Consider the following 57,350-nt stretch of genomic DNA (forward strand, 5'->3'; position numbering starts at 1 on the left):
GGCTCTGCTGGCTTGGCCGGCGGTGGTGGAGGGGCGGGGGGGTCGACTACAACCTCCGGCTTGGGCTTCACGGGCGGCGCTGGTGGGGTGGTCAGGACGACGCTCGGTGTTCCCCGCGGTGGAAGTGCTGCAAGCCGCGTGAACGTAGCATCCGAGACGCCGTTGAGGGACAGGGTGAAGAAGAGATAGCCGAGAGCGAACACCAGCGCCACCAGAGACAGCAGCGTCCAGAGTGCCGCCGAGGTCCTCAGTGGCTCATGGCGTGCCGATACACCCCGCCAATGCGGTGAAAGCTCGCGTTCGAAGATGCCGTACTGGCCAATGAGTGTTTTGTAGAGGCCATCTCGAATACGCCCGAGTTCGAGGCCGCCTCTCGGCGATACGCGCATGCGTCCCTCAAAGGCAAGCGATAGCGACAGATAGATGAGAAGAAGGATGTCCTTTGCCGATCCAGGTGACTGGTGGAAATGGTCGAGCAGGTCGAAGACCCGCTCACCACCGGTCACATCCATGTGGAAGGTGGAGACCAGACCAGACCGGGCCCATCCGGCAGATACGCCCCATGGCTTGCTTAAGACGACGTCGTCGAGGGTTGCACAGACAATGTAATGCGCGGCCCGCGCGCGCTCCGGACTGATGCGGGCCGCGGTGAGATCGCGCTCGTAGCGGTTGACGGCCTCGAAGGCGACCCGCCGCAGATCGTCGATATCGGGCTGCACATTGCTCTGTCGGATTTCATGGGACAGGTTCAGCAAGGGTCCTGCGGCGCGCACGAGCGCAGGGACCTCGTCACCGCCGAGCGTAAACGCCTGGACAAGCTTTTCGGCCGACCAGCCACCATTGGCGCGTGCCCCGAGACGGCCAGACGGCTGGGCAGCATTTGGAGCGAGGACATCGTCGAGCAGGTCCGTCATTCGACTTGCAGCCGCCCGCTTGGCTTGCGCGCTGTCAGTCAGCTCCACGACCGTCGGTAGGGTTTGCCAGGAGGTGGGGTCTTTGCTCATGCTCTCAAGGCCCACAATTCCAGTTCGAGTTCATGGAAGTCGCCCGATACATGCAAGGCGATCGCGCTGGATGTATCGAGCTGCTTCCAGAGCGGGTTTTGCGTATCCAGTTCGAAGTAGATCGTGCCGGATCGATAGGGGAGCTGCCGCGGCAGGATCGGCAGCGGACGGACCGGAATGCCGGGCAGCGCGACATTGACGAGTTCTGCGATACGCTCGACCGGGCCCACCTTGATCTGCGCCGGCAGTTTGCGACGAATTTCTTCTGCCGGCATGTCGGCCCGCACGGCCAGCACGAAGCCGGCATCGCGCAAAAGGCTGCGATCGTGGATCGTACCGACCCGGACACCATGGCGCCGCTCGGCGAGTTCGATCGGAACGGCCGACTGCTCAAGCACGACCGAGAGCGAACTGCGCAGATCTTCGAAGACTGCGGCAAAGGTCGACTTCAGATCCTCATGTCGATAGGGCGGGAACTGGCTGGCGCGCTTGTTTTCGGTGGTGAAGGTCGCCAATTCTCCGGCAAGCTGAATGCAGGTCTCGTAGAAGGTGATCGGGTGGATCCGCGTGGCGTTGGCGGCCAGGTGCTGCAGCAGCGGATCGGCCCGATTGAGGATCTGCAGCAGGAAGTAATCGCCAACTTCGGCAGTTCCCCGGATCGTCGGGTCGCCGATCCGGGCTGCGATCGCTTCGGCTCGATGGCGGACGATGCCGAGCAATTCTCCGGCCAGTTCGTTCAGCCTCACTTCGGCTGCGACATTGAGAACCGGTGCAAGGTAGTCTGCGTCGAGCAGGACGGCGCGGTCCGAGCGCACCTCGATCACGCGTGCGACGCCGATCAGGTCGTAGCCGGCCAATTCGTCACCCGTCTTCCTGAACCGCAACGCCAGCCGTCCGACTTCGATCTGCGCCATGAAGTCTGTTTCGACATTCGCGTCCGGGGCCTCATAGACCGAAGCGACATGTCTGACTTGGTTCAACCCGTTGGACCCGTTCACGCTGGTATCGGCGCGTCCCGGCTGTCGGGTGGGAAGCGCCAGATAGATCATCGCGTTCTTGGTGTTTTCATCGAGTTCCAGTGGTGGCGGCAGGTCGGTATCCAAGGGAGCGTCGAACGGCGTGCCGTCAGGCAAGATGCCCCGCACCGACACCAGGGCGAACTTGCCAATTGCAAGCGCGCTTCGATCGATTGCGACTTCTGCCAGGCCCCAGGGATAGGGCGAGAGCGGGCCCGTCGAACTGCGTACGAGCCGTTCCGTCCAGCGGTCCGACTGCTGAAAGTGCTGGACGCGAAGGAACATTCCTTCGCTCCATGCTACGCGATTTTCATTCCTCATTCCGGATTCTTCCTTCTTCGCGGCGCTTCGTCGTCCGGGACGCGTCTGCTCGCCCTTTTTGTTCGTGGCCTGCACACAGTATGTCTGCAACGGTGCGGCTGCCGCCGTTTGCATCGAACTGGGCACGATAGGCGCGCCAGTAGCGCAGCTCTTGCAGAGGTCCGAGCGAGAACCCGGCCCTGGCGTCGACTCGGGCCTCGATCATGCGGGGATCGAATGTCTGTGCCGCTTCGGAAAACAGCCGCTCCAGCGACAAGCGCAGCTTTCCATGCCCTTGCACGAGGTTTGCCAGGCGTTGTTCGATTTCGGTCACCCCACCATGGTGCAGGGTGTCGAAGACTTCGCCTTCGGGATCTTCGGGCGAGACGATGGCAAGAGCGGCCAGCAACTCCCGTTCGAGCCGGCTGACGAGTGGCATGAGAGAGGAGACCGGCTCGACAGCAACCGATTGCAGAGCGAGATCGGGCGCTTCAATGGCCAGGGTCCCCAACATGCCGGACGCCTCTGGTTCCTTCGGTCGTCCGACCGGTGCGACCAGGATGGAAACATGCGTCGCGGAGGCGTGTTCGAGTGTATCGCTGAAATCGGATGCCGGTTCGGCATCCCAATCATCAGGCAGGATCTTGCCGAAGTTGCCTGGGTCGGGTGGGCCCGACCAGCCGATCTCGACATGGCGTGACGACGACATGCCGCCGGGTTTGGGATTGCGGGCAAAGGGGCCGTCTGGCAATTCCGCTGTCTCGGCGGCACCGATGATCCCGCCGGCGATCTGACCGCCGGGTGCAATGTCGGACAGGATGGCGGAGATCGTCATCGGTTCGTCAACCGCCGTGAAGTCATGGGTTGGATCGGAGGTCACCATGCTGGGTTGGCCGCGAATGGTGACCTCCAACTCGATGCCGGCAATGGCAATACGGCTGCCGTCGCTCAACGGGACGGCCGCGCCGTCCTGGATCAGCTGGCCGTCGACCCATGTTCCGTTCGAACTTCTGTCGATCAACTGGTACATGTCCCCCTGGCGCTCGATCAGGCAATGAAGTTTCGAAGCCGACCGCAGGCCCTCCGGCAGGTTCCAGTCACAGTCCGCGGCACGGCCGAGCGAGCGCCGGCCACGCTCCAGAACCATCTTGCGCGGAAGCTGGCCGGTCGGATCGCTGACAGGCGTGAGTTCAAGACGCATGTCGGCTCTCCTCGCTTGCCTTTTCGATCGTGCGCGCGGCGACGACGGCATCTCCGCTGTCCGCGATCGCAGGGGCGCTGCGGGCCCAGCTGTTCCAGCCGAGTTGTGGAGCCATGCCCACGGGTCCAAGCGTCGAATAGGGAATGTCGTCCTTCTGCAGAACGATCTGGACGTCGAAATCCAGTGTCGGCCCAACATAGAGACGTGTCAGCGCCACCACTTCGCGGATAAAGCGTCCCCTCGGACTAAAGCGCTGGTAGTCGGCATATCCCAGAGGCCCGATGACGATACGAAACGAGCCGCCGAGATCTCGAACGGCATTGCCGGCGGTCGTGTTGATCCCAAGGCGTGCACCGCTCGCCGACCCGAGCCTGGTCTGTTCCTGAAGAGGAATGCTAAGCCAGCGGGGTCGAAACTGTTCGATCCGCACAGGCAGACCCGTCAGATCCGCAAGCATCGAGCGCAAGCCGGTCGCGTGGCGCGTTCGATCCGCGAAATAGCCAGAGAAGCGAACCACGAGTTCCTGCTCTATCCCGGCCTTGCGGACGAGATCACGCGTGCCAAGTCCCGACAGCGCCAGGAGCGCCTTCACAAAGCCGCCCTGCTCGTGATTGCCCTTCCAGCGCAGGCGACGCGCGAGCCGATACTTGTCGCTGGCGTCGGCGAAGAGTTCGGCCAGCCGACCGTTGAACAGGTCGAAAAAAGCGGAAAGTGCACGCGACCGGTTCCGCTCTTCGCGCAGCACAAGCTCATTATAGCTGTGGGGCAGCGAACCGAGGGGCCCGGTGAGACTGGCGAACAGGGCGCGGATCCGCTGCCGGGGGCTCTTCCGCTCATAGGAGTATACGGCAAGCGGCATCGGGGCGACCCCTGGCGGTGACCCGACGTCGAGCTCGCCGAATGCGGCCGACTGTGCCACCCGCAACGCCGTCACGGGCTCGAAGCGCCCGGGCTGTTGCTCCAGCAGGTCTGCCAGGCCGTCTTCTGCTTTGCCGATGCCTATGTCCATCGCCGCAACCCCGTCAAATCAAGGGACGTTCGGCTGCGCGTGCGGGAAAGCGCGCGACCGGCTCGCTGGCGCCGCGCATGCACACGGTCAACCGGGTGAAGCTGTTGAGTGAAGTGTAAAGTCCGAAGAATCGATCGAGCAAGGATCCGAACAGATGCGCCGTCGCATGGTCGATCCTGGCCGGGTCGAAGGTGATCGTCACGTCGGTTCCCGGCACCATTCCGCCATGCGGCATGCGTGCGAGCGACTGCACTGTTTGCACAGAACTGATGGCTTCGACCAGCTGGCGCGTTTCCGGAGCGTCTCGAAACGCGTAAAGCGACAATATGTCCTTGAGCGCCCCGCCATTGCCGTCGCCAATCGATAGGTGGTTGAGCACCAGATGAGAGACCAGGCGCCAGGCACGACCTTCGCGTTCGTTCAAGCGAACCACGGGTGTCGGTGGCGTTAAGACATTGATCGTGGCAACCGCCTCGTGACCGGATGCAAGCTGCAGACGGGGATGACCTCCGCCGAACGGGAGTTGCTCCGGCAGATCGCGATTGAGGCAGAGCGCATCGATACTCGCCACGGAATCGAGCGGTGTGGCGTGACGCTTGCTGGTATCCACGAAAGCGATGTCGGTATCACTCGTCCTGTCATCTTCGTCGAACCGCCGATAGGTCTGGTAGAACGTCGAGGCCGTATCGGTCCGCTGCGATCGTCCGAAGAAGGGCTGACAGTTCTGGCGTCGCCCTGCGGAGTCGGTCAGAACAACGCGTTCGAGGCTGTGGATCTCGCGCGTCTTTTGCCGCCTTGCATCGGCAATCAACCGATATTCCGTGCGTGTTCCGTCGATCAATAGTGGTTCGCATGCCTGACGAAAAAGATTGACGGCGGGGCTCGCATGCAGCGCAAGATCCCGCAGGCTTACAGATCGCTCGAGCTTGGCGTCCCCTTGGTTCAGGTAGATGAAGATTTCGAGCTGCTCGCCCTGCCACGCTTCCAGCCCGTCGATTTCGAAGAACAGGAATTTCTGCGGCAGCGCAAAAAATTCCGTCAGCAGCCGATATCCTTCGAAGCTTGGCGCCGGATAGGGCAGCATGGCCTCCTCTTGGGAAAAACCGACAGACTTGAGACTGGATGCCGGAAGGAAGATGGGCGCGCGATCGTCAGCATGGCGCGCCAGTGCGATGCCCGCGACATGATTGACAAGGAGTTCATGCGTTGCGACGGCGTGCTGCCAGGCGGATACCACGCCGATGCGCAGATGCGTGAGGCCGATCGCGGAGACCGGCATACGTTCGTCGCAGGTCCTGACAGAGAGGCGAAGGCAGGCCGCGACGCCGGGGAACGGGGCTTGTGGCGCCTCGACCGGCTGTCCTGTCAGTTTAGCCGCAACGAGTTGGATCGGGGCGATGCGAACATCCTGGGTGGTGCGGAAGCGGCAGCTCTCACCGCCGATCGCCTCGGCCACCAACTCGCTGTGCCGCGGGATCGTCTGCTGGCCGGCGAGAGTTCGGTCAGGCTCGAATTGCACGATCGTCATCGATGGGATCGGTGCCAGATAATGTGGATAAAGCGTCTCCAGCATGCTGTCGGTCAGTTCCGGAAACTCGTCGTCCAGCTTCTGGCGAATGCGGGCGGCAGAATAGGCGAAGCTCTGGATCAGTCGCTCCACATGAGGGTCGTCCGCGACATCGCCGGATATGCGCAGCCGTCCTGCGATTTTGGGAAAGGCCCGCGCGAAGCGTCCCGCACGCTGACGCAGCGCTGCAAGTTCCTCGTTGTATCGGCCGAGAAATCCGTCAGCCATTGCTGTCACCCTGCGAAAGCGTCGACACGCCTTCGACCCGGAAGCGCTGTGTTGCCGGATCGATGGTGGACTCGAAACTGATCGGAGGCATTCCTTCGTGCAGTCGGAACGTCGCCTCGATGCGCAGGCGCAGGGCCCGTTCGGTGATGGCGCGGCTCTTGAGAATGGTGACCTGTACATTATCGAGCCGGGTCTCGAAGCGCGCTATGCGGCGTTCAATCCCACGCGCGAGGGAGAGTTTCGCCTCGTCGGAAATTAGGTTGGCCGAAACGGCCCCGTCGACGCCGAATGCAAGCAGCGAATCCTGCAATTCAGTATGCTGGCCGGGTGGGGTGCGAATGGGACGGCGGGTGTTGAGCAAGGCTTCGAGATCGCGCCGGATGGCTTCGCGCATCTGGCGGATCTGTTCAACGAAGCTGATCGGCGGATCGGCTGGACTGTAGGGTGCGTCGTCCAGCAGTCGATCGAGGATCGAGCGTGAAACTTCCCGTTCCCGGGGCCGGTAGATGTCGAGCGGATCAGCCATCTACGGCCTCCGCGATGGTCATCATGGTCAGCGCGCCGAGTTCATGCAAAGGTAGGACCGCTTCGCCACCGAGGAAGCATCGTTGTCCGGACCCGATGATCAACCCGGTCGACGTGTCCAGCCACTCGGTGGTATGGCCCAGCAATCCGGCGGCGTCTTCTTTGCCAGTTCCATGATAGATAGCCGGCAGCAGGACCGGCGCCGTCGCGCCGTCTGTCAAGGTGAGCTGCGCTGGTCGATAGGCGAGGTCCCGCGGACGCCGAAGGGGTTCGAGTTCGAGGCTGTGGACCCGGGAGAGATCGACCCAGAGATAGGAGCCGCCGCTCATGATCACCTCAAGGGCATGCGGAATTCGGTCGTCGAGATCGCGAAAATCTTCGATCATTACGCCGTCGATCAGAACCTTGCGTTCGCCGCGCGCGTCTTCGAGGACGGCGAGGGCGGCCTCCGTCGCGTTGCGGTCTTTTGCGCGATGGGCGACGCCGAGCCGCAGCGCGATGGTATCAAGTTCGGTCGGACCGCCCGGAAACTGCGGCAGTGCACCCGCTTCGAACCACGCGTCGCGCGCCGCCATGCCACGCAGGTGGTGCCGCAACATGGCAAGGCCCATAGTCTGGGACGGATCAAGTCTAGCAACGACACCGCATTGGTTGTCCGCTCGCTCATAGTCTCCGCCAACAATCAACAGGTCGATATAGACATGACGCGCCTCGCGGTCGGCGGGCACGGCCTTGAGCTTGGCCTTGCAGGCTTCCAGTGCCGCCGAAAGATCGTTCTCGCGAAGAAGGACATCGATCTCGTTGGAAAAGCTCATGCGGAAATCCTTTCCCGTCCGGCATAGCCTGTCGCAGGGCCGGCGGTGTCTTTCGCCATTTCGGCGATGAGGTGGAAACTGGTCGAGATGTCGTCGAGCTGAAAGTGCGGCTGCAGGCGAACCGTGCAGCTGAAAGATCCGGGTTTGCCAGGTATCTCCGAAACAGTGATGCCCGCCGAACGCAGCGGATAGCGGATGCGCAGCAGCAGGTCGGCATCGTCATTGCCGAGGGTGTAACCGCTCAGCCATTCATCGAGCCGGCGTTCCAGCGACCGGGCGTCGGAAATCTGGCCGACCTCGTCGCGCATGATGGTCTTGAGGAAGTGGCTGAAGCGCGATGCGCACAACACGTATTGGAGCATTGCGGCGAGCCGAGCGTTCATAAACGCCTGTTCGGTGGCGTAACGTGCCGGGGCATGCAGTGACGGGTTGCTGTTGAAGATCGCATTGGCCGTCAGGTAGGTCGTTCCGATCGCGATGACGCCGAATTCGCTCAGTTGCTGTTGCTGCGTGCTCGAAAGCCGGAATTCGACAGGCGGTTGGTCAGACAGTCCATTCGTTTCAATGCCGAGCTCCAGCGGCGCAAGCTGCTGTTGGGACAGCAGTCCACCGTCCACCCCGTCTTGGGTGACACCTCTGATGTCAGCGAACCAGCCGCTTTCGATAAAGTTTCGGATGACGATGGTCCCGAAGGCGAAGGCGCCATTGCCCCATACGAGGGTGCTGCCATCGGCGGCGACCGTCTCGGTGAACGGGAAGAGGTCGTCTCTTTTCCGCGAAAACGGTGCCCATGGTCCTCGCATGAGAATGCGTGGCGCCACCAGACCCAAAAACCGAGCGTCCTCGGCCGAACGCAGGCTGTTCCATCTGAGGCGACGTGGATCGGTCGCCAGGAAGGACAGATCCTGCACCCGGTCGAGTTCAGACAAGCTTTCCAGGCCGATCGCCTGCGGCGTGGCTCCTGCAACGAAAGGGCAGAAGGCAGCCGCAGCCACCATCCCGATCTGGCCCAGCGTTCCAACGGCATCGCCTCCGGCAGGCTCCGTCGGCGAAAGGTGGTAGTCACCGATCAGGAGCCCGAACGGCTCGCCACCCGGCATGCCGAACTCGCGATTGTAGACCAGCTCGAACAAGTGGCTCTGATCGAAGTCGGCCGCTCGCTCGATCGAGCGCGACAATTCCGACCACGAGATGGATAGGATCTTGACCTTCACGTCTACGCCCTGCTGGGCTTGGCGCACCAGCATGGCAAGACCACGCCAGCGCGCTTCCATCTCCATGAAATCGGGATGATGCAAAATCGCATTGACCTGACTGTTGAGACGCACGTCGATCAGATGGATCAGTTGATCGATCCGCCGTCGCACATCCAAACACGTATCAAGCATGGTTCGGTGCCTCGCGCTGAAGGGAGGCACGGGCAGTGGTTCTGCCCGCGCCTGATTGCATCAGTTCTTGCTCGGAATACGGGCGACCATGCGCAGGGATGTGGTCAATTCCTCCATCTGCAGCCAGGGGCGCATCCATGCCACGGCGTTGTAGGCACCCGGGCGTCCCGGTATCTCCTGCACGGTCACTTTCGCATCCCGCAACGGGTACTTTGCTCGGGATTCCTCACCGGCGTCATCGTTCGCGTTGACATAGTTGGAGATCCAGCGATTGAGCCAGACCTCGCAGTCCTCGGCTTCCATGAAGGAGCCGATCTTGTCGCGGCCCATCACCTTCAGATAGTGGGCGAAGCGCGAAGTCGCCATGATATAGGGGAGGCGGGCGGAGACAGCCGCATTGGCAGTCGCCTCCGGTCGATCGTAGAGCTTCGCCTTGTGGGTCGTTTGCGCACCGAAAAACACCGCATAGTCGGTGTTCTTGTAGTGGCAGAGCGGCAGGAAGCCGAGTTTTCCGAGTTCGGCATCGCGCCTGTCGGTGATGCCGACTTCGGTCGGGCATTTCAGGTCCAGATCGCCATCGTCGCTCGAGAAGACGTGCATCGGCAATCCCTCGACCTTGCCGCCGTTTTCAGCGCCGCGGATCGCGGTACACCAGCCGCTTTTCGCAAAAGCCTCGGTCAGGCGCGTGCCCATGACATAGGATGCGTTCATCCAGCAATAGGAGGAATGCGGCAGCTCGCCGGTTTTCGAGCCGCCGGTTTCGTCATAGTTGAAGTCGTCGATCGGCATGGTCTTCGGCCCGTAGGGCATGCGTGCCAGAACACGCGGAAGCGCCAAGGTGACGAAGCGCGAATCGTCGCTTTCCCTGAAGCTCCGCCACTTGGCATATTCGACGGTCTCGAATATCTTCTCAAGATCGCGCGGTTTCGCGAGTTCGGTGAAGTCCTCGAAGCCAAACATTTCGGGGCTGGCCGCAGCAATGAACGGCGCAAAGGACGCTGCGGCAATCATCGACACGCCCTGCAGGAGCTGCACATCGTCGAACGAATTGCCGAACTGGTAGTCGCCTATCAAGGCGCCCATCGGTTCGCCGCCTGGGGTGCCGAACTCGTCTTCGTAGATCGACTTGAACAGGCGCGACTGGTCGAATTCCACAGCCTTTGCCAGATCCTTGGCGATCTCCCTCTTGCTCGCATTGAGCACCCGGATCTTCAGGTTGACGCTTGTCTCGCTGTTCTTGACGAGATACTGCAGCCCGCGCCAGGTTCCTTCCAGCTTCACGAAGTCGGGCGCCTGCATGATGGCCGCAAGCTGTGTCGAGATCGCCTTGTCGATTTCGGCGATCGCGTTGTTCAAGGTGATGGTGAGGTTGCGGTCATAGGAGACCGTGCCCTTCATCGCTTGGTCGGTCAGCGTCCGCAGCAGGCTCTGGGCCCGATCCGGTTCCGTCTGGCGCGTGGCGGCCACGACCTTGGCGAGGAGGTTTTCCCCTTCAGCCGAGATCGATTGTGCCTTGCCCTGCACTTGCGTTTCAGCACTCATGTCTTAGTCCTTCCGGGTGGGAGCGTTGTCGCGCCGGCGCGATGCTCCGAGTGATCAACATGCGGTCGTGATGCCTCGATCGCGACCGCCGAGGGGCTCATTTGCCGTTCGGGTTCTTTTCATCGAGCTGTGCCATCAGAGCCGTCAGCTCGCCCTTGTTCTGCAGGATGTCCTCGAGCAGTCGCTCCAGATCCTCCGAGCGGTCAGCCTTGCTCATCAGGTCACGCAACTCGTTTCTCGCATCCAGAAGCGCTTTCAGGGCAGGTACCTGCCGGACTACCGAGCCTGGTTCGAAGTCTTCCATGCGCTCGAATTTCAGCGATACCTGCATTTGGCTGCCGTCGTTCTGCAGCGTATTGTCAACGGCGATTTGCAGTCCCGGCGTCATGCGCTGCATCACATCGTCGAAATTGTCCCTGTCGATCTGAACGAATTTCCGTTCGCCGAAGGGCTTGAGCGGCTGGGTCGGATTGCCTGAGAAATCTCCCAGCACGCCGACAACGAAAGGCAGTTCCTTGACGACCATCGCGCCTTCGGTTTCCACCTCGTACTTGATGTGAACGCGGGGCTTGCGGACCCGCTCCAGCTTTTCGTGAACACTCGCCATGTTTCTCTCCTTCCTGCCTCACGGCAGATCCGTTTCAATTCGATCAGTCGCAGTCCAGGCGAACCGTCGCTCTGGAATTGGTCTCGTCACATGCTATCGGGCATCTGCCGGATGCCGGCGGCGCTCATGACGGCCTGACGCTGGTTTGCGTCCGGCATCAGCTCTGCCAGCAATTGGGAAAAATCCATCCGGCCCCGACGCACCAGCGTCTCGATCGACATCGAGAGCGGCGAGTGCGGCTCGGTCTTGCGGAAATAGCGCGCCACCAGGAGGAGGACCTCGAACGCTTCCTCTCTCGATCCTATGCGGTCGAAGGATTGTCGCGTAGCGGAGGCGGTGGGCTGCTGCTCGTCTCTGCTTGCTGCCGCAGGATCCAGCACGGTCACGCCGATTGCCGGGGCGTCTGTCTGGTCATCGACCCGCCCGAGAAATTTGACCGCTGCCGCGGCCTCAAGCAGCGCATTGCGCGTGTTCGAACTCGGCGGCGCCTGGCTGCCGCACCGCTCGGTCAGGATCTCGTTAATCCGGTCGAACAGGGCAATGCAGGCCTTGATCGTGTTGAAATGACCCGTCATGGCGACGGCCCCCACGTCCTGCGCCGCCTGCTGCAACGTTTCACGAGCGCGATCTTCGCCCGGTCGTTGGGCAACCTGAAAGTCCCAGAGAGAGTTTTGACCGAATTTGGCATTCGGGGTCAGGGGTGCAAGCCTGATCGCCTGAATCAACGTTCCCTCGCTGCCGATACCGTTCAATCCGGCGAACGGTGCAAACCGCTCTTCCGGATCGTCATTGCCGATCGAATGGAGACCGTCGAAATGCTGTTCCAGAAGCGACGCTGTCACGTCATAGATGTTGCGAAGACCCGAGAAGCCCTCAAGCCTGAGTTGCGCCTCCATCAGCCATGCCAACACCTCAATGTCTTTACTATGGGAGCCCAGAAGCTGCAACCCAAGATTGTTAACATCCCCCCAAATTGGAGAGATCCCGACGCTCTGCCCTGGCTCGACATTGCGCTCCGCTGCGCGGGCCATATTTCGGGAGTCCTTAATTCTCAAATATAAATCACGAGAATTAGTATTTCGCCGAATATCTTGACCGCATGGCGCGTCATCTAAGATTGGTTTGGACAGTGATTCGAATTTCATTCAGAATTACTCTCCGTAAAATTCAGATATTACAAATAGCCGATAAGTTCGGCAGGGAAACACCGGCGAAAAACGCCCGTAAGATCGCGACAAAATTGTGGCAAGGTCGGAGAATCTTAAAAAAACTATTTTTGTGATGTAGCGCACTAGACAGGTCGCGAAGGGCGCCATAGCTCTTCAAAGACAACCTGTGCGTGGGCGTACTTGAAACCCAGGATGACATTTGACCGATGCCGCAGATTGATATTGACCGATTGGTCCAAAAATTGACGCCATCTCTGCGTGTCGCTCTTGAGACAGGAGCGTCTCTGGCTGTCCGCTTTTGTCATCCGGCTGTCGAGATCCCGCACTGGCTACGTGCATTGCTCGATGATAGCGCTTTCGCGGATCTGATCGGGCGTCTGGGGCTAGAGCCTCAAGTGCTGCGGCTTGAGCTCGACTATGCCCTCTCCGATATCGCGCGCCATGATGGGGTATCCCTTGTTCTGTCCGAGCAATTGCTGACGCTCAGTCGCGAGGCCTGGTTGGCAGCGTCGCTGCATGCCGGGCGTACAACTGTTTTGCCATCCGATCTGTTGATCGCCTTGCTAGATGATTCAGCACTACGCTTCGTCGTGCGCGGGGCTGTTCCGTCTCTGTTGCGTCTTGATCGTGCAGCGCTGGATGCTCAGCGCGCCGCAGAAGGTGAAACGGGTCGGCTCGACGAGGTTGGTCCCGACCCCGTCTCGCATCGGCAGCCGGTGGCAGACAACGAATTTTTGCGTCTCTACACGCGTGACCTGACCGAAGATGCGCGAACCGGTCGGCTTGATCCGGTGATCGGACGCCAGCGGGAATTGCGGCAGGTGGTCGATATCTTGATGCGTCGCCGGCAAAACAATCCGATCCTCGTGGGCGAACCTGGCGTGGGTAAAACGGCGATTGCCGAGGCTTTGGCGCTGGGGATCGCATGCGGTGATGTTCCCGAACGTCTTCGAGCCGTTCGCCTCCTGTTGCTCGATCTGACACTTCTCCAGGCTGGCGCAGGCGTAAAGGGCGAATTCGAGCGGCGTCTGCATGGTGTGGTCGATGCGGCGAAACATTCGCCCGATCCCGTCATTCTGTTCATCGATGAAGCCCATGGTCTGATCGGCGCCGGAGGCCAGCCCGGTCAAGGCGATGCGGCAAACATCCTAAAGCCGGCCCTCGCGCGTGGCGAGGTGCGAACCATAGCCGCCACGACCTGGAGCGAATACAAACGTTTCATCGAGAAGGACGCCGCATTGACGCGGCGCTTCCAGATCGTCCAGGTATTGGAGCCGGATGAAGCCACAGCCATCCGCATGCTGCGAGGCGTTGCAGACAGTCTGAAGCGGCACCATGGGGTTCGCATCAGGGACGAGGCGATCCGGGCGTCCGTGGAACTTTCGGCGCGCTACCTGCCGGCGCGGCAGTTGCCGGACAAGGCCATCAGCCTACTGGACACGGCTGCCGCATCGGTGGCTTTGGCGCGCCAGACCCGACCCGAGCGCCTATCCGACCTCAAGCATGAACTCTCGCTCCTGGAGCGCGAAAGGAACTGGCTGTCAGGCGAGCCGGAAACAGGCCAGCGATCGGAACGTCTTGCGGCGACCGCAGTCGAGGTCGAGGACATCCTGCGCGAAATTGAACTCCTCGAAGCCAAGCACGATGTCGAGCTGCGGCTCGTGCAGGAGGCCGATCGGCTGGAACAGCTGTGTTCCGCCGATGGGACACTCATACCGATCCCAAGCGCTACGGCGGACAGTGCCGAAAACATCGCCGTCTTTCCGCCGTCGGCGAGAGCCGATCGTCCACAAGATGCACTTGTCCTTGCAGAGCGCAATCTTGCCGAAGCTGCAGGTGAAGAGGCTCTGGTGCCCAGGGTCGTCAACCGTGACGTGATTGCATCGGTCCTGTCCCGCTGGACCGGCATTCCGGTTGGCAAACTGCTTTCCGATCAGGTCGAAGCGGTGCGCACACTGGAAACGAGACTGAACGCACGCGTCCTTGGGCAGGATGCTGCCTTGAACCGCATCGCGTCTACGCTTCGCACAGCACGGGCCGGACTTTCGGATCCCACCCGACCGACGGCGGTGTTCCTGCTGGTCGGCATGTCGGGCACCGGCAAGACCGAGACCGCGCTGTCCGTCGCGGATCTTCTTTACGGCGGAAGTCAGCACCTGACGACCATCAACATGTCCGAATTCAAGGAAGAGCACAAAGTCTCGACCCTGCTCGGTTCGCCGCCAGGTTATGTCGGATATGGTGAGGGCGGTATTCTGACCGAAGCCGTCAGGCGGCGCCCGTTCGGAGTGCTGCTGCTCGATGAAATCGATAAGGCGCATCCCGGCGTTCAGGACATCTTCTACCAGATGTTCGACAAGGGTTCCTTGCGGGACAGCGAGGGCCGTGATGTCGATTTTCGCAACACCACGATCTTCATGACGGCCAATACGGGCTCGGAATTGCTGGCCTCGCTGGCTGTCGATCCCGAGACCATGCCGGAAGGCGAAGCTTTGGAAGCCCTGCTGATTCCGGAATTGCAGCAGCGGTTCAAGCCGGCCTTCCTTGGCCGAACGACCATATTGCCTTTCATGCCGCTCACGGCCGCGTCACTTTCTGGCATCATCGATATCCAGTTGCGGCGTATCGCCGATCGGGTGAAGGCGACCTATGGCGCCCGCATCGTGCTGACGGAGCAGGCGCGCGGCAGTCTCGTCTCTCGCGCCCGGACCAGCGAACTCGGCGCGCGCGCCATCGAGCTGATGATCATGCGCGACCTGATGCCGGTGCTTTCGACCTTCCTTCTCGACACGCTGACACGCGGTGTCCGCGTCGAGGAGATCACGATTCGACACGATGGCCATCGCTTCACAATCGAGGCGCACGAAATCGACGTCGATGGGAAATCTGGTGCTGCGGTCGCTCCGGCGGCTGATGCTCCGGATGCAGAAGCCCCGAAGCCCCGAGGGGCGAGGGGAGGGGCACGGCGGAAGAACAACGTGCCGTAGACCGACCTATTCATTCTTACAGGAGATCAGACGCATGCCGATTTATTTGCAGATCGATGGTATTCAAGGTGATGCAACCCATGAGCAGCACCGCAAGTGGATGGATATCGAAGCCATTCATTGGAATGTTTCGCGCAACATGAACACCTCCGCGGGTTCGGCTGCGAACCGTGAAGCCTCCGAGCCCACCGTCTCGGAAGTCATCCTCACCAAAGTGTCGGACAGCTCCTCGACCAAGCTGTTCCAGGAGGCCTGCTCGGGTCGCACGGGCAAGCGCGCCGTCATCCACATGGTGACCACCGGCAATCCAGGTGACACCTATATCGAATACTCGCTCACCAATACGCTGATCGCGAGCTATTCGATCGATTCCAACGGGGATCGCCCGGTCGAAACGGTGAAGCTGAACTTCACCAAGATGGAAGTGAAGTACACCCCATTCGACGAAAACCAGTCGCCGCAGTCGCCGATGATCGCCTCCTACGATCTGGCCACCACCAAGGCCGCCTGATCGTCCAAAGATTGGTTTGCGACCCGGGCCGCTGCGCCCGGGCCGCAAGTCCAGAAACTGCGAAAAGCGTTCACTACGTCATTGTCTGGAGGGATATATGGTGGCCTTGGCGTCTCCGCGCGTCGGAGAGATCGAACCCCAGGATGGTCTCAGGATCGCGCTATCGGCCGTTCAGCTTGCAGCGGTTCTGGAGCAGGTGACGGTTGAGCCCCAGGGAACCGTCGGAAATCGCGTCATTGGTGGGCTTCGGCTGTTGGGATGTGGCGCCGAACTCGTCAGTGCAGGCGCGTTGTTGGCGGCGCCAGAGCCAACCATGCTGACAAAGGCGGGTGGCATAGCGCTCGGTGCTCACGGCATCGACCAGTGCGTGACCGGAGCACGCCAGGTCTGGTCCGGACGCGATGTAAAGGCCTTGTCGGAAAAGGGCGTGGAATCGCTGGCGCGCGGTCTTGGTGCAAGCCCGCAGACGGCAGAAAACGTTTCGCTTGCCGTCCAGATCCTGGTTCCGCTTGCGGGTTCGGCAATGGCCGGCGCGGTGCGCGTCGGGGCCGTCCGCGCGGGGCGGATTTCGCTGATGCGCCAGGAAGCGCAAGTTGGGACTTCCATCGGCGGCCACACGATCGCGCGGCATGTCGGCTGGACGGATGCGCAACTGACGCAGCGGATGAGCCAGATGGCAGGCCGGGGGCGTGCACCCAAGTCGATCTCGACCTATGCCGATCTGGCCACAGCCGAGCGGGCGATCACGCGGGCCTTGCAGAGCAATCGGGCGCGGATCTTTGCCTGGTCGCGTAATGCCGGCAAAGGCGATGTGCTGAGACTCGAACTCGATCTTGGCCGCGAAGTCGGACGAGGCATCTTGAAGTCCACGCAACGCATTCAGCCAATGACCCGTATCGAGGTGCGGCTGATGCGAGAATTCCACGCGGGTCGCCCATATTTCGTGCTGACCTCCTTTCCCATTCCGTGATGCAGGAGCGCAGAAGCGATGAACGCTGATCCGGCTTATCCTGCTCTAGCCACATTGATGGCTTGCTGCTTCCATCAGGACATGGATCTCGAGGCCGAGACCGTTCCCGAGGCGGTAGCCTTGTATGTGCGTGGCCTGTCTCGGGCCGACGGAAATGCATTGCGGGCAGATATCACCGGATTTCTGCAAACCCACGCCGCCGATCTGGACGAGATCTTCCTCCAGACCTTCGGAGACGACCTCGATCCCCGCGAAGTCGATTTCGGGATCCAGGACTTCTTGCGCATGATCGCAAGCCTGATCGACGATCCCGCCGCTTTTCGAGACTTTCTTGAGGAGGATCTGCAGGCAGAATTTCCTCACCTGCGTCGCCTTGCGCGTGCCTGCACGGATCTACCGCTCGTCAGTGCGGAGGCGCGCCGACTGGGCGTGCAGGGGGCAGACGACCTGCCGCATGCAATGGCGCTCCATCTCACCGCGCTCTCCCCGGCCCAAAGCCAGGCGCTCATGGCTGAAATGCGGGGTTTCCAATCTCTCTACGGCCATCGCGCAACCTCAGTTTTCGCCAAAAGGTGGCTGGATCTTAAGGCCACCCCGATCGGCACATTCGAAGAATTCAAGCGTGCCGTCGAGGCAATCGCAGCCGATACCGCAGGCGTCGGAGGCTTCGATGCGGCATGAGAAAGAGGCGTATATCCCATGAATAAGAGCGTTGGGCGACCGGATTTGAATAGGCCGAGCCATATGTCGAAGATCGCCTCGCTGCCGGGCGAAGAGCGCGTGGTGACCGAGGCGGGGATCGCCCGACCAAGGCATATCCGGCGCCCCGTCTCGCGCTGCATGGCGGCGCTGCCGCTGCTGGCGATCGTCACCCCGGCAATTGCTCAGCAGGCCGATGTCTGGCGGATGAACGGCGTCCAGTTGCTTGCGGCGCTGAAGGGCGAGGCCGCTCCCGAGATCGCCGATGTCGAACTGCGCCGCCAGGTGTCCTTCGAGCGCGGCGCGGCCTATGTCGCCGGTGTCGCCGATGCGACCGACGGCAAGCTCTGGTGCATGGAGGGGGGCATCCTCATTCATGAACTGACCGATCGCGTCTTCACCGAGCTGCAAACGTTGAGCCCCGAGGCCCTCGCGCAAAATGCCGCGATCCCCGTGGCTGCAGCCCTGAGCAAATCCTTTCCCTGCAAAGATCAATGATCCGGAGCCGAGATGATTACCGTTTCCTTCGATACTCTGCTGTCCAACTATTCGAGCAGCGCGTCCCACAGGGCCAATTACGTCAGCCAGCCGGATCTGTTCCAGGAGATCGGCTGGGAATCGCTGGCGCGGAATCCGCTCTATGCCAATACCTGCGCGCTGAGGGTCAGCCTGGCGCTGGTGAAATCCGGTGTGAGGATCGCGCCGAAGTCGCACAACATCCTGAAGGGGCCGCACAGCGGCAAGGGCGTCGAGGTGTCGATGCGCAAGCTCGCGGATCTTCTCGCGCGACCCGGTTATCTGGGCTCGTATGAGACCTTCACCCCGCAGACGGCGCAGACCGGCATCGGTGCCCGCAAGGGGGTCGTCGCGTTCCATGGTGTCCCGGGTTATCCGGGCGGCGGGCACATCGATCTCGTGACCGGGGCCGCCGATGCCGCGCAATGTGCGTCGGCCTGCTACTACCAGTCCCGCGCGATCTGGTTCTGGCCGCTCGTATCAGGCCGTCTGTCGTAACCCACCGAGGTGCCCCCATGAACGAGCAATCCTCCGCCGCCGATTTCATCCAGGCCAGCCGTGTGCTGAAGATCGCCTCGCCCCTGGGCGAGGACCAGTTGCTGCCGGAGCGCGTGGTGGTCGAGGAGGGGGTCAACCGGCTCTTCGAGATCCGACTGTCGGCGCGGTCGAAAAAGCCGCAGGTGAAACCGGAGGATCTGATCGGGCGCCTCGTCGACGTGTCGCTGGAGATTTCCCAGGGCGATGGCGAGGCGGGCTCGGCAGTGCGCCGGCCGTTCAACGGCCTGGTGACGGCGTTGAACGAGGGGCCGCCGATCACGCGTGGGCTTCGCGCCTATGCCATGGTGCTGCGGCCGCAGATGTGGCTGTTGTCGCGCCGGTCCGATTGCCGCATCTGGATGGACAAGACGGCACTCGACGTGCTGGACACGCTGTTTTCCGAGCACGGCATTCCGGCCGCCGACACGTCGGGCGTGATCACCCCGCCGCCATCGCAGCATTACAGCGTGCAGTGGAACGAGACGGATCTCGCCTATCTGACCCGGCGTCTGGAGGAGGACGGTCTCTTCTACTGGTTCTCCCACGAGGACGGCCGCCACACGCTGCATGTGGGTGATACTGCGTCCGCCTGGCTCGATCCCTCGCCGTCGGCGCAAGGCGAAGGCCGGGTGCGGCTGGCGCAGGGCTCGTCGGATCGCAACCATATCACCGAGTGGCAGCGCCACTTCGCCTATGTGCCGGGCAAACGCACCGGCGGCGACTGGAACTTTGAGACGCCCTCCATGGTGCCGCGCGCCGAGACGCCCTCGCTCATCCAGATGCCGGATGCGATCAAGCGCGAGCTCTATGAGTATCCCGCCCGCATTTCCACGGTTGCCGAGGCGGAGCGGGCCGAGAAGCTCAGGGTGCAGGCGACGGAGGCCGATCATGACCGTGTGCATGGCGGCTCGACCTCGCGCATTCTGGAAGCCGGCCGGCGCTTTACCCCTTACGAGGTGGCCCATCCGGATCATGTTTATGAAGAACACGTGATCATCGCCATCCGCCATCAGGTGGTCGACCGGTCCTATGAGACCTCGACCGATCTGCCGGAATACGAGAACACGTTCGAGGCCCTGCCGGCGCGGGTGCCGCTCACCCCGCATCGGGAGACGAAGCGGCCGAAGATCGAGGGCACGCAGGTGGCGATCGTCGCCGGACCCTCCGGCGAGGAGATCCACCCGGACCAATATGGCCGGATCAAGCTGTGGTTCCCCTGGGACCGGAAGGCCAAGAAGGACGGGACGGATACTTGCTGGGTTCGCGTGGCGCAAAGCTGGGGCGGCGGCACCTGGGGCAGCCAAATCATCCCGCGCATCGGCATGGAGGTGATGGTCGCCTATGTCGACGGCGATCCCGACCGGCCGCTGGTCGTCGGCGTGGTGCCGAACCCGGCCAATGCCGTGCCGTATGAGCTGCCGGCGAATAAGACGCGCATGGTGCTGCGCTCCAACACCCATAAGGGTCAGGGCTTCAACGAGATCTCGTTCGAGGACGAGGCGGGCCGGGAGAACCAGTTCTTCCATGCCCAGAAGGACCAGACGACACGGGTGCTCAACGACCGCACCAAGCGCATCGACCGGCACGAGGTGGCCTCGGTCGGCGGCAACCGGGCCGTCGAAGTGGCGGGCAACCAGAAGCATGAGATCGGCGGCTCGGTGAACACGGTGGTCGGCGGAACGGGACCGATGGCGATGCTGGCCATGGCCGGCGTTCAGGCGCTGTCAGGCCAGACAGCGGGGCTCCTCTCCCAAGCCGCTCAGATTGCCGGCGGCGGCGGCCCCGGTATCGCCGCCTTCGCCACCACGCTCGCATCGTCCGCACTCGGCTTCCTGGGTTCCGGCGGCATGGCCGCACGCGAGGGCGTCGTCTCGGGCCCAAGCCCGAGGGCGGATGCCGGCACGGCGCTGGCCGGATCGGGAACAGGCGTCGGCGAGGATGCCGGTGGGTTGTTTCCGCTCCCCGGCATCATGAACACGATCGTCGGTGCGTTTCAGTCAACGTCAGTGGGTGTTGCGAAGGCCGAGCAAATCGGCGTCAGCAAGGTGACCAATATCGGGCAGACCGAAGTTCGCCAGGTTGGCAAGCAGCAGAACCTGACAATCGGCAATGAGCAATATGTCGAGATCGGAACAGGCCAGTACACCCGCGTCGGTGAGAAGATCACCGTCAATGTCGGTAAACTCTACAATCTTGTCTCTGAGGACAAGTACCACGGCGAGGCGAAAGTCTGGGAGATTTTCGCAGATGACGAAATCAGGCTTTCTACCCCGGGAGGTTACATCTCCCTGACGAAAACGGGCATCAAGCTGTTTGCACTGAAGATCGATATCGAGGGCAACCAGATTAACTTCAAGAAAGGTGGGCCGGGTGACAGTGGCTCCTGCTTGAAGTCGATGTCACGTAATTCCACGCCATTTGTGAGGATTTGATTATGACCGATACACCCGTAATCGATCTGCCAAATCCGAACGAAACCGCCGAACTCACGAGACAGGCCACAGAGGCGATGACGGGACCGGTCTCGGTTGTTCTGGATGGGGGCGCATTCGATGACCTTCCACGGCTGCTTCATGAAGAGGGCATAAGCGCGCGTTCCTTGTTCCTTGAAGGTGCATCTGCCGATTTTCGTTTGGCAGGACCATGGTTGGTTGATCTCGCGGCTGTTCCAGTGCGCTCTTACATCGGCTGGCTCGATTCAAAACATGCGTGCGCTGTCTATTGGTCTTGTCCGGCTGGAGATGACAGACTCTATCGCCATCTGCGCACCCTCAATGAGGTTATGATCCCGCTGGAGCAAGCTGGTGCCGATCCGCAAAGCACAAGTTCGCAACAGTATGAACGTGTGTTGTTCCGTCACTGGGATCCTAATGTCCTCGGCGCTCTACTCCCAATTTTGACACGCTCGCAGCTTGCTCGATTCCTTGGTCCAGCAGATTGCGCCGTAATGAACGCACCGGATTATGGTGGGGTAAAAAGAGTGAAAGCGCCAGCAGACCTGCCTGTTGCTCCTCCCGGCCCCTTGCGCATTGAACAGGATCAGATGGAAAAGCTGAAAGCAGCGATGCTTCACTCTTCTCGTCTGAGAATAGCTCGGTTTTTGAAAGCAAATCCACCACCGCATTTTACCGGCTTGAACGACGACTTCTTCTGGGGTGCTACGCTCGCAAGCGAAGTGTCGGCTGATGACCTCGGCATAAAAAGCGAGCGTGGACGAGCCCGTTGGGCATCTGTGATGGTGCTGTCGGATGGCAAAGCAGCAGAGCTACCCGAAGTCAGGAGCTTCATTCAACAGGAAAACACTACGCCAGACAATCAAGTAAAGACGCTCATCGGTCATACTGCCGATGCGATGCGATCTGGGGCCATAAAAGGTTTCGATCTATGAGCGCTGTCGCGGGAACTGTGGGGCAGGTTGGAGGGCAAGTAGCGGGCGGAGCTCTAGGCGGCGTAATAGGCGGCGTTTTTGGCGGGCCTGTGGGTGCATGGATAGGTCGCGCGGTAGGGTCAAGGGTTGGCGGTTACGCGGGGCGTGCGGCTGCAGAAGCGTTAGCCAGTTACTTGGAGGATGCGAACGAGAATGTTGAATCTAAAACCAAACCAATAGCCGATACAGATGATTGCGCCACCGGAAACTGTAAGCCAAAAGATCCGTGCGAGCATCTGAGGCGAGGTCAGGGTTCCGGAAAGTATAGAGGTGGCGCCCATAAAGAGATGGCGAAGCCGCGGGGGGATAAGTTGGACTCACACCACATGCCAGCAAAAGATTCCTTTCCCAAATCCGACTTTAATGATCTCCCCGCAATACAAATGGAGGAACTTGATCACAGGAAAACCATGAGCAATGGCAACAAAGGCGCAGATGGAGCTAGATGGCGCGCGAAACAGGGCGAGCTGATCAGAGATGGAAAATACAAAGAAGCTTTGCAAATGGACATCGACGACGCCCGCCGGATTGCAAAAGAGGCCGGAGACCCAACCAGATACGACGAGGCTATAAAAGAGGCTGAAGAGTATGCTGCATGCCGCGAGAAGCATGGCTTGAACAAACCCAAGGAGGTCGATACGCCTGTAGACGTAACTGTACCCGATCCAGTTTCGCCAGGGTCGGGCAGAACTAGTCCTTCTGACCCTCCAGTATCGTAAGGAAGTGATATGACGCTAGAAATATATCCCGCTCAGGGTCTCGGAAATTTGAAGTTCGGAATGACTATCAGTGAATCACGGACTATCCTCGGTCAGGAATTAGATCGCTCTGTCCGCGATGACGTAACCGAGCTTTACTTTGAAAATTACTTAAACCTAGCGTTTCGCAACGACGTTTTGTATCGAATTGGGGCGACGCGTTATTCTTTAGGCATTACATACAAGGATACCGATGTTTTCGCAGCCGAACCCTTGTCAGTTTTAAAAGCAATGGAGGCTGAAGCTGGTGAAGCGTTCGAGATGTACGGCTTTATCGTTTTTCTCAAACTGGGCCTTTCGCTGACCGGTTTCCATGACGATGACCAAGAAAACAAAGCAATGACGATATCCGTGCTTGAAGAATGGCAATCGCTACGAGACGAATTAACCCCTATCAGCTTTTTGAGCTGAAGCTGGTTCGATATATTTTTCAATCAGAGGAATAAGCTATGGCTGCCATGCCTGTTACGCTCAAGGGCCATATGCATGTTTGCCCAATGGTCGATCCTGGCCCAAAGCCGCATATCGGCGGCCCGGTCTTATCAACGCAGCAGAACTTCGTCACCGTCGACGGTGTGCCCATCGCCATCGTTGGAGATAGCCTGCTGTGCACGGGAGTTCCAACAACGTCGGATAAAATCACGAGTGGGTCATCAGTCGCCAGCATTCAGGGCAAAAAGATCGCCCGGTTGGGCGATGCCTGTGCACATGGCGGAAGGCTGGTCCAAGGCGTTCCGTGGATCACGTTCGAGTGAGGGCAGGGACGGGCCACAAGGCCGTCGCTGGTGAAGATGCCGGATGCGATCAGCCGCGAGCTCTACGAATATCCCGCCCGCATTTCCTCAGTCGCCGAGGCGGAGCGGGCCGAGAAGCTCAGGGTGCAGGCGACGGAGGCCGATCATGACCGTGTGCATGGCGGCTCGACCTCGCGCATTCTGGAAGCCGGCCGGCGCTTTACCCCGTACGAGGTCGCCCATCCGGATCATGTTTATGAAGAACACGTGATCATCGCCATCCGCCATCAGGTGGTGGACCGGTCCTACGAGACCTCGACCGATCTGCCGGAATACGAGAACAGCTTCGAGGCCCTGCCGGCGCGCGTGCCGCTCACCCCGCATCGCGAGACGAAGCGGCCGAAGATCGAGGGCACGCAGGTGGCGATCGTTGCCGGCCCCACGGGCGAGGAGATCCATCCGGATCAATATGGCCGCATCAAGCTGTGGTTTCCCTGGGACCGAAAGGCCAAGAAGGACGGCACGGACACCTGCTGGGTTCGCGTGGCGCAAAGCTGGGGCGGCGGCACCTGGGGCAGCCAAATCATCCCGCGCATCGGCATGGAGGTGATGGTCGCCTATGTCGACGGCGACCCCGACCGGCCGCTGGTCGTCGGTGTGGTGCCGAACCCGGCCAATGCCGTGCCGTATGAGCTGCCGGCGAATAAGACCAAGAGCGTGTTCAGGACGAATACGCACAAAGGCCAGGGCTTCAATGAGCTGACATTTGAGGACGAGAAAGGACGTGAAGAAGTTTTTCTTCATGCCCAAAAAGATTTCACAGCCAAAGTCGAAAATCATTCTACTGAGCGTGTGGATGCGAACAAAATTACATCGATAGGCGGAATGTCTCTCGTCGAGGTTGAAAGATCGAGTACCCAAAATATCGCGCAGAATCTATCTTTAAATATAGGTTCAGGGATGATGGGCAATATAATTAGCGGTAATGCAAGGCATGATGTATTTGGGATGAGGCCTGCTGCTTATTTCATAGATGCACTTCCCACTGAAAAACTTGGTCATGGAAATTTCACGCTGAATGCAGCTAACTCAATTACAATTAGTGCGTCATAAATATACAGTGTATATGTCGGAGGTGTATATTTATCTACCGTTGGCGCTAATTATACAAGCAATGTTGCGGGTAGTTTGTACGTATCGGCTGGAATTGACTCCAAGTGGCCTGCCCCCATTGGGTGATCCGGGTTTAATGTTAGTGCATGCTTGGTCTGGCCGCCACTGCTGGCGTTGAAGCAGGTCCGTTCTGGCGCGGCCACACGGTGGCTTCAGGTGCGGGTGGCTTGTAGTTCAGTGACGAGTGCGGACGAACGGTGTTGTAGTGCCTCCGCCAACCCTCGATAATGATCTTCGCCTCCTTGAGCGTGTAGAAGATTTCTCCGTTGAGCAGCTCATCCCTGAGCTTGGAATTGAAGCTCTCGCAATAGCCGTTTTCCCACGGGCTGCCCGGCATGATGTAGGCCGTCTTGGCACCGACCAGCGTAATCCACTCCCTCAAAGCCTTGGCGATGAACTCAGGGCCGTTATCGGAACGAATATGCGCAGGAATGCCGCGTAGGATGAAGAGATCGGAGAGCACATCGATCACGTCGACAGCCTTCAGCCTTCTCTCGACCCTGATGGCGATGCATTCTCGCGTGAACTCGTCGATCACGTTTAGCATGCGGATTTTCTTTCCACTGTGGGTCCGGTCCTCGACAAAATCGTAGGACCAGACATGGTTGGGGTATTCCGGTCGAAGCCGGATACACGAGCTGTCGTTTAGCCAGAGCCGCCCGCGCTTGGGTTGCTTGGATGGAACCTTCAGCCCCTCACGCCGCCATATCCGCTCGACCCGCTTGACGTTCACGATCCAACCCGCCTGGTGCAGCATCGCGGTGATGCGGCGATAGCCATAGCGGCCATATTGGAGGGCGAGCGCCGTGATGTCGGCAGTCAATGCCGCTTCGTCATCAGGGCTCTTTGCGATCTTGCGCTGTGTGGAACGATGTTGGCCGAGAACCCGGCATGCCCGTCGTTCGGACACGCCCAGTTCTGCAGTGACATGGTCCACACAGGCGCGGCGGCGGGCGGGGCTTAGAAGTTTCCCCTGGCGGCCTCCGCAAGGATCATCTTGTCCAAGGTCAGATCAGAAACTGCCCGGCGGAGGCGAGCGTTCTCGGTCTCCAATTCCTTCAGACGCTTCACCTGATCGCTCTTCAGGCCACCGTATTCTGCCCGCCAGCGGTAATATGTAACTTCCGTCACGCCTATCGACCGGATCGCCTCCGCCATCGATTTGCCCTGCGCATTCAGCACGTCAACCTGACGAAGCTTTGTGACGATCTCTTCCGCCTTGTGTCTTTTCACTGCCATTTCAATGTCCTTCTTCGGCTCATAAGCCATACTTCAAAAAGGACCACTTTTCAGGGGGCAGACCAATGCGGGAAGTCCAGCATTTGCCGTCCTGGATGGAGCGAAGTTCTCCGACCTCCCGAACGCCTTGCTGAGAAGCCGCCTTGTAAACCGACCGCTGTATGCGGATCGCGGCGGGCAGATTAGAGACTTTGACCTCACGTCACCCCAAATGATCTATCTTGACAGATCGAGGGATGATGTGACGGAAAATGACGATGGTCCCGCCAAACAGCGCATCTTGGGTGCGGTATCAGAACTGATGGAGGATTGCTCTGCTGGCGTGTTCTGGTCCTGCAGTAGAGGTGGCGATGCGCTGTTTCGCCATCTAAGGAAGATTAATCGCGTACGCGTGGAAGCTGGCCATCTTCCGGCGGCTCAGGAAAATCGTGTTGATTCAAGTCAGGATGATTTACTCCTTTTTCGCCATGCCGATGCGAACGTTATGGCTCAAATACTTCCAGTGTTACCGGAGCGGGAACTGGAACTTTTGATGGGGCCCGCCGAAGAAATTAATTTCGTTCCCGATATCGTTTGGTCAATTGGACAAACGCCCCACTTCACGTTGACTAACCCTCAGCGTAGTCCCCCTGGTGTGGGCGGGCTGAGGTTCACCGACGCAACAATGCACGCCATCGAAACGCGGCGTTCAGTCGGCGTAGTTCGACATTTGATCGTGGCCTGTTCCGACCATCTCGAGAAATATGGACAGGATTACAAAGACCTGGTCATTGCCGCTTATCACCGCGGCGTGAATTACAGTCTCGAAACACTTGAGGACCTCGAGACTTTTGTACGCACCGAGTGTGAGTACGGACCGCAGTTCGAACAACGTCCTGGTCACGAGGAGGCCGAGTATATGCTCGCCCATTCCAGCAAGTCGCCTACAGAACGTGTGTACTATGCCAGACGCGCCTGTACCGACGCTGCGTTGCAGACGGATATGGATAGATCAAATTTTGCCCGAAGGTAAAGGACAAGGAGACACATTGTGACCGAGATATGGACCGTCACCCCTCACAAAGGTCTTGGACCACTGGAATTCGGAATGACGCAGGCTCAGGTTGCGGAGTTTGAGAACGTAATGGGCCCGATCGATGAAACCACAGAAGAAACATTACCCGGCGGCAGTCTGGCGATTAATGAATTTCGTGATCGCGACGCCCCTCTGTGCTCATTCCAAGAAGGAGTTCTAACATTTTTGTCTATTGGGCAGTCCGACACAATTGATGTCAGGTTTCAGGACGTTTCGATATTTCGAGACGATCCAAAACGCGTCTATTCGGCGCTAGGAAGAGCGGCAGGCTCAGTTTTCTGGAACCACAACAGCGTCATTATGCCCTCGCTCGGATTGGAACTGGCAGGGTTCGTGATCGAGTACAGTCCAAAAGGGAAACCTCCCATTTTCGTGGGCAAAAGCACTGGATTCACTTGGCCTCAATTGGTGCTGTTCAAACCGGGACACGAGACTTTTCGGAAAGAGAATCTGATCGAGATATCGAATGAAGCGGATTAATGCCGTGACTGAGATTAAAGTCATTTCTCTGAAATTGAGTTGAACTGGAGGCGAATGAGAGCCCATGGTGCGCGCTGTAGGGTAATCCTCCCCGTTTTAACGGGGTTCAGCGGTAGAATTCACGCAGCCATTTTCATTTTCTGAGCGGGTGTGATGCCGCCAATGCCCATGTTGGGCCGTTCGTGGTTATATGTCCAAAGCCATTCCGTGGCGATCTCTTGCACCTCCGTTATGCTGTCAAAAATATACAGATCGAGCCATTCATGCCGAACAGTTCGGTTGTAGCGCTCGACATAGGCGTTCTGCTGAGGCTTGCCGGGCTGGATGTAGTTCAATGCGATCCCTTGCTTCTCTGCCCACTCGACCAGCTTCGAACTGACGTATTCGGGGCCGTTATCGACCCTGATCGCCAGCGGCTTGCCCCGCCATTCGATGATCTGGTTGAGGCTGCGCACGACCCGTTCGGCAGGCAGTGAGAAGTCAACCTCGATCCCCAGTCCCTCTCGGTTGAAGTCGTCCAAAACGTTCAGAAGCCTGAACTGGCGACCGTCCGCCAGGCGATCCGCCATGAAGTCCATCGACCAGACCACGTTCGGCGCATCGGGCACCGCCAGTTCCTCGGGCTTCTCGCGCTTCAGCCGCCGCCGAGGCTTGATCCTCAGGTTCAGCTCAAGCTCCCGGTAGATACGGTAGACTCGTTTGTGGTTCCAGCGATAGCCTTGGACGTTGCGCATATGCAGGAAGCATAGACCGAAGCCCCAGGTCTTCTTCATCTTCACGAGCCCAAGCAGCAGATCGGCGATCTCATCGTTATCGGCATTGCGCTTTGGGCTATACCGAAAACAGGTCTCACTGACGCCAAATGTTCTGCATGCCAGCGCGATGCTCACACCGTGTTGCGCCACTGCTTTCTCGGCCAGCTCTCGGCGCTGAGATGGCCGCCTCATTTTTTTCCGAGAGTGTTGATTTCCACTGAGAGCTGACCCGGCTCAGCCAGATATTTCCATTGAGAATTGACCCATGTTTCAACCGTCCCTCGCATGTTTTCAGCGGGGGCTCTGGAGTGATCGACATGGCGTTACTGAGCGTGATCCGGCGCTGGCATTTTCGAGAGCATCTATCGATCCGGGAGATTTGCCGCAGGACCGGCTTGTCCCGGAATACCATCCGCAAATATCTGCGCGCCGACGGCGTGGAGCCAAAGTTCAACGTGCCGGAGAGGCCGAGCAAGCTTGATCCGTTTGCAGATCGGTTATCGGCCTGGCTGAAGACGGAGTCGAAGAAAGGCCGCAAGCAGAAGCGGACGATGAAGCAGCTACACGTTGATCTTGTCAGCCTCGGCTACAAGGGGTCCTACAATCGTGTGGCGGCATTTGCGCGGGAATGGCGCAATGATCGTCAGAGGGAATTGCAAACGACGGGCCGCGGGACATTTGTGCCCCTGACGTTCGAACCAGGCGAGGCCTTCCAGTTCGACTGGTCAGAAGATTGGGCGATCATCGGCAATGAGCGCACCAAGCTGCAGATCGCCCACACGAAGCTGAGCTACTCCAGGGCCTTCATCATCCGGGCATACCTCCTGCAGACGCATGAGATGCTGTTCGATGCCCATAACCATGCCTTCCGTGTCTTCGGTGGCATTCCTGGTCGCGGCATCTACGACAACATGCGCACGGCGATCGACAAGGTCGGTCGTGGCAAGGAGCGCGACGTCAACGTCCGCTTCATGGCGATGGCCAGCCATTATGTGTTCGAGCCCGAGTTCTGCAATCCGGCTTCCGGCTGGGAGAAGGGACAGGTCGAGAAGAACGTGCAGGATGCGCGTCATCGCTTCTTTCAACCGATCCCGCGCTTTCCATCACTGGAGGCCCTGAACGATTGGCTCGAGGAGCGTTGCAAGGAGTTCTGGGCCAAGACACCCCACGGTCAGTTGCGTGGCACTATTGCCGACATCTGGGCCGAGGAAGTCCCAGCTCTCATGACGCTCTCCAGGCCGTTCGACGGGTTCGTCGAATATACGAAGCGGGTCACGCCAACCTGCCTCGTGCATCTGGAGCGCAATCGCTACAGCGTTCCGTCATCCTTCGCCAATCGACCGGTGAGCCTCCGGGTCTATCCGGATCGTGTCGTGGTCGCCGCAGAAGGCCAGATCGTCTGCGAGCACCGCCGCGTCATAGATCGGTCCCATGATCGGCCGGGTCAGACCATCTACGACTGGCGTCACTATCTGGCGGTGGTGCAGCGTAAGCCTGGTGCTCTTCGTAACGGCGCACCGTTCATTGAGCTTCCCGATGCATTCCGGACCTTGCAGCAATACCTGCTCAAGAAGCCGGGGGGCGATCGGGAGATGGTCGATATCCTGGCGCTGGTCCTTCAGCACGACGAGCAGGCAGTCCTGTCTGCCGTCGACATGGCGCTGAAGTCTGGCGTTCCGACCAAGACGCATGTGCTGAACCTGCTGCATCGGCTCGTTGACGGCAAATCCTTCACGCCGCCAACCCTCGATACCCCTCAGGCACTGACGCTCACCAATGAACCCAAGGCTAATGTTGAACGATACGACACCTTGAGAAAGACGGAGGCTCGCCATGCGTCATAATCCAGCAAGCGGCGCGATCGTCATCATGCTGCGGCAGTTGAAGATGCATGGCATGGCCCAGGCCGTCGGGGAACTTACTGAGCAGGGATCGCCCGCGTTCGAGGCTGCCCTTCCGATCCTGTCGCAGCTTCTCAAGGCAGAGATGGCGGAGCGCGAGGTTCGATCAACGGCCTATCAGCTCAAGACAGCACGCTTTCCAGCCTACCGTGACCTGAATGGCTTCGACTTTACCAGCAGCGAGATTAACGAGGCGCTCGTGCAACAGCTTCATCGCTGTGACTTCCTCGATGACGCCAACAATATCGTTCTGGTCGGCGGACCTGGCACGGGAAAGACGCACATTGCCACCGCGCTCGGCGTTCAGGCAATTGAACACCACCACAAGCGGGTAAGGTTCTTCTCGACGGTCGAACTGGTCAACGCGCTCGAGCAAGAGAAGGCACAAGGCAAGTCAGGACAGATCGCCAATCGGCTCGTCCACTCTGATCTCGTCATTCTCGACGAGCTGGGATACCTGCCATTCAGTACTTCAGGCGGGGCGCTGCTCTTCCATCTGCTCAGCAGACTTTATGAGCGCACCAGCGTCATCATCACCACCAACCTCAGCTTCAGTGAATGGGCAAGCGTCTTTGGCGACGCAAAGATGACCACCGCGCTGCTCAACAGGCTCACCCACCACTGCCACATCCTCGAAACCGGAAACGACAGCTTCCGCTTCAAGAACAGCTCGGCGCATCAGCCCAAAACATCAAAGGAGAAACGCAGGAACTTGACCCAGACCAACAACACGAACGATACCTAAAGGCGGGTCAATTCTCGGTGGAAACGCCGGGTCAGCTCTCAGTGGAAATCAACACGCGAGCGTTCGTTGTCTGCCACTCTAGCTGATCTGGACCAATCGCTTTCTGAGGCGGAGGCGCATGTCCTGAAGCTTGGTACAGATGCCGGTGATCTCGCGTCGATCGAGGCGGCGCTGACGCGTGCTCGCTCGATCGAAGCAGCAGCCGAAAAGGAGATCAATGCGCTGCGGGAGGCCATGGCCGGACTGAACGCAGAGATCCGCGCACAATCGGAAGAGGCGGTGGAAGAGAAATGGCGGGAGACTTCGGAGGCATTCAATGCGGCGACTGCGCGGGTGGCTGCATATGAGAAGGAAGTGGCTGTCCTCCAGCGCGTGACCACCTCCCTCGACGATGCCAGGTCTGAGGCGCGCGAGCTCTACCTCAAACCTGTTATGACTGAGCTCAGACCGCTGCTGAGACTGCTCTTCGACGATGTTGCGATCACCTTCGACGACAAGACGCTTCTACCCCAGACCATCCTGCGGAATGGTCAGGAAGAGGATGTCGATCGCCTGAGCGGCGGAATGCGGGAGCAGTTGTCAGTGCTGACGCGGCTGGCGTTTGCGCGGCTTCTCGCACGTGATGGCCGGCCTGCACCTGTCATTCTCGATGATGCGCTGGTCTATTCGGACGACGACCGCATCGAAAAGATGTTCGATGCGCTGCACAGGCAGTCTCGAGACCAGCAGATTATCGTGTTCTCCTGTCGCCAGCGGGCGTTTCAGAAGCTCGGAGGAAACGTGCTGCAGATGAAGGAATGGCAGCCGTAGATATCCAACCCGCGGCGCTCGTCTCCATGAAGACCAGGTAATCAGGCGCGCATTCCGCATGAAGCTACCACGCCATGCGCGGCTGAAGACCTATGTTGCGGGCGGCGGACAAATCTTGTGCCGTTGGAGCAGCATACATATAGGTTTAAACCGGGGCACCTACAGGTGGCGTCAAATATGTGGATCGTGATGAGTTCCGATCATCTCATAGGACATCGCGGATGCTGATATATCTGGTGATGTTCGTGGCCATGCTGGGCGGCCTCGTCAATTTGTTCCTCGCTTGGCTGCTGCTTCCTGCTTTGGCCGTAGGCCTTTGGCAAACAGATTGGGATCCTCGTCGTCTGAGCGCCGAGCAGAAGATCTTCGAGATGGGTCATCGCCTGCCAGTGCTGTGGGCCACCCGCCATCCAATCGATCGCGGACGCTACGCGCTTGCGTTTTACAGGTTTCAGTCAGCTGATGATTGCTTATGGACGGACAGCTCGGGAGTGCGCCGGTTGCAATTTCACCGTGTTCGCAATGAGCGTGACATGGAGGTTTGCCTACATCTCATTCTGTCTGGCGCGAAACCGCATCATGAGAAGAACCCGCATAGCCTAAATCTCATGAAAATTCTGGAAAGCGATGGCTTTCGGTGTCTGTATCACGACTACTCTATGTATAGCCGTCCGCAACACCGGGTTGGTTGCACTAGAGAGTTTCCTGCTTTCATAGATGTCTGGCGCCCGTTCCCGACCGTTTCTGACTGGACTGGAGGTTACGTCCTCGCAAACACTCTACTTGCCTGGATTCCTTCGGTGGGCGGGCACCAGTTCAGCGTGAGTTGGAGGTTCGAGGGCGAAGAAAAGGTGCCAAGGCGGACTAGCGTACGCTTCGGCAGGTTTTCAAAGTAAGCGAGCGGTCAGAAGGCATCTGTTTCAGTTCATGGAAGTCCATATCTGGCAGCATGCCGAGCCCAGATTAGGCGGGAAGTGACGTAACACATGACGCGCGGTCGCGTCCGGCACCTCCATTTGCCATAGAGCGAAGTCCCGATGAACGAAGAAAGCTGCAACGATGGAGACAGACCTGCGAAAGAGTACGAGTTTGAGGCGCGGGGCGATGCTTGTCCATGCGTTGCTTTGGATAGCGGTGGTGGCTTGGTCTTACGCCACGGCAGGACACTATTTCCTTACTAGCTGTCTCCAGGTGATTATGATTTATAACCCCCCACTGACGCTCCTTTGGCTTGCCGTGGGTTTCGTTAGTATCGCGATCTTGCTGACATCGGTCATCCGGCCTCAACTCCGAGCCAGCAAATGGTTCTGGGCCGCATGCCACGGCATGTTGTTCGCGATTGGACTGCAAGCGGTTCCATTCGCATCTTACGCAGCGGTCGGTCAGCCAAGCTGCCTTTGATGCCAAGGAAAATCTCATGTGAACGGCGCGGTGGCGTTAGAAATCAGATGCAAAAACAATTGAGATGCGGCTGTTTGACCAACACGACGCTTCAAATCCGTTAAGAGCAGAGGCTTCGCATTAACGGGTCGATAGTCCGTTTGCCCTCAAGCCATCCGCCGGCGGCAAGAATCGGAAATTCGGCTTTGGCTTCGACGAAAACGCGCTCCATAGGTAGCAACGAGACACCACAGTCCTGGGCCTCGCGAAACGCGTACATCGTCTGAAGGCTTCGAATTATCGCGGCTACTCGCGCAACTGCATCATGATTAGACCCTAAGCTCTCACCTCTGTGTCTTATTCGTCGGTAATTTCTCGGAATATTCTCCGACACACTTTGGGGTAAGGTTTGGCGGCTAGATCGATCCAGGGTTGCGGTGCTCTCTGGTGCTGGTTGGCTCGGCAGCCGATGAGCAAATGCCTGACTCGCTTCGCCCAGATAGACAACCCAGACGGGATCATGAACATGACCACTTTGCCGGTCCCGGAAAGATATAGAGTTGGTCGGGGAGGCACGCCGCTTGTGATGGTGCTGCTGCTGCTGTTGCCGGCTGGAACTTCGGGAAAAGAGTCTTCCGAGAAGGAGTTCCAGGTCGCATTCAGTTCAACTGGAAAGACCCCAATCAGCTACAGGTTTCCCCTTATTGAAGGAGCTATTCTCCGGCTGACCAGCGATAACGGCGAAGACGAAACTCTCGTGTTTAGGCGCCATAGTCCATCATTCTTGCGCGAGCTAGAGAAGCATCAAGCTGCTGGCTTTAGGGCGTTATCGGTCCGGTATACCTTTAGGGAGTTGTGCGAGGAATTGATTGCGCCACTAGCAACTCTCTGTTCTGTCTCCAAGAGGCAGAACGCGACAAGAAGTACAATTGATGATATAGAGTTTTCGTTCCATGAAGGAATACGATCCGGTGAGTTGCATACTAAGTTTGGAATTTTAAATGCACTCGGACACAGCGGCAAATTTTATTTGTATAAATACAACGGCGATATTATATACGATAAAAAAATATGCAGTACGACATGTTATATAAACTACAAGTTCGGCGGTGACATGTCTATTTCGGTTCGAATGTTTGTTGGTAAAGATCGAGGTGAGTTCGATAAGGTTGTAGGAATCGTCGATAACAATATTTTAGAAGTGATGGGGAGATTTTAGCGCATACAAAAGATTTCCTCTTATATCAGCGAATCTGGATTCTCCGCAGACGGGCGAGGCCTGGTATTCAATCCGCACCCGGATCCAGGCCAAAGAGATGGCCAGGCTCGGAAACTTAAACCTATTGTCAGGCATGCCGGTGGAGGTATTCGTCAAGACAGGTGAGAGGACGGCAATGTCCTACCTGCTGTAGCCGTTGTCTGACCAACTGACGCGGGCGATGACGGAGGACTGAGCCGCCAGTCAGAAATCCTAGCTGATTCAGAGGGGTAAATTTCTGGCTGGCCAGCGCCGGGTTCGAATCCTTTCAAGGCGGAGACGACAGGCAGTGCCCTAGACGGACGTGGACATTTTGCGCAAATGCCTGCAATGGGCTGAGCGACGCATCCGCCACACTACGCCGCCTCCCATACCTGATTAAGGATCCGCGCCGCCAATGCTGCTTTGTCCTGCGGCAGAAAGCGCCCGCAGTGCTGCTGCACGACGTCAGGCGTGTCCTGGATGGCATAACTTGCCTGCTCATAGGATCCTGTCTGCTTTAGGATGTGTGTGGCGAGCACGTCTCGGACATTGTGAGGGCCATGTGGTAGCAGACCCTTAATCGCGCCGCGGCCGGTATACGGATTGTATATGCCGTAGCGCTGGATCGCCAACCGCCAAGCCTCGTAGAATGTTGTCTGATTATACGCCGCATCGATACTGGTCGTTTTGACGGTTTTGACGAAAAGCGTCCCCGGATCATGCCGCGACCTAGGAGCACCTTCCGATGTCGCTCGATATAGGCATTGAGATAGGTGTAGAGATCAAGAAGATCCGGCAGCACCAGACGAAACGGTTTCTGCCCGAAAAAAGATGAGCCCGAGTTCTTGAACGCGTTGGACGGGATGAAGACCTCCCACCCACGCTCCCGTTCGTTCCAACGCAGTTCGCCGCGCTTCATGTCTTCGAGCCGGCGTTCTGCGGTCGGGAATTGCCCGCGCGGGCAGACCAGCAATTGCCGAAGGTTTTTCTGCCTGAGGCCAAGATGTAGACCAAGCCTTAGCATCAGGAACGAACGGACGGCCTCAGCGGCTGCTCTCGGGTACCGGTGCTCATCGGGCATTCGCTTCAAGATCTCCTCGGTGATCTTGCGATACTCAGCGAGCGGGCTATCTGCCTCCAGCACGCACATGATAGGCTCGAACGGATCGCGGTGCACCCGCATCACCCGCTGGATTTCTTTTGATCGATTGGCCGCATGGCGATGGAAGTCCTCGCATGCACCGTGCCAATCTCGACGAGCAGCATCAATCTCGTCTGTCGTGATCAGTCCTTCGATCGGCTTCACGTTGCGCAACAGTTCGGGATGTTGGCGGATCCAGCCGACTTCAGCGCGAGTGAGGGCCATAGCCACCATTAGCATGTCTTCCTCCCATTTGGTGAAGAAGCCGCGCCGGCGCTCCCGCCATTGCAAATACCAGTCCCACACGCCAGGGAAGATCAGGAGACCGAAGGTGAGTTGGCTGAGCTGCACGCCTCGACCTTTGACAACTCCGTTCGGGGATGCCGCAAGTGCCCCAAACATCAGACCAAGATGTTCGATCTTCTGGCTGGCTGTCTCCTCATTCCAGACGCCATTCCTGCGGTAGCCGATCTCGGTCAGTGTCGACGTCTTGAAGCGGATCAGGTCTGCCATTTCCATCGCAAGCCGAGGGGGTGCATCAACGACACCGGAGAGCAGATCTGGATCCTCCAGCGCCTCGGTCGTAGGCCCTTTTTCGTCCTCATCTCGCAGCCAGCTAGAAGCCGCTAGTCGAGGAGTGAGTGCACTCCCGCCGTATGTGATCCCAGGGAACCGGATTGCGTAGCGCTGCTTCGTCGCTGCCGCCTGGAACCGTCTGTAATCCGTCGACCCCGAGATGATGACGCGCCGGACCCATTCTAGGATCTCTTCGCGCTTTGAAAATGGCAGGCTGCCGAAGTCATCAGGAAGATGCCAGGCAAGCCGTCGCCGTTCCGCCAGACTGATGTCTTCCAGATCGTGGCCATATAGCGATCTGGATTGATGTGGCAGTTTCGCTTTGAAGTAGCCCCGCTCCAAGCCATATCTACGCTCGATCCGGCAAAGGATATCGAAGCTTGCCACCGAGCGAGGCACGCGCTGGCCCTCAATCCACGACAGCAAGGTCTTCGCGTCAAACGTTTCGTCTAGCCGAACGACCGCCCGGTGGAGTTGCCAGTAACTCTCGCCAAAGCGGCGCATTTGATAGGCGAGTGCATCGGCGAATGAACTCGGGTCGTCGTTCGCCTCGAATAATGGTTCTGGTTTGTCAGAAACTGGTCTCGGCTTAGGGCCGGGGCGGCCAGGTGAGGGCGAGCTCTCGACCTCTTCTACTTCGTGATGCTGGTTCGTCGGGGAGGGGGTAAACTGTCCCGTGTCACCGGATTTCGGTGCTGCTTGAAGTCTTCTGCCTTTCCGGGCGTCGTCTTCTACAGGCGGCTCCTTCAGCCAACGCATGATCGCATCCAGCGCCGGTCGCAGTTGCTTCTTCAACTTTGTCGTCAGCGCTTCATCGATCCCACAATCGTGTGCGATCTGCCGCCAGTCATACCGGTTGCTCGCAAGCGCAGGCGTCTTTTTAAAGGTAATCAAACCCAGAAGGTACGGCCGTATGTTCTCTACGACCCAATCCGGCGCGACGGGCGCAATACGGACATCGCAGTAGGTCGAAATCTTCTTCTGAAAATGGAGTTTGGAAAGGTCTTCGTTTGGCATGTGTCATTCCGCAGTTTCTCGGGGCCTCAGGCCGAGGGCGTGCGGAATTAGGGGCAGACAGTTAAAAATCCGTGAAGCTGGCGAGCGCGACACGGTAACCCAGGGAAGTCGTCGGGCACTCTGGGCAGTTCAAGGATGGCGCCTGCTCACTTCAATCCGGCTATGTTCCGGCGAAGTACCCCTGAAAACTTCTTCAACCCGCCTTGATCAAGCGCGTCGACGAACGCCTCAACCGATGGGATTGTCCTACGCAGATTATGCCTCGCACTTCGGACGCTGGAGATTAGCGCTTCCGCAAACGCCGCATGGAGATCGGTAAGAAAATCATCTGGCGACTTGCTGGTCACACCATGTGCGAGAAGGTTTTTTGCGGGAAAGTCCTTAAGGTTCCAGGTAACGATGACGGAGGCTTTGCCGGCGATGGCTGCCGCGAGGACATGTCGATCGTCGGGATCCGGTAGGGTGAGATCCGCAATAGATAGGCGATGGTCTTTCACAACTGCCTCTGGGATGACAGCGTTCATCCGGTCGCGCGTGGCTTCCAGGCGTTCGATTGACAAGCCTGGTGTGTTGGCGGCGAGATTGCGCATCCACTCATCATGTATATCGTCGGTCCAGCGCGCCTCGACGAGACCGTCGAAGGCGCACTGGATCAGAATGTTGCGCAGGTGGAAGGGGTAGAGGACGCAGGCATCGTAGACCGCGACGGGCGGATTAGAGGCCATAGGTCTCGATCAGGTCCTCTGTGTCCTCGGCTAGCGCTTCCATCGCCGTTTGTCGTTTGTCAAGCTTCGACTTCAATGCGAGCACATCCTTAAGGAGGGCGCGGCGGTGTTTGCCGACGTAGCGGAATGGCAGCTCACCCCGGTCCATGCGCAAGACGACGAGTGGGCGGGAGATGCCAAGAATGGCTGAAGCTTCGCTCGGGCTTAGTTCTTGGTCCTCGGCCAGCACGGCGACACCCTCTCCGCGCAGCATGTGCGCCAAAAGAGCTTCAACAGCGGCGGCAGCTGAGGGCGGAATCGGGAGCATCTGCTGCTTGCCACCTGCATCACGAACGTGGAGTTCCAGCCTGTCGCCGGCAACCAGCTTTGGCAATGGCGTTGCTATTTTTCGGTCTCGATCTGACAGTCTGGCGAAATGAACAATCTGGCTGGCCATGACGATATCTCCTTATCCGTTAATATAGCGAACAACGCCTCTAACTGCAATAACTGAAAGTGCGGATTGGTTGTAATGGTGGTGATGAGGGCGGTTCTTCGGAATGCTGGTTCGATTCCCGTCAAGGCGCCCAATTCAGATGGGTCTGACACTCCCTTCATTAGGAAAGACCGTACCAGGCGCCGCGGCCAGCACCGTGCAGGACGAGGTGCCCTTGATCCACGAGTCCCTTGAAATGATCCTTGATGGTATGACGGCTTGCATCGGTGATCCGTGCAGCTTCCGCGACCGTGATCCGCCCGTGCTCGCGCGCCAACTCGAGCAATGTAACGGATAATTCCGGCATGTCGGCGAGTATAATACGCTCGCGCTCCATTTTCTTCTCAAGCCGCTTCTTCTGCCGATGCAGGGCTCTCAAAAAGAACTCGATCCAGGCATTCCAGTCGGGCTCGGCACTGCGAATCGTTCCCTGCGTGCGTCGAAGCGAGATGTAATAGCTCTCCTTGCTTTGCTCGATGATGCTTTCGAGCGAGCTGTAGGGGACGTAAGCGTAGCCGGCGCGCAGCAGCAACAAGGTGGTCAGAATACGCGATAGGCGGCCATTGCCATCCTGGAATGGATGGATTTCGAGGAAAACGACAACGAAGATCGCGACGACTAAAAGTGGATGGAGCTGCTTTTCTCGCCCTTGCTCATCCAGCCAGGCGATCAGTTCTTCCATTCGACGCGGGGTATCGAACGGCGATGCCGTTTCGAAAACTATGCCAAGGCTCTCTCCTTGTTCGTTAAACGCTTCCACGTTGTTGGAGAGGGTTTTGTAGGCGCCGCGATGCCGCTCGTCCCTTGTCGAGTGTGCAAGAAGGTCGCGGTGGAGCTGACGGATATGATTCTCGGTAAACGAAATAGCTTCGTAAGCACTGAAGATGGTTTCCATTACCTCTGCATAGCCGGCAACCTCTTGCTCATCACGTGTCGTAAACGACCCCAGGCGAATGTTTGCCAGCAACTTTTCGACCTCTCGATCGGTGAGGCGTGCCCCTTCGATACGGGTCGAGGAACCGACGCTTTCGATCGTGGCGACACGGCGGAGGCCGGACAGCCGCTCGGGCGCGATCCGGCCGATCGCACGCCAAGCACCCTTGAATTCGTCGATTTCGGCGATCAGCGACAGGATTTCAGGCGTGATCCGGATGGTCGCCGTGTTCAGAAATTCCATTTGCTCATCCATTCCCATCCAATTCCTGAGAAGCTGTCATGTACTATTTATCCATCCATTTCCATCCATTTTCCGCAAGAGAGTTGTCAGAACTGTCGGTCGTGAGCGAGATGACGGTCCTCCTACGCCTTGGTGAGGCACTGGCGACCCAGGACGAGGACTGGTGTTTCTAAGTATCTGACGCCTCTAGGAGGTAGATAAGATCGGCGCGGAACAACCACGGGGTCGTAGTTCGATCCCGCTCAAGAGCTCAATGCCGACGGTTTCCGTAATCCTTGCGAGGCGGACGTTGCAAAGCTAGTCATTTCACTCTGTGACAGCCAGAGTTTCAGCCAGAGCGGCCGCGAAACCTTTGACGAGGTTTCAGTCGTAAATAATAATCGCGAAATCGAAGTCGTGCCAGCGGCGGACGAGTGCTCGACCCTGTGGAAGCGCCCGCCTTGTGTTATGGCTTTCAGAATTGGCTTCTAACCGCGCGTCTGCGGATTTCTATGATCAGAACGCTGAGCAGGGTGGCTGCAATCAGAATGACGCAAAGCGCATTGATTGTTGGTGTAATTCCACTTCTCACCTTTGAAAACACATAGACCGTCAGGGTATCGTCGGGGCCGCGTGTAAACAGCGTAACGTTGAAATTTTCGATCGACTGGAAGAATGCGATCACGGCGCCTGCGCCGAGTGCGGGGTAGAGGTGCGGCAGAAGAATGCGGCGTATAACCATTAAATAGCTTGCGCCAAGATCAAGGGCTGCTTCCTCCAGTGAGCGATCGAAACTTTGCAAGCGTGCCAGGACCAAAAGCATCACGAAGGCCGAGATATATGAGGCTTGGCCAAGCACTGCGAGATGAAGACCGGGTGCAACGCCAAGCGAATTCCAAAGGAGCAGCGTGGAGATGCCGATCACGGCGCCGGGGGTGAGCACAGGTGCGACCATCATGCCGTAGAGCGTGGACCTTAGCGTGCCACGAAGATTGTTGACCAGGATGGCGGCTGCCGTGCCGATCGGCACGGAGATTGCGACGACTGCAAGGGCAACCAGCAGCGTGTTCTTGAAGGCGTTCAGCAGGCGGGCATCGTTCCACAATTCCACGAACCACTTCAGGGTAAACCCATGCCAGGGGAAGACGGAGGGGAAACGTGTGTCGTTGAAGGCAGCACCTCCCATGACCACCAGCGGCAGCAGCAGATAGGCGAGGAAGATCACGAGATAGACGCGAAACAACCAGTCGGATTTCTGGGTCATTCAGGCCTCACTTCGCAATGTCGGAGAGTTTGACGCTGAACAGTCGCATGACCACTGTCACAAATAGTGTGCACAGGATCAGGAGCAGGAATGCATAGGCGGCGCCCGTATTCCAGTCGAGCGACTCGAACATCCATTGCTGGATGATCTCCGTGAACCACCGGGAATTGGTCGACGCGAGCAAGGTCGGCACGAGGATGGAACCCGCTGAGAGCATGAAGACCATGACCGATCCGGAGGCGATGCCAGGCTTTGCATGGGGCAGGATGACGCGCCAATGGATGCGCCACCAAGAAGCCCCCAAATCGTCCGCCGCCTCGATCTGGCTCGTGTCGAGCGACTGGATCGCATTGTAGAGCGGGAACAGCATGAACAGGACATAGGTGTAGACGAGCCCGATCATCACGCTGCGGAAACCTATCATCCAGCGGATCGGACGTTCGATGATGCCGATATCGAGCAGAACGTAGTTCAGCGGGCCTTTCAGTGACAGGATGATAAACCACGCGAAGGAGCGCATGATTTCGCTGACCCACAGCGGAATGGTGAGCAGCAGGAAGATGGTTGGCAGGCTCTTTGGCGTCGCTTTCTTCGAGAGATAGTAAGCCAGCGGATATGCAATGGCGAAACAGATGGCGGTGACGATCGAGGAATAGATGACCGTCCAGACAAAGACCGAGATGTGGATCGGGCTTTGAAGGAAGGTCATATAGTTCTTCAGTGTGTAAACATCCTTCGGACCGCCTATGTCCTGCACCGGCAAATAGGGTCTGAAGGAGTTTTCAAACAGGTAGAGGTTTGGCACGACGACCAACATCAACAGCCAGAAGGCAACCAGCAGACAAATGGTGAGGGTAAGGCCTTTGCCATACCGTTCGACAAGGTCCTTCATGCCACGACCGCCGCGCCGCTTGTGCTGTCATTGGCTAGAATGAAAGCGTGATCCATCTCGAAATTGGCAAACAGTCGGGTGCCGCGCTCCGGTATGGCAGTTGATCCGTCGTTGCGGATTTCGGAAACGATTACCCGTCCCGAGGCATCCACGGCCTTGATCGAGATGAAATTGCCCTCAAAGGCAATGTCCGTTACCAACACCGCAATGGAATTGGCGGCGGCCTCGCTGCCATCCAGGCGCACATGCTCCGGGCGAACATAGAGATTGGCGCCGCTGTTGATGTTGGCGCCCAGTTTGGCGCGGAAAGCACCATTGGTTGTCTGGAAGTCGCCATAAGCACCGGACCGAGCAGACAGCGTGCCGGTCAAGCAGTTGGTTTCGCCGACAAATGACGCGACGAAGCCATTTGCGGGAGTGTTGTAGATCTCGCGAGGCGCTGCCACTTGCTGCAGTTTGCCATGCGACATGACAGCGACACGGTCGGACATGGCAAGTGCCTCGCCCTGATCATGGGTGATGTAGATGAAGGTGACATTGGTGCGCTTCTGGATCGCCCGCAGCTCAGCCCGCATATGCTGGCGCAGCTTCAGATCAAGTGCCGACAAAGGCTCGTCGAGCAGCATGACGGAAGGCTCCACGGCCAGCGCGCGGGCAATCGCCACGCGCTGTTTTTGACCACCCGAGAGCTGACTAACTGTCTTGTCGGCCGCGTTCTGGAGATCGACGAGGGCCAACAGTTCCTCTGCCTTCTGCCGGCGAGCCTTTTTGTCGACGCCTCTCGCTTCAAGTCCGAAGGCGATGTTTTCCCAGATCGGCATCAGTGGGAAGAGGGCGAGATTTTGGAAAATGAGCGCCGTTGGGCGCTGGTTGGGGCGTTGCCCCTGCATATCCTTGCTGCCGATGCGGATTGTACCTGATGTCGGTGCGATGAAGCCTGAGACCATGCGCAGAATGGTCGTCTTGCCGCAGCCGGATGGTCCAAGGAAGGAGAAGAATTCACCGGCCCCGATCGACAAAGAGACGTTGTCTACGGCGCGGAACGGGCCGAAATCGGCGCAAACATCTTGAAGTTCGACACTGGCACTCATTGCGTGTGGTTCATTTCCCTTGGCCCGGCACGGGCCTTATGTGGCTCCGATGCCGGCCGCAAAAGCGGCCGACATGATCTTTCTGACCGCTCAGGCAGCCTTGTACTTGTCGGCATATTCCCCGCGCTTGGCGAGGAACCAGGCGGCCTGGCTCGGCCACCAGTAGAGCTTGCTGACGGCATCGCCGGGGAAGCTTGCCTTGTAGAATTCTGAGACGGCAGGATCCATCAGGTCGATACCACCCTTGCCGACGGGATTTGCGGAGAAGGCGGTGGCCCATAGTGCCGAGCCTTCTGCCGTCGACGCCCATTTGGCGAATTCATGCGCCTGCTCGACATTCTTGGCGTTCTTCAGAAGAACGAGGCCCTGGTTCCAGGCAAACGCGCCTTCTTTTGGAGCGACATAGCTATAGCCGCCCTCCTTCTTCAGGTTGAAGCCCGTGGAATCCCAGCAGAGGCCAAGCACTGCGCCATTCGTGCGGAAGGCCGCCTGCGCATCATTCTCGCCACCCCAGAACTGCACAATGTTGCTTTTGGCCTTGATCGCCTCTGCCAGGACAATGTCCCAGAGTTCGACCATGGTTGCTTCGTCCTTGTAGCCGTCAATCCACGGCTTCGGCAGCTTACCTTCTGAATCGAGCCAGCGACCCATGGCTGCAAGCGCCGAATGGCCACGGACCGTGATCGCGTTTTCCGGGTTAAACAGGTCAGCCAGGCTCGCCTTGCCATATTCGGTCGGGAAGTCGGTCGTGTTGTAGACCAGCGCTTCGGTGCCCCAGACAGAAGGCACGATCAGCTTCTGGCCATCGATCGTTGCCAGTTCATCGGCGGAACCGTCGGCGAGACCCGGTGCGTAGTTGTCGAGCGCAAGCTTGCTTATGTCCCAACCCTGTAGCAGGCCATTGGAGTTCCAGGCAGACACGCGATCGAGCGTCGGCTCGACAACGTCCGACGTGCCCGTCTCAAGCGAGATCTTCGCCTGGGCGAACATCGTGTCCTGGTCGGGTTGTTCGGTGAAGTTGACCTTGATGCCGGTCGCCTTCTCGAAGGCGGGGAAGACTTTTTCGGCCATGCCGGGATAGCCTGCCCAGCCGGTGAAGTTCAGCTCGCCGGACGACGCAAGTGCACTGGAGGAAATGAGGGCGGGAGCGGCCAGTAGGCCCGCACCTGCTGCAGACGTCTTCAAGAGGGTACGGCGTGTCAGTGGTTTGGAAAAAAAGGTCATTGGTTAGCTCCCAGTTTCGTCAGGTTCCCGTAAATGCAACAGCCGGTTTTCCGGTCTTCTGTTATGAATGTCAGTTTTCAGCCTGACGTGCCTTGCATTCGGCAAGCACGCACAAGAGTTCAAACATGATGGTGACGCCGAGAAAGGCTGTCGAACCGCTCGCATCAAACGGCGGCGACACCTCGACCAGATCGGCGCCGATGATGTTCAGTCCCTTCAAGCCTCGGACAACTTCCAGCGCCTGGAAACTATTAGGGCCGCCGATCTCCGGCGTTCCGGTGCCCGGCGCAAAGGCCGGGTCGATGAAGTCGATGTCGTAGCTGACATAGGTTTCGCCAGAACCCGCAATCTCGTGTGCCTCCGCCATGACATCTTGGACGCCGCGGGCGTGAAACTCCTCGATCGGTATGACGCGGATGCCGACGGCATCGGCAAAGTCTCGGTCCTCGAAGTCATAGGCCGGGCCTCTGATGCCGATCATGCAGACGCGTTTGGGATCCAGCAGGCCCTCCTCCACCGCGCGGCGGAACGGGGTACCATGGGTGTATTTGAAGCCGCCGAAATAGGAGTGGAACAAGTCCGTATGGCTGTCGAAATGGATCATGCCAACCGGACGTTCCTTCGCCAACGCGCGCAGGATCGGCAGCGAGCAGAGATGATCGCCGCCGGCGCTCAAAGGTCGTATGCCGGCATTCACCACTTTTGAATAGAAGGCAGTGATCCGAGCCATGGAATCCTGCAGATCTGCGGGGTTCGGGCCGACATCACCAAGATCGGCACACCGCGCCAGTTCGAAGGGCTTGGCTCTCGTCACGCCATTCTGACTGCGGATCATGGTCGAGTAATCACGCAGCTGGCGCGGCGCATGCCGCGGACCTGGCCTGTTTGTCGTCCCACCGTCCCAGGGAACGCCGATTAAGCCGATCTCAACCTCGCAGATCCGGGGATTGTCGAAGGTAATGTGGGGCAAGCGCATAAAGGTTGCGATGCCCGCAAAACGGGGGAGGTCAAAGCCAGAAACAGGTTGGAAATCGCCAGAATTCATTCAGTCCTCTGCAGCTTTGCGCGCTGTCATTCGGCAAACAGGCTAACACGTAGAAGACGTCTGACAACAATAGATCACCAGCAACAGTTTGATGAATGCTGTATACTCGGCAGGATGTCGGACTCGAGCCGCCGCATGTCTAAATATAAATCTCTTGTCTGTCGAAAAAATCTGCAAAATGCTGCTTTTTTGTGCGTAATAGTATCTCCACGTCGACCTTTTCGTTGTGGAAAAGCGAAAGGATAGCTGAAATCCATGGGAAATAAGCGCTTCTCTAGGCTGATGTGGCGATGCCTGTTGCCCGGATAAACTGGCTCCATGCTTGAAGATGGCTGGCTCTGTCTTGTCGCAAGAGGCGGCCATATGACTGCGTGCGATGGCCGGGTTTCGGCAGGCTCACGGGGTCAGGGGATTGGCATGGACGCACTGATCATCGGCGCCGTAACCGTTGCCGCGGGTGCGTTCCGTGGCGTGACCGGCTTTGGCTATGCACTTGTCGCGGCCATTGGTCTCGTTGGGGTGTTTTCACCGACTGGTATGGTGCCATTTATACTGATCAACGACCTCATGCTAACCGCGTTTACCGTCGTCGACCGCGGCAGAAGCACGATCGATTGGCGGGTCACGCGGGCTCTCTTGGTCAGCGGCGTGATCGGGGCCTTATGCGGTAGCCTGCTCGTTCCCTATCTTGAGGGCGAGGCTGCGCGCATTCTGGTGTCTGCCACGATCGTTTTTGCCGCTTGCATCGCCCTGATTGCCAATCCGCCGGCTTGGCTGGCGCACAGAGCGCTCGGGATTGGTATTGGGTTTCTAACCGGAATTCTTTTATCGGCCTTCGCAGTCGGAGGCCCATTGATCGCCGCCTGGCTTCTGGCAGGTGGTGTTAAGCGGGATTGCGTTCGCGGCACGCTTGCGGTGTTTTTCGGGGTGGTCGATATCTTTACCCTCGCGGCGCGGGCGTCCATGGGTGAAATCGATGCCGAGCTCTTAAGCCTGCTGTTGATCTACATGCCGCTTACTCTGGCAGGCTTCGCTGCGGGCTACATCCTGTCCCACCGGCTGCCGCGGCATGTTTGGGATCGCGTCGCCGGGATCGGCCTTGTTTTCATCGCGCTCGCCGGCCTGCTTCAAACCATTCGTGCCATCGCAACAGTCTGACCCAATCGCCAAGGAGACTTCGACCATGCGGAAAACCGTCCTCGTCACTGGTGCTACATCCGGCTTCGGTAAAGCCATCGCTGAGCGCTTTGCCCGCGAGGGCCACCGCTTGGTGCTGACGGGCCGGCGCAAGGATCGGCTGGATCAGCTGGTAGACGAGCTCGGCGGGCCTGAACGGCTGACCTCTCTTTGCTTCGACATCCGCGACGAGATGGCGACATCTGCCGCGCTTGCCACACTTGCCGAGCCCTTTTCGAAGGTCGACGTTCTCGTCAACAATGCCGGGCTGGCGCTGGGGACCGGGCCAGCGCAGGAAAGCGATCTCGACCATTGGAGAACGATGATCGATACCAATGTGACGGGTCTCGTCACCATCACCCGCCTGCTGCTCGGTCAGTTGATCGAACAGCGCGGGCTGATCGTCAATCTGGCCTCGATCGCTTCGAACTGGCCTTATCCCGGCGGTAATGTCTATGCCGGCACCAAGGCCTTTGTCCGGCAGTTTTCACTCGGGCTGCGCAGCGATCTGTCGACCAAGGGTGTGCGCGTGACATCCATTGAGCCTGGCTTGTCGGAGAGTGAATTCACGCTGGTGCGCACAGGTGGTGACCGCCAGGCCTATGACCGTCTCTATGCTGGCGCCAACCCGTTGCAGCCCGAGGATATTGCAGAGACTGTCTATTGGGTGGCTTCGCTTCCATCCCATGTCAACATCAACAGCCTGGAAGTCATGCCGGTTAGTCAATCCTGGGCCCCGTTCCAGATCCATAGGGCGTGAAGAGAGAGCGGAGGGGGCTTAAATCCCCTCTTTGCGGGGGTGGTCGTCAGCCGAAAACTGTCGTCAATGCGGTGTCGATGGCGTCGGTGATCTGATCAATATCCTGTTCGGTTGCGATCAGGGCGGGTGCCAGACACAGCGTGTTGTTCAGGCCGTGCAGCGAGCGGTTGGTCGCGCCGATCAGCACGCCTTGTGCCGCGCAGTTTGCGATAACCGCCTGGACCAGCTTTTCCGCCGCTGGCTCCTTGGTCTGGCGATCGGCCACCAGTTCTGCTCCGCAAAACAGGCCAGCACCACGAACATGACCGATGACCGCGTGACGCTCCGACAGCGCCTCAAGGTTGGCGATCAGCCTTGAGCCCATCTTCAGCGTATTCTCGAGTAGCCCCTCGTCCTCGATGATCCGCATGTTTTCCAAAGCCGCAGCCGGGCCGGCCACGCAGCCGCCAAAGGTCGAGATATCGCGGAAATGCGACATCGGATCTTCGGAATCGTCCTTGAACATGTCAAAGATCTTCTCAGTAGTGACGGTGCAGGAAATCGCCGCATAACCCGATGCGACGCCCTTGGCCATGGTTACAAAATCCGGCTCGATGCCGTAATTCTGGTAGCCAAACCAGAGACCGGTGCGCCCGACGCCGCACACCACTTCGTCGATGTGAAGCAGGATGTCGTATTTGCGGCAGATTTCACCGACCTTCTGCCAATAGCCGGCGGGAGGAACGATAACTCCGCCGCCGGCCGTGACCGGCTCCAGGCAAAGAAGGCCGATGGTATCCGGCCCCTCGCGCAGGATGACCTCCTCGATCGCTTCGGCTGCGCGCTCGCCGTAGTTCTCAATCGCGCCATACTGGCTACGATATTCGAGGCAATGTGGCACTTCGACGAAGCCGTGTGGCATCGGGCCATATTGCTCGCGACGCTGTGGCTGGCCGGCTGCGGCGAGTGTCGCAATCGTGGTGCCGTGGTAGTCTCGTTCGCGGTAGAGGATCTTGTACTTGCGTCCGCCATGGTGTCGATGGGCGATCTGGCGCACCATCTTGAACACCTTCTCATTCGCTTCCGAGCCGGAGTTCGAATAATAGACGCGCGTCAGTCCGGGCATTTTGGAAATCAACTTGCGGGCAAATTCTGCCCCCGCAATCGAGCCAGCCGAATTGGCGAAGTAGTTGAGCTTGACCAGCTGGTCACGCACAGCATTGGCGATGCTGACCCGTCCGAAGCCCACATTGACGGTCCACACGCCGCCTGAGAGCCCATCCAGAAACTCGCGTCCGGTCGCATCCCAGAGGCGCATGCCGCGGCCCTCGACAAAAATGCGCGGATCATTGGTCTCCAGTGGCTTGTGCTGGAGGAGGTGGTGCCAGACATGTGAGCGGTCGGCCTCGATGATGTCGCGGATGTCGTTGGGCTGCTGGACCATGTTCATGGCTGGAATGTCTCCCTGGGATCACGGGGTTTGCTTGCCAACATTCACAGGTTGTTCGCGAAGCGCCTTGGGCGTCACGGTTTTACCACAGGGGCGGCGGCATGGACCCCATGTGGGCCGCTGGCTCCCTCAAAACTCCCGTCTGGTTCCTGCGCTCAGCGTTATCACGGGTCCTTGGCGCGTCGGCACTGCTCTTCGACGATTGCACCGAGCTTGGCGAGGCCGCCCGCAATCCGGCTGGACGCAATGGAGCTGAAACCTATGCGGAAGCAATTTCGCCCCTGCGCTCGGTCTGCATAGAAAATATCCCCGGCCTCGATCAGGATCCCCTGTGCCTGCGCGATGGTGACCACCAAGCGCGCATCCAGTTCAGGCGGGCCCTTTACCCAGAAACTTGTGGAGCCCGCATGGCGCAGCCAGCTACATGAGGGCATGACGTGCGGCAGGGTGTCTGCAATCAGACGCGCTCGCTCGGCTATCATCAAGCCGGTTTGGGCAAGATGCTGCCGATAGTGACCCAGCGCAATGAAGGTGGCGAGTGACCTCTGGTTGTTCGTTGGCGGATGCCGAAGCATCAATCGGCGAAGAACACGCAATTCCTCAATCACCGGCTTTGTGGCAACGATATAGCCGATGCGCAATCCAGGCGCGAGGACCTTGGAAAAACTGCCGACATAGATGACCCGACCGGCCGCATCCATACTCTTCAGCGAGGGAATGTCGCGATCGGCCTCCACTGACAGATCGGCGTCATAGTCATCTTCGACCACAAGAAGATTGCTTCTGTTTGCCGTCTTTAGCAGCAGCTTGCGTCGTTCTTGCGGCATCACAGTCGTGGTTGGACACTGGTGCCCAGCTGTCACGAAGGCGATCTGGCATTCGGACAAGATCCGATCTGGCACGATGCCTTGATCGTCGTTTGTGAGGAAACGGGTGTTGCGGGTGGCAAGGCTCACCATATTGCGCAGATCCGGGTATCCGGGATTTTCCAGGCCGACAGTGGTGTCACGGTCGATGAAAAGCTGAACGATCATCGCAAGCGCCTGCTGGGAGCCTACTGTGATGATGATTTCGTCGGATTGTGCGAAAATTCCTCGCCGCGGTAGCACCTTTGCCCGCAACTGCTCGATAAGATCGGGATCATCATCATCAATCATATCGGCGGCCCAACCCTGTATCTCTTGGACACTCGAGGTCGCCCTGACGGCCTCCCGCCAGTTGTTTGTTGGGAAGAGCGCCGGGTCGTACTGACCCGACAGGAATGGATAGGGGTAGGAGCGCCAGTCGCGTGGCTTTGTGATATGATGCAGCCGTGAGGGTCTGATGACAAACTTCTGACCCAAGTCGGCGTAGCGTTTCTGGCTCGATTTCTCAGGCGTTGGCTTGATGTCCGCAGATACGAAGATTCCGCTCCGATGGTGTGAAACGAGGAACCCGTCATCAATCAGCTGTTGATAGGCTGACGTGACGGTATTGCGGCCAACGCCGAGCATGGACGCGAGATGACGCGACGAGGGGAGGCGGGTATCAGCTGGTAGCTTACCAGTCTCAGTCCCCCTGACGATCATGCGGCGAATTTGGATGTGGAGCGGTGCACCGCCACGGTCGACAGTATCAAAAATGCGAAACCATGTGGTGTCTTCGGTTAGCGGCAGCTGTGAGATCTTCATGTCTGCTCAAAGGCAAGAAGCGCGCCATTTGCGTTACGTTCGCAGTTGATCAGTGTTTCTCACGTCGCATGTCGCCGCCTAAAAGATCGCTTTCAGACTAAGTGCCAAGCCTTCGATTTGAAATGATCGCAGCCTGAAGACCGTTCCATATTGTTAGGCTGTCAGTTCGCAAGGAAAGTTGCCATTTCAGTGGTTCACTTCCCCGCGAGCCATTGTCATTTCGCCAAGTCCGAGAGCGATTTTGTTGATGACCGAATGCTTGACACTTTCTGGCGCATCGCGGACGGCGTTCAACATCTCCGCGAGTGCCTCAACCACAGCCAAGCCTGACTTTAAGTCATGAAGCGGGCCGAGCATCTGGACGAAGTCGGGGCGCCCTGCAGCGAGGCGGGACCGACCTTCTGCCTCGGCGTCCATGATGAGCGCTTCAAATTTGGACCGGGCGTTGGAAAGAGCCGTCGCCGCGTCTCCCCAGGTCATGGTACAGATTTCATCCGATGCGTTCATGCACGCCTCCCCATTCGCGACAGCTCACTCGATTTCTCGCGCCAGAACGTGGGCGTCGGTCGGCAACACTGGTGACGATGATCCTTTGCGTGAGCGGTCGACTTCATTTTCTTTCACGGCCTTTACTCGTGGTGGGTTGAGCACGAGATTAGCGATTGCATACTGAAACTCAGTTCGGCGTGCGCATCAAGACAGCCTGAAAATCAACATGTCTGAAGGTCCGGATAATTTCAGAATCTAACCCTACGCCACAGGGCCGATTTCGTAGCTTGCAACGGTGTCCATCTTGCTGCCGGCTCCTGATATCTCGTTACAATTGGTCATTGTCAAACTTTCAGATGGTCATCGCGTGACTTTCAATTGGTCGTCTCGCGGATCGTTCGAAATCGGCTGTTTCGCCGGCTCGTTCTTCAAGCATATGACAAACGATGCGCCATTACGGGATTGAAGCTCATCAATCGTGGTGGCTGGGTGGTCGACGCCGCACATATCCGGCCGGTGGAAGTGAGCGGGCCTGACATTCTAACCAATGGAATTGCTCTTTCGGGCACGGCACACTGGTTGTTTGACTTCGGACTGATCGGTCTGATCGGCCTGATCGGCCTTTCGGATGATCTTGATATTCTGATATCGCGTCAGGCGAATGATCCTGACAGCATTCGAGGACTCCTCAACAAGACCGGGAAGACGATTGTGCCCTGCCGGGTCTTCGAGCGGCCACATCCCCAGTTCCTGAGATGGCACCGTGAGAACTGTTTCGAGTAGTGAACATGAGTGTAGTCCTGCGGTTTCGTAAATTCATCCCGATCGGTTCTATTCCGGTCAGTTGGCGCCAGTTATCCTAGAATCATCCCGATCGGTACTTTTTAATTCCTTTTATGTCGTCTGGTGATATAATCATCCCGATAGGGGTGATTATGGAAAAGATCAAAGATATAAAAAGCCTCGGTATGCTGATCCGTCAGGAGCGCAAACAGCAAGGGTTAACCCAGGAGCAACTCGCCGGGGTGATTGGTGTGGGCGTACGGTTTCTGCGTGAACTCGAGGCCGGCAAAGAGAGCTGCCAGATTGGCCGTGCGATGCAAGTTCTGGCTGGTTTGGGCCTGGTTGTTTCGGTCGGTCGTCGCCAGGGTACGCGATCATGACCCGCGTATTGGATGTCTATTTTCGCGACACCAAGGCGGGCGTACTCAGCCGACTTGACGACGGGTCGCTGACTTTTGCCTATGATGGCGCGTATCTCCTAGACTAACGATCGCTTGCGATCTCCTTCTCGATGCCCCTGCAAGAAGAGCCCTTTGGTGATCAGGTGGTGCGCCCGTTTTTCTCCGGTCTCTTGCCGGACGAGGGGGCGCGGCAACGCCTCGCTGGTGCGCTCGGCCTCTCGGCAGGCAATGCCTTCGGGCTACTGGAAGTTATCGGGGGCGAGTGCGCAGGTGCCTTGTCACTCTATCCCACCGGCACGGCGCCCGAACCTCCCGGCCAGTCCAAAGCCGAAATTCTCACTTCGGAACGGCTGGATGAACTTTTCAGCAGGCTGCGGGCCCGGCCCTTGCTTGGCGGAGACGAAGGCATTCGCCTATCGCTCGCCGGCGCGCAGGACAAACTGGCGGTCATTGTCGACGGAGATTCCATTGCCCTGGCAAGAGATGGTCGACCAACAACCCATGTCTTGAAACCGGTCATCCAGGCGTTGGAAGGCACGGTGGAGAACGAGTATTTTTGTATGTGGCTGGCTGCCCGCCTCAAGCTGCGGGTACCTCATGTCGAGATACGCCTAGACGGGGCGACTGCCTTTCTCCTGGTTGAACGTTACGATCGGACGAAGGCTGCAGACGGCATCATTGAGCGCCTACACCAGGAAGACTTTTGCCAGGCCCTTAGCGTCCCGCCGGAGCTGAAGTATGAGGCCGAGGGCGGACCGGGAACAGAACGGGCTCTCGGGCTGATCGACCGGGCCTGCGCTAGACCTGTCGTGGATCGGTTGCAATTCATCCGCATGCTGATCTTCCACTATCTCGTCGGCAACGCCGATGCCCACGGCAAGAACTACGCCCTGCTTTACGGCTCCGATGAACCGGATCTGGCACCGATTTACGATGTCGTTTGCACGGCCGTTTATCCCCGTTTGTCAAAGAGGCTCGCCATGAGGATTGGCGGCCACGATGTGCCTGACACCATCCAGCTGAAGCATTGGAAGGCATTGGTGCCGGAAACCAAGTCTTCTCAGCGCATCCTTGTTCGCGATCTTGCCCAGATGGCGGAAAGGATTGTGAGCGAGGCCGATACTCTTGTTGCAGAACTGGCCGACGAGGGGATCAGGCACCCCATCTTGAGTGCAATTCGCAAAGTCATCTCAAGCCGGGCTGGTTCATTGCAGAGAGTCACCGAGCAGGTCACTTAAGCAGTGGAATGGTCTCGATATCCACCGCTTTGTCCTTGGGCAAACGGGTCGGCGGTTCGAGTTCCTTCAACACCAAGACGCGAGCGAATGTCCATACCGAAGACATATCGCTGAAACTGCTGCTGCATGCGCAACAAGAGTTTTGCGCCTCATCCTCCCCAATCGTGGATCACAGACAGAGGCCGGGTCTCAACCAATCAATAGCGGGATCTTTATTGCGCCGTCACCTCTCGGTGATCAAGCCAGCCCTTCAATATGTCGGGCGGAGCATAGGGGGGTCGTGACAAGGCCTGGGCGCAGAACGACAAGGTGGGCGTCACCAATTGCTCGATCATCAGGATGCCCTCAGGCAAATCGCTGTCCAAGCTGCACGACAGGCAGCCTGTCATCCTTAAGCCGGGCGCCTACAAGGAAAGACCGGCCGGAAGACTGCCGTCTGTCAAGCGACGAGAAGTCGCCGCAGTTCGCGGGAAAGCCTGAAGTCAATTTTTCTGTAGTCCAACCAGCAATGCCAATCGGCACGCAAAGTTGACCTATTCGCCGACTGTGCATTTGCCACACGAGAGGCCGTCAACTCCGACTAGAAGTGGAACATCGCTTACGATGAGCCTTAGCAAAATCCATTCAGTTTAAGGATCTTGTGGGCGGAGATCGTTGCGCGAAGCTCATCTTCTGCGGTGCGGTTACCTTGGTTTGTGTCGGGGTGGTGCATTTTAAGACGTTCTTTGTAGCGGTTTCTGATTTCCTCAGGTGGTGCATCGGCGGAAAGACCCAGTGTCTTGAAAGCCTTGGCTTCGAGCACTTTTAGCTTTCTTTTTTGCAGATCGGCTGCTTGAGCTTGGCGTTGCGCCGCGGATTTTCGGGCATTTACGGCCTTTGCTGAGCCGGAGCGGGCTGTCGATGGGATCGGGAGTTCGGTCGGCTGGCTAACTCTCATTCCCTGGGTTGCTCGGGTGCCAACCGTTGCTTCCTTTTGATAGCGAGCAACATCCATGTTTGATGGAGCGGACGTGAAACTGTAGCCCTTGTTGTATTCCTTAACGTGCTCAAGACAGAAAAGCAGATATAGGCCTTCAGCGCCCTGCCCAACGGGAGCGCGATGTGTACCTACCCTTGCGCAGCCGTCCCATTGGCATTTGGGACCAGTGGGTTCGGTAGCGGAGGCTGACCTGCTACGAACAGATCTGAGCCGCACGAATATTTTTGAATCTGAAGTCATGGCCTCTCTATGGATGGAGTTGCTCACCTCTGCAAGTTTTGGCCTTTGCTCAGATCCTCCGAAGATTGGAGGCAAGCTGGGCCTCAGATCAAGGTCGAAGGTCTCGGTCACATCAGTTTGGATTTAGCGACAGTTTCTGCTGCATCCATGACCGGTATGGGCCGAACACGGACTATGCCATCGCTGGGGGACGCAGGATATTGATGTTATTAAATGACATACCGCATAATGCGGCCGGCAAATCATCATTGAAGTCCCGACCACTTAGGTTGGCAAAGTGGTGCCGTGGGTTCTCATCCCTTCACGTCCTTCACTGACTGAGGTCTTCAACTGGTGCTGAGCGATCGTGGTTTAAGGACCTGTTGCGCCTAAGTGGTCCGCTTCCGTTCAGTCCAGAGGGTAGTGACATGCGACCTCACGACCGGCTGCGACAGGCGACAGCGTCGGCCGGCTTTCGCGGCACAGATCGGTTGCATGGGGACAGCGGGTGGAGAACTTGCAGCCTGGTGGCGGCGCAAGTGGGCTTGGGATTTCTCCGGTCAAAAGGATGCGCTCACGCTTGCCCCTGTGGTGCGGCTGTGGAATGGCCGAGAGCAGAGCCCGCGTATAGGGATGGTGCGGGCGTGCATAGAGGGCCTCCGTCTCCCCGGTCTCGACGATTGAGCCAAGATACATGACGGCAACCCGGGTCGAGACATGGCGGACGACGGCCAGATCGTGTGCAATGAACACATAGGTCAGGTTGAGCCGCTCACGCAGTTCGCCGAAGAGGTTGACCACCTGCGCCTGGACCGACACGTCGAGGGCTGAAACCGGCTCATCGGCGACGATCAGCTTCGGTTCGACTGCAAGTGCGCGTGCAATGCCGATGCGCTGCCTCTGGCCGCCGGAGAATTCGTGCGGATAGCGATCAAGATATTCGCGGCGCAGGCCGACCAGTTCCATCAGCTCGTCCAGACGAGCGCCGATCGCTTCACCCTCTCGTATGCGGTGGACGGTGAGCACTTCCGACAGCATGTCGCGTACGCGGCGGCGCGGATTAAGCGAGGCGGAGGGATCCTGAAAGATCATCTGCATCTTCCGTCGGACAGGCTTTAGCGCCTTGTCGTCGGCCTTCCCGATCTCCTCGCCATCGAAGCTGAGTTCCCCGGAGGTGATGTCGTAGAGGCGGGTGAGACATCTGCCGAGCGTCGATTTTCCGCTGCCAGATTCACCGACAAGGCCAAGTGTCTCACCAGGGCTGACCTTCAGATCGACGGCGTCCACCGCATGCAGAACGCGACCGGAGCCTGGCATCATGGTCTTGCCGACGACGAAATTCTTGGTGAGTTTGCGGGCCTCGAGCAAGGGGCCGGAGTTTGCTGTCATGGTTGTCGTCATTGACACTGGATCTGAAGCGATGGGATCTGGGACGGCGGCGCTCATGCAGGCTCCTCAAGTGGCAGGGTTGTTCGCCGCAGGGAGGGACGTTCTGCGTCATCAAGGACGCAGAGGGCGGTCTGGTCGCCGGCCCGGCGCAGCGGTGGGCGTTCGGCGCAGGCTGGGCGGGCGAAGTTGCAGCGGGGTGCAAAGCCGCATCCTTCACCGATCGTGTCAGGTGTCGGCGGCATACCCGGGATCGAGCGTAGCTCGGCGAGGCGCTTCCCGCTGAGCGGGGGGATCGACGCCATCAGACCCCAGGTATAGGGATGCAGAGGTGTGGAAAAGACGTCCTCGGTGCGGCCTCGCTCCACGATACGACCGGCATACATCACAGCCACCTGTTCGGCGACCTCGGCGACGACGCCCATATCATGGGTGATCAGGATGATGGCAGACCCGAAGTCCCGGCGCAGCCGCAGCAAGAGGTCAAGCACCTGGGCCTGGACAGTGACGTCGAGGGCCGTCGTTGGTTCATCGGCGACGAGCAAAGCGGGATTGCACGACAGCGCCATCGCAATCACCGCACGCTGACGCATACCACCAGACAGCTGATGCGGGTAGCGGTCGACGGCTTCACCTGGATTGGACAAGCCGACCTCGCCGAGAAGCTCAATCGCGCGACGGCGTGCCATGCGGGCTGAAATATGTTCATGGGCCCGGATCTGCTCGGCGATCTGCCAGCCGATCGTATAGACCGGTGTCAGCGCCGTCATCGGATCTTGCGAGATCAGGCCTATTTCCTTGCCGCGAATGGAGCGCATCTGGCTTGCTGGCAGGTCCAGAATCGGCTTGCCCTTGAACGACACGGCACCGTCGACCCGCGTGGTCTTGGCATCGTGCAGACCGAGCAACGACAAGAGCGTGACCGACTTGCCCGAGCCAGATTCACCGACGATCGATAGGATTTCGCCCTCATGGACCCGAAATGAGACGTCGCGGACCGCCTGGACGGGGCCGCGATCGGTGGCAAAGGACACCGAGAGGCCATTGACATCAAGGAGAATGGGCTTGTCCGAATTGGCCATCGTCTAGTTCCCCCGCACACGTGGATCGATCAGCACATAGACGACGTCGACAAGCGCATTGGCGATGACGACGAAGAAAGAGGCATACATGACGGTGCCCAAGATCATGGGAAGGTCGAGATTGAGAAGTGCCTGGTAGGTCAGGCGTCCAACACCGTTCAGGCCAAAGACCACTTCGGTAAGCAGGGCTGCACCACCGACCAAAACGCCGAAGTCGAGACCGAACATCGTGACGAAGGGAATGAGCGAGGTGCGCAGCGCATGGCGCAGCATCACGCGGGCAGGCGAGAGGCCTTTTGCACGCGCGGTGCGGATGAAATCCTCCTGATAGGCTTCCACCAGATTGGCTCTCAACACGCGGCCATAAATGCCGATATAGAGCGCAGCCAGCGTAAACCAGGGTATGACCAGCGTCTTGAACCATCCGACCGGGTCCTGTGTCAGCGGCTTGTAGCCAAGCGCTGGCACCCAGGAAAAAAGCCAGGTGTCGTGAAAGCGGCTCTGGCTGATCAGGTTCATCATCTCGCCCAGCCAATAGACCGGCATGGAAACACCGATCAGTGCCAGCGCCATCAGGCCACGATCGATCAGCGTATCGCGTGTCAAGGCTGCGAGGACACCGACGAAAATGCCGCCGACGATCCACAGCACGGCAGCACCTGCGACAAGCGACAGGGTCACTGGCGCGGCCGAAACCACGGCCGGGATGATCCGATAGCCGCGATTGACGAAGGAGGTGAGGTCCTGGGTGATGAACAGGCGCTTCATCAGCACGCCGTATTGCACCGGAAGCGGCCGATCGAAACCAAACTCCTTGCGGATGG

The 57,350-nt window shown here is 58.6% G+C and carries 49 protein-coding genes and 5 pseudogenes (2 of these 54 cut by a window edge); 25 read left to right on the forward strand and 29 right to left on the reverse strand.

Annotation, left to right across the window (positions count from 1 at the left end; all coding sequences use genetic code 11):
• From tssL to tssA, 11 genes are all read right to left on the reverse strand, one after another.
• Positions 1-1,004, reverse strand: the 5' portion of a protein-coding gene (tssL, locus tag AC02Y0_RS22435; RefSeq protein ID WP_476384306.1) for a type VI secretion system protein TssL, long form. The gene continues 520 nt to the left of window position 1, outside the view; the window shows 1,004 of its 1,524 coding nt (coding positions 1-1,004); it begins with the start codon at positions 1,002-1,004; the stop codon falls past the left edge of the window.
• Positions 1,001-2,341 (reverse strand): type VI secretion system baseplate subunit TssK, encoded by a 1,341-nt coding sequence (tssK, locus tag AC02Y0_RS22440; protein WP_476384307.1) that lies wholly within the window; start codon positions 2,339-2,341, stop codon positions 1,001-1,003. The genes tssL and tssK overlap by 4 nt, the downstream gene beginning before the upstream one ends.
• Positions 2,331-3,521, reverse strand: coding sequence for an FHA domain-containing protein (locus AC02Y0_RS22445; RefSeq protein ID WP_476384308.1), 1,191 nt, complete (start codon positions 3,519-3,521; stop codon positions 2,331-2,333). The genes tssK and AC02Y0_RS22445 overlap by 11 nt, the downstream gene beginning before the upstream one ends.
• Positions 3,511-4,530 carry a type VI secretion system baseplate subunit TssG gene (gene tssG, locus AC02Y0_RS22450; RefSeq protein WP_476384309.1) on the reverse strand — a complete coding sequence of 340 codons (1,020 nt, stop codon included), beginning with the start codon at positions 4,528-4,530 and terminating at the stop codon, positions 3,511-3,513. Before tssG ends, AC02Y0_RS22445 begins: the two co-directional genes overlap by 11 nt.
• Before the next feature lie 13 nt (positions 4,531-4,543).
• Positions 4,544-6,325 carry a type VI secretion system baseplate subunit TssF gene (tssF, locus tag AC02Y0_RS22455; protein WP_476384310.1) on the reverse strand — a complete coding sequence of 594 codons (1,782 nt, stop codon included), beginning with the start codon at positions 6,323-6,325 and terminating at the stop codon, positions 4,544-4,546.
• On the reverse strand, positions 6,318-6,851 hold the full coding sequence (gene tssE, locus AC02Y0_RS22460) for a type VI secretion system baseplate subunit TssE (RefSeq protein ID WP_476384311.1): 534 nt from the start codon (positions 6,849-6,851) through the stop codon (positions 6,318-6,320). Before tssE ends, tssF begins: the two co-directional genes overlap by 8 nt.
• Positions 6,844-7,665, reverse strand: a complete 822-nt coding sequence (locus AC02Y0_RS22465; RefSeq protein WP_476384312.1) for a type VI secretion system accessory protein TagJ — start codon at positions 7,663-7,665, stop codon at positions 6,844-6,846. Before AC02Y0_RS22465 ends, tssE begins: the two co-directional genes overlap by 8 nt.
• Positions 7,662-9,053, reverse strand: coding sequence for a type VI secretion system contractile sheath large subunit (tssC, locus tag AC02Y0_RS22470; RefSeq protein ID WP_476384313.1), 1,392 nt, complete (start codon positions 9,051-9,053; stop codon positions 7,662-7,664). The genes AC02Y0_RS22465 and tssC (AC02Y0_RS22470) overlap by 4 nt, the downstream gene beginning before the upstream one ends.
• A 60-nt stretch (positions 9,054-9,113) precedes the next feature.
• Positions 9,114-10,595 (reverse strand): type VI secretion system contractile sheath large subunit, encoded by a 1,482-nt coding sequence (gene tssC / locus AC02Y0_RS22475; RefSeq protein ID WP_476384314.1) that lies wholly within the window; start codon positions 10,593-10,595, stop codon positions 9,114-9,116.
• A 97-nt stretch (positions 10,596-10,692) separates the two neighbouring features.
• Positions 10,693-11,202 (reverse strand): type VI secretion system contractile sheath small subunit, encoded by a 510-nt coding sequence (tssB, locus tag AC02Y0_RS22480; RefSeq protein ID WP_476384315.1) that lies wholly within the window; start codon positions 11,200-11,202, stop codon positions 10,693-10,695.
• Between the two features lie 86 nt (positions 11,203-11,288).
• The gene (tssA, locus tag AC02Y0_RS22485) at positions 11,289-12,347 is read right to left on the reverse strand and encodes a type VI secretion system protein TssA (protein ID WP_476384316.1); all 1,059 of its coding nucleotides are present in this window, start codon (positions 12,345-12,347) and stop codon (positions 11,289-11,291) included.
• 230 nt (positions 12,348-12,577) lie between these two features.
• Between tssA and tssH the strand changes: the two genes are divergently transcribed.
• From tssH to tssI (AC02Y0_RS22545), 12 genes and pseudogenes are all read left to right on the forward strand, one after another.
• Positions 12,578-15,358, forward strand: coding sequence for a type VI secretion system ATPase TssH (tssH, locus tag AC02Y0_RS22490; protein WP_476384317.1), 2,781 nt, complete (start codon positions 12,578-12,580; stop codon positions 15,356-15,358).
• 34 nt (positions 15,359-15,392) lie between these two features.
• Entirely contained in the window at positions 15,393-15,869 is a 477-nt protein-coding gene (locus tag AC02Y0_RS22495) for an Hcp family type VI secretion system effector (RefSeq protein ID WP_476384318.1), read from the forward strand.
• 97 nt (positions 15,870-15,966) lie between these two features.
• Complete coding sequence (locus AC02Y0_RS22500) at positions 15,967-16,839, forward strand: RNase A-like domain-containing protein (RefSeq protein ID WP_476384319.1); 873 nt, start codon at positions 15,967-15,969, stop codon at positions 16,837-16,839.
• 18 nt (positions 16,840-16,857) lie between these two features.
• Positions 16,858-17,520, forward strand: a complete 663-nt coding sequence (locus tag AC02Y0_RS22505; protein WP_476384320.1) for a contact-dependent growth inhibition system immunity protein — start codon at positions 16,858-16,860, stop codon at positions 17,518-17,520.
• A 63-nt stretch (positions 17,521-17,583) separates the two neighbouring features.
• On the forward strand, positions 17,584-18,036 hold the full coding sequence (locus AC02Y0_RS22510) for a Rap1a/Tai family immunity protein (RefSeq protein WP_476384321.1): 453 nt from the start codon (positions 17,584-17,586) through the stop codon (positions 18,034-18,036).
• A 12-nt stretch (positions 18,037-18,048) separates the two neighbouring features.
• Entirely contained in the window at positions 18,049-18,552 is a 504-nt protein-coding gene (locus AC02Y0_RS22515) for a T6SS effector amidase Tae4 family protein (RefSeq protein WP_476384322.1), read from the forward strand.
• Positions 18,553-18,569: 17 nt separating this feature from the next.
• Positions 18,570-21,023 (forward strand): type VI secretion system tip protein TssI/VgrG, encoded by a 2,454-nt coding sequence (tssI, locus tag AC02Y0_RS22520; protein WP_476384323.1) that lies wholly within the window; start codon positions 18,570-18,572, stop codon positions 21,021-21,023.
• 2 nt (positions 21,024-21,025) lie between these two features.
• Positions 21,026-21,979: a DUF4123 domain-containing protein gene (locus tag AC02Y0_RS22525; protein ID WP_476384324.1), complete on the forward strand. Its 954-nt coding sequence runs from the start codon at positions 21,026-21,028 to the stop codon at positions 21,977-21,979.
• A complete protein-coding gene (locus tag AC02Y0_RS22530) occupies positions 21,976-22,737 on the forward strand; it encodes a hypothetical protein (RefSeq protein WP_476384325.1) in 762 nt (253 codons plus the stop codon). The genes AC02Y0_RS22525 and AC02Y0_RS22530 overlap by 4 nt, the downstream gene beginning before the upstream one ends.
• A gap of 60 nt (positions 22,738-22,797) precedes the next feature.
• Positions 22,798-23,187, forward strand: a complete 390-nt coding sequence (locus AC02Y0_RS22535) for a hypothetical protein (RefSeq protein WP_476384326.1) — start codon at positions 22,798-22,800, stop codon at positions 23,185-23,187.
• A 38-nt stretch (positions 23,188-23,225) separates the two neighbouring features.
• The gene (locus tag AC02Y0_RS22540; protein ID WP_476384327.1) at positions 23,226-23,531 is read left to right on the forward strand and encodes a PAAR domain-containing protein; all 306 of its coding nucleotides are present in this window, start codon (positions 23,226-23,228) and stop codon (positions 23,529-23,531) included.
• A 21-nt stretch (positions 23,532-23,552) separates the two neighbouring features.
• Positions 23,553-24,464, forward strand: a pseudogene (tssI, locus tag AC02Y0_RS22545) (type VI secretion system tip protein TssI/VgrG); the annotation flags it as partial.
• 298 nt (positions 24,465-24,762) lie between these two features.
• Here the strand turns inward: tssI (AC02Y0_RS22545) and AC02Y0_RS22550 are convergent.
• Positions 24,763-25,922, reverse strand: a protein-coding gene (locus AC02Y0_RS22550) for an IS3 family transposase (RefSeq protein WP_476384300.1) whose coding sequence is annotated in 2 segments (ribosomal slippage) — positions 24,763-25,658 and positions 25,658-25,922 — 1,161 coding nt in all. Because the reading frame shifts where the segments join, the coding sequence is not laid out codon by codon here.
• Positions 25,923-26,049: 127 nt separating this feature from the next.
• On the opposite strand from AC02Y0_RS22550, the gene AC02Y0_RS22555 reads away from it, so the two are divergent.
• Both AC02Y0_RS22555 and AC02Y0_RS22560 read left to right on the forward strand, forming a co-directional pair.
• Positions 26,050-26,934 carry a hypothetical protein gene (locus AC02Y0_RS22555; RefSeq protein ID WP_476384328.1) on the forward strand — a complete coding sequence of 295 codons (885 nt, stop codon included), beginning with the start codon at positions 26,050-26,052 and terminating at the stop codon, positions 26,932-26,934.
• Between the two features lie 18 nt (positions 26,935-26,952).
• Positions 26,953-27,477 carry a hypothetical protein gene (locus AC02Y0_RS22560; protein WP_476384329.1) on the forward strand — a complete coding sequence of 175 codons (525 nt, stop codon included), beginning with the start codon at positions 26,953-26,955 and terminating at the stop codon, positions 27,475-27,477.
• A gap of 119 nt (positions 27,478-27,596) precedes the next feature.
• Here the strand turns inward: AC02Y0_RS22560 and AC02Y0_RS22565 are convergent.
• Positions 27,597-28,430: pseudogene (locus AC02Y0_RS22565) on the reverse strand (IS3 family transposase); the annotation flags it as partial.
• Between the two features lie 119 nt (positions 28,431-28,549).
• Between AC02Y0_RS22565 and istA the strand changes: the two are divergent.
• The 6 genes and pseudogenes from istA (at position 28,550) to AC02Y0_RS22595 (ending at position 34,480) form a co-directional block, all read left to right on the forward strand.
• Complete coding sequence (gene istA, locus AC02Y0_RS22570; RefSeq protein ID WP_476384330.1) at positions 28,550-30,076, forward strand: IS21 family transposase; 1,527 nt, start codon at positions 28,550-28,552, stop codon at positions 30,074-30,076.
• The gene (gene istB / locus AC02Y0_RS22575) at positions 30,066-30,878 is read left to right on the forward strand and encodes an IS21-like element helper ATPase IstB (protein ID WP_476384331.1); all 813 of its coding nucleotides are present in this window, start codon (positions 30,066-30,068) and stop codon (positions 30,876-30,878) included. Before istA ends, istB begins: the two co-directional genes overlap by 11 nt.
• A 57-nt stretch (positions 30,879-30,935) precedes the next feature.
• Positions 30,936-31,688: pseudogene (locus tag AC02Y0_RS22580) on the forward strand (ATP-binding protein); the annotation flags it as partial.
• Between the two features lie 221 nt (positions 31,689-31,909).
• Positions 31,910-32,584, forward strand: coding sequence for a hypothetical protein (locus AC02Y0_RS22585; protein WP_476384333.1), 675 nt, complete (start codon positions 31,910-31,912; stop codon positions 32,582-32,584).
• A gap of 1,004 nt (positions 32,585-33,588) precedes the next feature.
• Complete coding sequence (locus tag AC02Y0_RS22590; RefSeq protein WP_476384334.1) at positions 33,589-34,287, forward strand: hypothetical protein; 699 nt, start codon at positions 33,589-33,591, stop codon at positions 34,285-34,287.
• A gap of 82 nt (positions 34,288-34,369) precedes the next feature.
• Positions 34,370-34,480: a hypothetical protein gene (locus AC02Y0_RS22595; protein WP_476384386.1), complete on the forward strand. Its 111-nt coding sequence runs from the start codon at positions 34,370-34,372 to the stop codon at positions 34,478-34,480.
• A 202-nt stretch (positions 34,481-34,682) separates the two neighbouring features.
• On the opposite strand, the pseudogene AC02Y0_RS22600 reads toward AC02Y0_RS22595, so the two are convergent.
• The 9 genes and pseudogenes from AC02Y0_RS22600 to AC02Y0_RS22640 all read right to left on the reverse strand — a co-directional run bounded on the left by AC02Y0_RS22600 (position 34,683) and on the right by AC02Y0_RS22640 (position 44,914).
• Positions 34,683-37,042 (reverse strand): annotated as a pseudogene (locus AC02Y0_RS22600) (hypothetical protein).
• Between the two features lie 146 nt (positions 37,043-37,188).
• Entirely contained in the window at positions 37,189-37,767 is a 579-nt protein-coding gene (locus tag AC02Y0_RS22605) for a VapC50 family PIN domain-containing toxin (RefSeq protein ID WP_476384335.1), read from the reverse strand.
• Positions 37,757-38,203, reverse strand: coding sequence for a MerR family transcriptional regulator (locus AC02Y0_RS22610; protein WP_231814346.1), 447 nt, complete (start codon positions 38,201-38,203; stop codon positions 37,757-37,759). The genes AC02Y0_RS22605 and AC02Y0_RS22610 overlap by 11 nt, the downstream gene beginning before the upstream one ends.
• A 160-nt stretch (positions 38,204-38,363) precedes the next feature.
• Positions 38,364-39,437 (reverse strand): Fic family protein, encoded by a 1,074-nt coding sequence (locus AC02Y0_RS22615; RefSeq protein ID WP_476384336.1) that lies wholly within the window; start codon positions 39,435-39,437, stop codon positions 38,364-38,366.
• A gap of 436 nt (positions 39,438-39,873) precedes the next feature.
• Positions 39,874-40,662, reverse strand: a complete 789-nt coding sequence (locus AC02Y0_RS22620) for an ABC transporter permease (protein ID WP_476384337.1) — start codon at positions 40,660-40,662, stop codon at positions 39,874-39,876.
• A 7-nt stretch (positions 40,663-40,669) separates the two neighbouring features.
• Positions 40,670-41,554: an ABC transporter permease gene (locus tag AC02Y0_RS22625; protein WP_476384338.1), complete on the reverse strand. Its 885-nt coding sequence runs from the start codon at positions 41,552-41,554 to the stop codon at positions 40,670-40,672.
• Positions 41,551-42,645: an ABC transporter ATP-binding protein gene (locus tag AC02Y0_RS22630; protein WP_476384339.1), complete on the reverse strand. Its 1,095-nt coding sequence runs from the start codon at positions 42,643-42,645 to the stop codon at positions 41,551-41,553. The genes AC02Y0_RS22625 and AC02Y0_RS22630 overlap by 4 nt, the downstream gene beginning before the upstream one ends.
• Before the next feature lie 90 nt (positions 42,646-42,735).
• Positions 42,736-43,869, reverse strand: a complete 1,134-nt coding sequence (locus AC02Y0_RS22635) for an extracellular solute-binding protein (protein WP_476384340.1) — start codon at positions 43,867-43,869, stop codon at positions 42,736-42,738.
• Positions 43,870-43,939: 70 nt separating this feature from the next.
• Positions 43,940-44,914, reverse strand: a complete 975-nt coding sequence (locus AC02Y0_RS22640; protein ID WP_476384341.1) for an agmatinase — start codon at positions 44,912-44,914, stop codon at positions 43,940-43,942.
• Positions 44,915-45,331: 417 nt separating this feature from the next.
• On the opposite strand from AC02Y0_RS22640, the gene AC02Y0_RS22645 reads away from it, so the two are divergent.
• The gene (locus AC02Y0_RS22645) at positions 45,332-46,072 is read left to right on the forward strand and encodes a TSUP family transporter (protein ID WP_476384342.1); all 741 of its coding nucleotides are present in this window, start codon (positions 45,332-45,334) and stop codon (positions 46,070-46,072) included.
• 25 nt (positions 46,073-46,097) lie between these two features.
• The gene (locus AC02Y0_RS22650; protein WP_476384343.1) at positions 46,098-46,850 is read left to right on the forward strand and encodes an SDR family NAD(P)-dependent oxidoreductase; all 753 of its coding nucleotides are present in this window, start codon (positions 46,098-46,100) and stop codon (positions 46,848-46,850) included.
• A 46-nt stretch (positions 46,851-46,896) separates the two neighbouring features.
• On the opposite strand, the gene AC02Y0_RS22655 is transcribed toward AC02Y0_RS22650, so the two are convergent.
• The 3 genes from AC02Y0_RS22655 to AC02Y0_RS22665 form a co-directional block, all read right to left on the reverse strand.
• Entirely contained in the window at positions 46,897-48,279 is a 1,383-nt protein-coding gene (locus tag AC02Y0_RS22655) for an aminotransferase family protein (protein ID WP_476384344.1), read from the reverse strand.
• A gap of 164 nt (positions 48,280-48,443) precedes the next feature.
• Positions 48,444-49,949, reverse strand: a complete 1,506-nt coding sequence (pdxR, locus tag AC02Y0_RS22660; RefSeq protein ID WP_476384345.1) for a MocR-like pyridoxine biosynthesis transcription factor PdxR — start codon at positions 49,947-49,949, stop codon at positions 48,444-48,446.
• A 186-nt stretch (positions 49,950-50,135) separates the two neighbouring features.
• Positions 50,136-50,456 carry a hypothetical protein gene (locus AC02Y0_RS22665; protein WP_476384346.1) on the reverse strand — a complete coding sequence of 107 codons (321 nt, stop codon included), beginning with the start codon at positions 50,454-50,456 and terminating at the stop codon, positions 50,136-50,138.
• A gap of 369 nt (positions 50,457-50,825) precedes the next feature.
• Here AC02Y0_RS22665 and AC02Y0_RS22670 point away from each other — a divergent pair.
• The 3 genes and pseudogenes from AC02Y0_RS22670 to AC02Y0_RS22680 form a co-directional block, all read left to right on the forward strand.
• Positions 50,826-51,221, forward strand: a pseudogene (locus AC02Y0_RS22670) (HNH endonuclease); the annotation flags it as partial.
• Positions 51,222-51,373: 152 nt separating this feature from the next.
• A complete protein-coding gene (locus tag AC02Y0_RS22675) occupies positions 51,374-51,601 on the forward strand; it encodes a helix-turn-helix domain-containing protein (protein ID WP_476384347.1) in 228 nt (75 codons plus the stop codon).
• A 131-nt stretch (positions 51,602-51,732) separates the two neighbouring features.
• The gene (locus AC02Y0_RS22680) at positions 51,733-52,860 is read left to right on the forward strand and encodes a HipA domain-containing protein (RefSeq protein WP_476384348.1); all 1,128 of its coding nucleotides are present in this window, start codon (positions 51,733-51,735) and stop codon (positions 52,858-52,860) included.
• 610 nt (positions 52,861-53,470) lie between these two features.
• Here the strand turns inward: AC02Y0_RS22680 and AC02Y0_RS22685 are convergent.
• From AC02Y0_RS22685 to AC02Y0_RS22700, 4 genes are all read right to left on the reverse strand, one after another.
• Positions 53,471-54,079, reverse strand: a complete 609-nt coding sequence (locus tag AC02Y0_RS22685) for a J domain-containing protein (RefSeq protein ID WP_476384349.1) — start codon at positions 54,077-54,079, stop codon at positions 53,471-53,473.
• Positions 54,080-54,466: 387 nt separating this feature from the next.
• On the reverse strand, positions 54,467-55,447 hold the full coding sequence (locus tag AC02Y0_RS22690; RefSeq protein WP_476384350.1) for an ABC transporter ATP-binding protein: 981 nt from the start codon (positions 55,445-55,447) through the stop codon (positions 54,467-54,469).
• A gap of 53 nt (positions 55,448-55,500) precedes the next feature.
• A complete protein-coding gene (locus AC02Y0_RS22695; RefSeq protein WP_476384351.1) occupies positions 55,501-56,526 on the reverse strand; it encodes an ABC transporter ATP-binding protein in 1,026 nt (341 codons plus the stop codon).
• Between the two features lie 3 nt (positions 56,527-56,529).
• Positions 56,530-57,350: the 3' portion of an ABC transporter permease gene (locus AC02Y0_RS22700; RefSeq protein WP_476384352.1), read on the reverse strand. Its footprint extends 151 nt past the window's final position; the window shows 821 of its 972 coding nt (coding positions 152-972); its start codon lies off the right edge, out of view — the gene reads right to left on this strand; its stop codon occupies positions 56,530-56,532.

The sequence above is a fragment of the Allorhizobium sp. nf9_anc genome, assembly GCF_056323085.1.

Bases quoted from the DNA above. Each gene is read 5' to 3' on its own strand.
- tssK (WP_476384307.1), bottom strand. From the start codon at position 2,341: ATGAGGAATGAAAATCGCGTAGCATGGAGCGAAGGAATGTTCCTTCGC.
- AC02Y0_RS22445 (WP_476384308.1), bottom strand. From the start codon at position 3,521: ATGCGTCTTGAACTCACGCCTGTCAGCGATCCGACCGGCCAGCTTCCG.
- tssG (WP_476384309.1), bottom strand. From the start codon at position 4,530: ATGGACATAGGCATCGGCAAAGCAGAAGACGGCCTGGCAGACCTGCTG.
- tssF (WP_476384310.1), bottom strand. From the start codon at position 6,325: ATGGCTGACGGATTTCTCGGCCGATACAACGAGGAACTTGCAGCGCTG.
- tssE (WP_476384311.1), bottom strand. From the start codon at position 6,851: ATGGCTGATCCGCTCGACATCTACCGGCCCCGGGAACGGGAAGTTTCA.
- AC02Y0_RS22465 (WP_476384312.1), bottom strand. From the start codon at position 7,665: ATGAGCTTTTCCAACGAGATCGATGTCCTTCTTCGCGAGAACGATCTT.
- tssC (WP_476384313.1), bottom strand. From the start codon at position 9,053: ATGCTTGATACGTGTTTGGATGTGCGACGGCGGATCGATCAACTGATC.
- tssC (WP_476384314.1), bottom strand. From the start codon at position 10,595: ATGAGTGCTGAAACGCAAGTGCAGGGCAAGGCACAATCGATCTCGGCT.
- tssB (WP_476384315.1), bottom strand. From the start codon at position 11,202: ATGGCGAGTGTTCACGAAAAGCTGGAGCGGGTCCGCAAGCCCCGCGTT.
- tssA (WP_476384316.1), bottom strand. From the start codon at position 12,347: ATGAAATTCGAATCACTGTCCAAACCAATCTTAGATGACGCGCCATGC.
- tssH (WP_476384317.1), top strand. From the start codon at position 12,578: ATGCCGCAGATTGATATTGACCGATTGGTCCAAAAATTGACGCCATCT.
- AC02Y0_RS22495 (WP_476384318.1), top strand. From the start codon at position 15,393: ATGCCGATTTATTTGCAGATCGATGGTATTCAAGGTGATGCAACCCAT.
- AC02Y0_RS22500 (WP_476384319.1), top strand. From the start codon at position 15,967: ATGGTGGCCTTGGCGTCTCCGCGCGTCGGAGAGATCGAACCCCAGGAT.
- AC02Y0_RS22505 (WP_476384320.1), top strand. From the start codon at position 16,858: ATGAACGCTGATCCGGCTTATCCTGCTCTAGCCACATTGATGGCTTGC.
- AC02Y0_RS22510 (WP_476384321.1), top strand. From the start codon at position 17,584: ATGTCGAAGATCGCCTCGCTGCCGGGCGAAGAGCGCGTGGTGACCGAG.
- AC02Y0_RS22515 (WP_476384322.1), top strand. From the start codon at position 18,049: ATGATTACCGTTTCCTTCGATACTCTGCTGTCCAACTATTCGAGCAGC.
- tssI (WP_476384323.1), top strand. From the start codon at position 18,570: ATGAACGAGCAATCCTCCGCCGCCGATTTCATCCAGGCCAGCCGTGTG.
- AC02Y0_RS22525 (WP_476384324.1), top strand. From the start codon at position 21,026: ATGACCGATACACCCGTAATCGATCTGCCAAATCCGAACGAAACCGCC.
- AC02Y0_RS22530 (WP_476384325.1), top strand. From the start codon at position 21,976: ATGAGCGCTGTCGCGGGAACTGTGGGGCAGGTTGGAGGGCAAGTAGCG.
- AC02Y0_RS22535 (WP_476384326.1), top strand. From the start codon at position 22,798: ATGACTATCAGTGAATCACGGACTATCCTCGGTCAGGAATTAGATCGC.
- AC02Y0_RS22540 (WP_476384327.1), top strand. From the start codon at position 23,226: ATGGCTGCCATGCCTGTTACGCTCAAGGGCCATATGCATGTTTGCCCA.
- istA (WP_476384330.1), top strand. From the start codon at position 28,550: ATGGCGTTACTGAGCGTGATCCGGCGCTGGCATTTTCGAGAGCATCTA.
- istB (WP_476384331.1), top strand. From the start codon at position 30,066: ATGCGTCATAATCCAGCAAGCGGCGCGATCGTCATCATGCTGCGGCAG.
- AC02Y0_RS22585 (WP_476384333.1), top strand. From the start codon at position 31,910: ATGCTGATATATCTGGTGATGTTCGTGGCCATGCTGGGCGGCCTCGTC.
- AC02Y0_RS22590 (WP_476384334.1), top strand. From the start codon at position 33,589: ATGAACATGACCACTTTGCCGGTCCCGGAAAGATATAGAGTTGGTCGG.
- AC02Y0_RS22605 (WP_476384335.1), bottom strand. From the start codon at position 37,767: ATGGCCTCTAATCCGCCCGTCGCGGTCTACGATGCCTGCGTCCTCTAC.
- AC02Y0_RS22610 (WP_231814346.1), bottom strand. From the start codon at position 38,203: ATGGCCAGCCAGATTGTTCATTTCGCCAGACTGTCAGATCGAGACCGA.
- AC02Y0_RS22615 (WP_476384336.1), bottom strand. From the start codon at position 39,437: ATGGGAATGGATGAGCAAATGGAATTTCTGAACACGGCGACCATCCGG.
- AC02Y0_RS22620 (WP_476384337.1), bottom strand. From the start codon at position 40,662: ATGACCCAGAAATCCGACTGGTTGTTTCGCGTCTATCTCGTGATCTTC.
- AC02Y0_RS22625 (WP_476384338.1), bottom strand. From the start codon at position 41,554: ATGAAGGACCTTGTCGAACGGTATGGCAAAGGCCTTACCCTCACCATT.
- AC02Y0_RS22630 (WP_476384339.1), bottom strand. From the start codon at position 42,645: ATGAGTGCCAGTGTCGAACTTCAAGATGTTTGCGCCGATTTCGGCCCG.
- AC02Y0_RS22635 (WP_476384340.1), bottom strand. From the start codon at position 43,869: ATGACCTTTTTTTCCAAACCACTGACACGCCGTACCCTCTTGAAGACG.
- AC02Y0_RS22640 (WP_476384341.1), bottom strand. From the start codon at position 44,914: ATGAATTCTGGCGATTTCCAACCTGTTTCTGGCTTTGACCTCCCCCGT.
- AC02Y0_RS22645 (WP_476384342.1), top strand. From the start codon at position 45,332: ATGGACGCACTGATCATCGGCGCCGTAACCGTTGCCGCGGGTGCGTTC.
- AC02Y0_RS22650 (WP_476384343.1), top strand. From the start codon at position 46,098: ATGCGGAAAACCGTCCTCGTCACTGGTGCTACATCCGGCTTCGGTAAA.
- AC02Y0_RS22655 (WP_476384344.1), bottom strand. From the start codon at position 48,279: ATGAACATGGTCCAGCAGCCCAACGACATCCGCGACATCATCGAGGCC.
- pdxR (WP_476384345.1), bottom strand. From the start codon at position 49,949: ATGAAGATCTCACAGCTGCCGCTAACCGAAGACACCACATGGTTTCGC.
- AC02Y0_RS22665 (WP_476384346.1), bottom strand. From the start codon at position 50,456: ATGAACGCATCGGATGAAATCTGTACCATGACCTGGGGAGACGCGGCG.
- AC02Y0_RS22675 (WP_476384347.1), top strand. From the start codon at position 51,374: ATGGAAAAGATCAAAGATATAAAAAGCCTCGGTATGCTGATCCGTCAG.
- AC02Y0_RS22680 (WP_476384348.1), top strand. From the start codon at position 51,733: ATGCCCCTGCAAGAAGAGCCCTTTGGTGATCAGGTGGTGCGCCCGTTT.
- AC02Y0_RS22685 (WP_476384349.1), bottom strand. From the start codon at position 54,079: ATGACTTCAGATTCAAAAATATTCGTGCGGCTCAGATCTGTTCGTAGC.
- AC02Y0_RS22690 (WP_476384350.1), bottom strand. From the start codon at position 55,447: ATGACAGCAAACTCCGGCCCCTTGCTCGAGGCCCGCAAACTCACCAAG.
- AC02Y0_RS22695 (WP_476384351.1), bottom strand. From the start codon at position 56,526: ATGGCCAATTCGGACAAGCCCATTCTCCTTGATGTCAATGGCCTCTCG.